Here is a 56,193-nt window from a genome sequence, read left to right on the forward strand (position 1 = left end):
GTACGTCTCCGAAGGCACCTTCCAGTAACGCTCGCGCCACCAGAACCGGGGATCGTAGATGGAGCAGTACAAGGGGCCCGGACGGTGCGCGGCGGTGACGGCACGCTCGACCAGCACGAAATAGACCGCGGTGAACAGCAGGCCGAGAACATCGGCCAGCGCCAGCGCGGAGGCCCCGAGCGAGGCGTACAGGTCCGTCGCCCCGGCGACGATCAGAGCGGCACCCAGGAGATAGGCCCAACGCGACAGCAGGTACCAGCCCATGGTGGCCGCGTTGTGCTTGTTCTTCGCCGCGAGGCCCCGGCGGAGCGCCTCGCCGCTCCTGAACCGGTCGAATCGGCTGTCGCGGAGAACCGTCCGCGGGATCTCGAAGCTTGGGGAGCCCAGCAGCCCCACGCCTTCCCGGATCTCGCCGTCGACGGGGACCATGACCTTCGTCGCCAGCAGGCAGTTGTCGCCCGCCCGTGACCGCGCGGGATAGGCGATCCGGTTCCCCAGGAAGCTGTGCGCGCCGATCGATGTCCGGGACACCCGGAACGCGGTGCTGGAAAAGTCCGCATTCATGATCGACAGGCCGTCCGCGACCATCGTCCCGCTGCCCACGGAGCTCAGGGAGGGGCTCTCATGCCTGACTTCCGTGCCGAAGTTCGACCCCGTCTGCTCGATGTGGGAGAACTCGTAGCCGATGGCCCGCAGATAGTGAACGATGCAGGAGCTGTCACCGAACAGCCGGGTGAGGACCCTCCTGTTGGTGAGCCGCGCGATGGCGCGCTGTACCGAGTAACGCCATCCGTACAAGGGGTAGTCACGTCCCGGTACGAGGATCCGGCCGAGCACCCGGGGCAGAACGCTGACGAGCAACAGGCCGAGTGCCACACCGCCGACGACGAGCATGGCCGCCGCCACCGCCACATCACGGTAGAACGTCGCGTTGCCCAGCACCGCGGGTCCCGGCTCGATGACCATCCTCATCTGCGGAACCCCGACCAGCAGCATGACCGTGCCACCGACCGTGAGCGGCACGTACACGAGCAACGCGCCCGCCAGCTGCATGACGGTGTGCGTGGCCCGGCGCAGCGCGGCGCGGGGCATCTCGCCCACGACCTGGAAGTCCACCGAGGCCCGGTCCGCCGGGGACCCTTGCCAGTGCTCGCCGTCGGGGACCACCTGACCGCTGTGCAGCGAGGAGGCGTGCCCCAGCTGGGTCCCGTCACCGAGCACCGTCCGGATGTCGATCACCGTGGCCTCGCTGACGAGCACCGACTTCCCGATGCTGACCGGGCCCGGCTGGATCACGCCCCCATGAGCGCGATAGCAGGAGAAGAACGAGTCCTTGCGGATGATGGTGCCCTCACCGATGGTGAGCAGGTCCGTGCAAACGGGCACGTTCCGGGAGAGAATCACGACTCCCCGCCCGATGTTCGCCCCCAGCGCCCGCAGATAGAACACATACAGCGGCGAGCCGACGAACAGCACCAGCGGGCCCGAACGGATCAGCGTCCTGACGATCCAGAAGCGGACGTATCCCAGGGACCATATCCGGATCTCCGCGGGCTTCCAGCGCCCGACCAGCGCCCACTTCGCGACGACGGGAAGGGCACACAGCCCCAGGAAGCCCGCGCTGCCGAACAGCACGGACCTCACGTACACATCGAGCACACTCGGCCCACGGGAGATCCATTCGTATCCCCAAGCGGTGGCCAGCGCCAGCAGATAGGCATAACCGAGGAAGGCGACGGCCTGAAGGAACCCGCACAGCACGTACGGCGCCATGCCCGCCGCCTGGGGCGACGGGGCCGTGGCCCGCGACACCGGCGCCGGAGCCTCCCGCGGCTCCGGGCGCGCCGGCGCAGTGTCCGGCAGCGCTGCCGCCAGGCCGCTGATCGTGGGATGTTGATAGACGTCCTTCATCGACACCGAGGGCAGATCCGCCCTCTTGCGCAGCCGTGCGCAGAAATGCGCCATCACCAGGGAGTCTGCTCCCAGGTCGTCGAAGAAGTGACTGTCGGGCGGTACCTCGGGGACGGACACCAGATCGGCCATGACTTCCGCGAGAGCCTGTTCCAGCGGGGGCGCGTCGTGCCCTTCACCCGCCGGCGGGACCTGTGGGGATAGCGAAGGTCCCGCACCGGCCGGAGCTTCCCCGATGACGGGTTCGTCTTCCGGTCGGCCGCTGCGGGCACCGCTCCGGGCCGCGCGTGACGTGAGCTTCGAATCTGACGTCATAACATCTATACGGAGCACGTACGGAGAGGGATTGATAAATCCTGACATTCGCCAACTGATGACTATTTTCCCACCGCGTCCGACCCGCAGCCAGTCAGGGGCCGTACCCCCGGCTCACGGCGCCTGCTCGGTGGGCAGTTCCAGCCGGAGTTCGTACCCGCCGTCGGCGGTGGGTCCGCTGGTGACGGTGCCGCCGAGCAGGGCGGCACGCTGCCGCAGGCCCACCAGGCCGTAGTGCGCACTGGGCAGGGCGACGGGCGGCCGGACCGGTGCGGTGTTGCTGACGGTGACCCGGACGGTGTCGCCTTCGTGCGAGGCGTGCACGGTGGCGCTGGCGCCGGGCGCGTGTTTGCGGACGTTGGTCAGCGCCTCCTGCACGGTGCGGTAGACGGCCCGCTGGAGCGCCGGCGAGAGGCCGCCGGGCAGGTCCGCCTTCAGGTCGGTGTCGATGCCGCTGGCGTCGATCAGCCGCCGCAGGTCGCTGAGCGAGGGCTGAGGGGTCAGTTCCGCGGGGCGGCCGTGCGAGTCACGCAGGACGTTGACCATGTGCCGCAGCTCGTCCAGCGTCTGCACGCTCAGCCGCCGGATGGTGGCCGCGGCCTCCTTGGCGTCGGCGTCCCGCGTGCCGACCTGGAGCGCTCCGGCCCGCACCGCGATCAGACTGACCTGGTGGGAGACCACGTCATGCATCTCCCGCGCGAGCTGTGAGCGCTCCTTGGCGAGCACGGCCTGCTCGGTCAGCCGCCGCTCGTGGTCACGCGCCCGGGAGATCTCGGCGAGCCGCAGCGACAGGTCACGCCGGGCCTGGACGAGCTGGCCGAGGAAGACGGGAGCCGCAGCCGTGGCCGCGGTGTAGCCCAGGGTGATCAGGGCCGAGGTCTTCCACAGATCGAGGCGCAGCGACGGCGAGGTGGTCGTCATGTCGCTGAGTGTCAGAGCCAGGGCGCAGAGGGCCAGCGCCGTCCGGCGCCGGGTGATGGTGGCGAGTGTGTACAGCGCCACCAGGGCGGCGAAGATCGCGTCCGAGAGCAGGACGGCGGGCAGGCTGAGCACGAAGGTGAGCCGCGGCAGGCGCCGGCGCACCACGAGCATGCAGGTGGCGAGCAGCGCCACGGCCATGCGCAGTGTGTCGGCGGGATCGACGTTGACCCACACGTCGATCAGTGCTGCCCCGATCAGGGCGGCATCCTGAGCCGCGTCGGCGAGTCGGCGGGACATCATTCCGGTTCCAGGTCCCGCGGCGGTTTCAGGAGTCCGGCGCGTTCGGCCAGCAGGGCGGCCTGGACGCGGCTGCTGACCTCCAGCTTGCCGAGGACGGCACTCACGTGGTCCTTGACCGTGCCGGTGCTCAGGTGCATACGGACGGCGATGTCGGAATTGGACAGTCCCTCGGCGATGAGGACCAGCACGGTCCGCTCGCGCTCGGTCAGCCGGTCCAGGCTGCGGGCGGCCTGTTCCGGGCAGCCTGCCTGGAGATACCGGTCCACGACCGTACGGGTGACCTTGGACGACAGTACGCAGCCACCGTCGGCCAGGGCCCGCACGAGGAACGGCAGCTCCTCCGGATCGGTGTCCTTGAGCAGGAAGCCCGCCGCGCCCGAGCGCAGGGCCGTGACGACGTACTCGTCCATGTCGAACGTCGTGAGCATGGCCACCACCGGGGGTGATTCGAGCCGGAGCAGACCGGCCAGGACGGTGAGCCCGTCGACGTCCGGCATCCGGATGTCCAGCAGTACGACGTCCGGATCCGTCGCCTGCGCCGTCGGGACCGCCTCGCCACCGGAAACCGCCGCCACGACCTCTATGTCGTCCGCGGCGTCCAGGATGCGCTGGAAGCCCGTACGGATCAGGGCCTCGTCGTCGACCACCAGAACCCGGATCACGCGTGCTCCACTCATCATCGGATCACTCTCCGATTCGTACCACGCCGGTCGGTGCCCCGCAGTCTCCCGCGCCCGGACCGCCCAGGCGGCGGGGGTGCCGCCCGCCGGTCGACGGGGACACTTCCGGACCCCTGCCGGATGGTCGTGGCCCAGGGTGCGAGCGAATCCTTGAAAGCAGGAGCACGACGAAAGCAGGAGCACGACGGAGCACACGGTGGGCCATGGAGGAGGGCAGTCGCATGACGATCCGCCTGACGCTTGTATGCGGGCACACCACGAACGGGACCGCGGACACGGTCTTCGGCCACGGCACTCTCCGTGGCGACGGCCTGCACGAGGCAGGTGCGGGCCTGTCGGCGACTCCTCTCCGCACGCCGACCGTGCGGTCGCCCTCCAACTGCTGCGCGCTGACCTCGGCAGCCCTCGGACTTAAGACCACGGTGGATCCGGCGCTGCGCGACATCGACTACGGGATGTGGCGCGGCCGCACGATGGCCGAAGTCGCCGCCGCGGACCCGCACGGCCTCAGCGCCTGGCTCACGGACCCGGATGCCGCGCCACACGGCGGTGAATCCGTACGTCAACTCTGCCACCGGGCCGCGCACTGGCTCAACAGCCTGCCCCACCAGACGGGCGGCGCCGTGGCCGTCGCCGAACCGGCCGTCGTCAAGGCCCTGCTCGTCCACGCCCTGTCCGCACCGGCTCGGGCGTTCTGGCGGATCGAGGCACCGCCCCTGTACATCGTCTCGCTCATGCGGCGCGACGACGGCTGGAGCGTCCGCCCGGTCGACGGTTCCTTCCCGAGTGAGGTCGTCCTGCACCCCTCCCATCGCCACGCCGACCACTCCCGGCGCCTGGTCGGCCGTCAGGGTTCGCACCGGTCGCGTGACGGTGCCGAGCAGTGGCTGGTCAGGGTGCCGCCCGCCAGGCGCTGACGACGCGGCCCCTCACTCGTCGGAGTCGGGCTTGCCCTTCGCCGCCGCGTACGCCTGTGACGGGGTCATGGGGACGCCGTTCAGTGACACGGTCTTGTAGGGGCTGACCTTGGCGCAGGTCTTGGCCTGGTCGGCGGTCTGGGCGTGAGCGCCTCCGACGGCGGCCTTGGTGTCGGCGGGCGCGGGCGTGGAGGTGCCGCCCGGGAACTTCGCGCCGCTGGGCCAGTCGCTGCCGATCACCAGGGTCAGACCGGTGACGCTCCCCTCTTTGAGGTGCGAGGCGGACAGCCCCAGTGCCTTGCCCACGGTCTTGGCCTCGGCCTCCTGCCCGGAGCCGTACGTGAGTGTGGTCGTGGCCGAAGGGCTCGGGGCGTTGGCCGTGGTCGTGCCGGAGCTGAAGCCCTGGCCGGTGAGCGCGCCGGCGACGTCGGAGGCGCGGCCGGTGATGGTCGTGCCGTTCTCGACCGTCACGGCGATCCGGGACGCGGGCACGGCCGGGGCCGTGGCCGTCGCCGCGGCGGTCGCGGAGGCCGCCGCGGACTTCTTGCCCGAGCCGGTGGTCAGGGACTGGTCGTCGGCGATAGAGGCGAAGAGGGTCCTGGCGCCGGGACCGACCACCACGCGGTCCTTGTTGGCCGGGTCGGGGGCGGTCTGCATGGTGGTGAAGGTCATCCGCTTGGTGGGGACCTTGTTCACGTCGTCGGCGAGCGAGATCAGCTTCTTGACGCTGTCGAGGCCGTCGTCCACGGTCAGTGCCTTGGTGGCGGCGTCGGCGAGGCCGTAGACGGCGGTGGGGTCGGTGAGTGTGCCCGCGCTCTTGAACTTGCGGATCATCGCGCTCAGGAAGATGTGCTGGGAGATGGTACGGCCGAGGTCGCTGCCGTCGCCGAAGCCGTGTCGGGAGCGCACGAACTCCAGTGCCGCGACACCCTTGAGGGTGTGGCTGCCCTCGGACAGTTTCAGGTGCGAGTAGGTGTCGTAGACATCGGCGCTGACGCACACGGAGACACCGCCGACCGCGTCCGACATCTTCACCACACCGGAGAAGTCCAGCTTGACGAAGTGGTCGATGGGGATGCCGGTGAGCTGGTGCACGGTGGCCACCTGACAGGCCGGGCCGTACTGGAGTGCGCTGTTGATCTGCCCGTAGTAGCCGGGCGTCGACTGGTCGTTCTCGCTGTCCTTGCAGGCCGGGACCTTGGTCATGGTGTCCCGGGGGATGCTCATCACCGTGGCGTTGGAGCGGTCGGCGGATATGTGCACCACCATCTCCACGTCAGCGTTGCTGCCGGTCTGCACGCCCGTCGTCGAGCAGCCGCCGCCGAGCTTGCAGTCGGTCTTGCTGGTCCGGCCGTCCGAGCCCATGACGAGGATGTTGATCGGGGTGCGTCCGAAGGCGTCCGCCTTCTCGGTCCCGCCCTTCCCGTCGAGCGAGACGCTGTTGATGTTGCCGTTGAGGTGCTCGTAGAACCACCAGCCGGCGCCGGCGGTGACCAGGACCAGGACGGACAGGCAGATCGCCATGATCTTCAGCACCCGCCTGCCGCGCCGCGCCGGACGACTCCGGTGTCCGGACCGCCCGCCGCCGCGCGAGCGGGAGGTCGCCCGGGCCGCGAGCCGGCCGCCCGGCAGGGGCACACCGCCCTCCTGGCTCGTACGCGGTCCGGGCACCTGGGCGGTGCGGCTGCGCGCGGCCCGGCCGCCCGAGCCGTCCCACGGGTCGCTCATCTCCCACTCCCATGAACGGTCGGGCCCTTCAGGCCGGGCCGTGGGTGTGCGGCCGACGTGAGCGGCGATACGGGCAGGTGAAGCGGGAGCTCCACTTGGATTGCGTAGGTGCGCGCAATCTAACAAACCCATTGCCGGATCAGCGTAAATCTTGAGGCGATTCACAGGTGAGAGACCTCGTGGAGGCCGGCCGACGGCCCTCGGCCACGCACGTGCCCACACAAGGTAGTTGCCCGGTCACCACGAGCGGCACAGTGTGGGCGGCGTCACTGCTTGGCGCCGAAGTCCTGTGTCCACCACGGGCCGCCCGAACCCTTGTGGACGCCCACGCCGATGTCCTTGAACGAGCAGTTGAGGATGTTGGCGCGGTGGCCGGGGCTGTTCATCCAGGAGTCCATCACCGCCTGCGGAGTCTGCTGGCCCTGGGCGATGTTCTCCCCGTACGTGGACCAGCGGTAGCCGGCGGCGGTGATGCGCTGCCCGGGGTCGGCACCGTCAGGGTTGGTGTGGTCGAAGAAGTGGCGCGCGGCCATGTCGTCGGAGTGGCGCTGCGCGGCGACCTCCAGCTGCGGGTCCTCCGTGAGCGGACCGCACCCGGCGGCGGAACGTTCCTTGTTGACCAGCGCGACCACCTGCGCCACGGTGTCCGACGAGGCCACCTGAGTCGTCGGTGTACTGGACGGACGCGGCGTCGGCCGGGCGGACCGTGTGGGGGTCGGGGTGCTCTTCCTGGTGGGCCTGGGCGTCTTGGCAGCGGCCGTCTTCTTCGGTTTCGACGCGCTCGGTGACGGTGATGCCGACGCCGGCGGCGAGGTCTCGACGGCACGGGTTGCCGAGAGGTCGACGACGGGATCGCCGGTGGCCCGCGCGGAGGCCGTGCCGTCCGGCCCGGTCCCGGAGTCCGTGCCGAAGTACCAGAGGCCGCCCCCTGCCACGCAGGCCGCCACGACGGCGCCGCCCACGGCCCTGCGCCGGTTGCGCCGGCGTCGTCGGGCCTCGCCGCGGGAGGCCGTCCGACCCGATGGGTCGCGGGGCCCGGCCTCCGGTCCGGCGTGGCCCTGGGCCGCGTCGAGCCGCGACGCCGAGCCGACCGGAGCCATTGCGCCGGAGGCGGATCGTATCTTCGCGAGCAACGCGGCCGACGCCGGGACGAGCGCCAGTCCGGCCAGCAGTCCCTCCGCGGGCATCAACCCGTTCCACAGGCCGGAACAGCTCACGCAGTCACGGGCGTGCCGGGCTATTCGCTTGCGCCACAAGGCCGAGGGCCGGCCGTCCCAGGAGGCCAGCACACCGCTCAGTTCCGCGCACGGCGGCTGCGCGTCGAGCGCCCGCACCACCACACGGGCGGCCTCCAACTGCGCCTTCATCCGCTGCACCCGGACCGCCGTGTGCTGGGGCGACAGCTCCAGGGCGGCGGCCACCTCGGTCCGGGTCAGCTCGCCTGCGCACTCCAGCCACCACAGCGACAGCAGTCCCCGGTCGTCCGGCTCCAGCCAGCGCGTGGCGCGCGCGGTCTCCTGGCGCTGGCCGGACAACTGGAGCCGCACCATGGTCAGGTCCACGAAGTCGGCACCCGGATCCGCGAGGTCCACGGCGTCCTCCACGGCGTCCGGCGCGCTCTGCCGGCTCTGCCAGTGCGCCCGGACCTGGTTCATGGCGATGGCCACGAGCCAGGAGCGAAAGCTTTCCGCGGTACGCAGTCCCCCCAACGAGTCGAGGGCACGGAGCATGGTCTCCTGCACCACGTCGTCGACGTCGACCGAGCCGCCCAGGGCCCGGCCCACGATGTTGTAGACGAGCGGGAGGTACGCGCTGACCAGTGCGTCCTGAGCCTCTGGATCACCGGCCCGGGCGGCGTTCACCAACCCTGCCGGGTCCCCCGCGTGCTGCGTGCTCATCAAAAGCTCCCCTGTCCTCGACGCCGAACGATGGTGTCCGATGACTGGGAGATCGCGGGACGAGGCGCGGATAACAGTTCTTCGGAAACCTGTTCCACGAGAGGTTCGCCACTCCCGCGCGATGTTCGCAATGGAGGGGGTCACACCGAGGTCTCTCGGCGGCGGGCCGGCCTACCGGACGATGCGGCTGACCGCCCCGTCCGCGGGGTCCCCGTACTCCGCGATCAGTTGCTCGTCAGTCATGCGGTCCACGTCGTCGCACCGTTCGACGGGAAAGATCACGTGGGTGCCCTTGTCCGTCCAGTACTCGACGATGCGGTGTGTGGTGGTGGCCCGGCTCATCCTGTCCTCCCTTGCGACGGGTCCGGTTCAGGGTGCGTCGGTGCAGGTCGGAGGGTCAAGAGGAATTGGGGCTTCCGTTTCAGTTGGTGGCGGCGTAGATTCCGCATACCTCGCGACGGCGCCCTTGAGGCGTCGGCCCGCCGGTCCCGGGACGGCGGGCCACGCGGGGGCCAACTCCCATACGCGGTGATGTAATCCAGGTCACACTGGAATGCGTGCGACTTCCTTGTCACATGTGCGCGTCCGCCGGTGTCTTCATGACGAACGGCCAGACAGCCACACGTACAGGGAGAACACCGTGACGCTTCGCGTTCCGAAGGCCGAGCTCGCCCCCGAGCTCCGCGAAAGCATGACCAAGCTGCTCGGGGCCGTGCCCGAGCCCGTCGAGGTGATGTGGAACAACCCCGAACTCGCCGAGGCCAACCAGGAGTTCTCGGCCAAGGTGGCCACGTGGGACGCGGCCGACGCGAGTCTCAAGACCTTCGCGCACATGGCCGTCGCGGCACAGGTCGGCTGTAGCTGGTGCCTCGACGTCAACTACTTCCACGCGCTGAACCAGAACCTGGACCTGGCCAAGGCGAGCCAGGTGCCGCGCTGGCGGCAGTCGGAGGTGTTCACACCCCTGGAGCGCGACGTCCTCGAGTACGCCGAGGCCATGACCAGCACACCGCCGACCGTCACCGACGAGCTGTCCGCGAGTCTGCTCGACCGGCTCGGCCCGGCGGCGCTGGTCGAACTCACCGTGTTCATCGGCTTCGCCAACATGGCGGCCAGGTGCAACACGGCGCACGGGATCACCTCGCAGGGCTACTCCGACGCCTGCGAGATTCCGCTGGCCGCACGCCCTGAGCCGTCCGGCGTGGCGCCGACGGCATGACCGAGGACCCGTTCGTCGCCCATCGCAGCCTGCTGTTCACCGTCGCCTACGAGATGCTCGGCTCGGCCGCCGACGCCGAGGACGTGCTCCAGGAATCCTGGCTGCGCTGGGCCGACGTCGACCGCTCGCAGGTGCGCGACCCACGGTCGTACCTCGTGCGAACCGTCACACGGCAGGCCCTCAACCGGCTGCGGACCAGGTCGCGCAGCCGCGAGGAGTACGTCGGCCCGTGGCTGCCGGAGCCGCTGCTGACCAGCCCCGACGTCGCCGAGGACGTCGAGCTGGCCGAGAACGTCTCGATCGCGATGCTGACCGTCCTCGAAACGCTCGGGCCGACCGAACGCGCGGTGTTCGTGCTCCGTGAGGTCTTCGAGCTGCCGTACGGCGAGATCGCCGAGGCCACGGGAAAGACCGCGGCCACGGTGCGGCAGATCGCCCGGCGGGCCCGCGAGCACGTGGCGGCCCGGCGGCCCCGGGTGCCCGTGAGCCGGTCGGAACAGCAGGCCGTGGTCGAGCGGTTCCTCGACGCGCTGCGCACCGGACGGTTGCAGGAACTGCTGGACGTCATGGCGCCGGACGTGGTCCTGGTCGCCGACGGCGGTGGGCTCGCGGACGCCGCTCAGGCTCCGATCCACGGCGCCGAACTCGTGGCGAAGCTGCTCGCCCGCCCGGACCGCGTGGTGTCGGCCGTATGGCTCAACGGCGCGCCCGCGGCCCGGATCGAGGTCGACGGCCGGGTGGCGGCGGTGAGCCTCGTGGTGGAGGACGGGCAGGTCACCCGGATCCACGCGATCGCGAACCCGCGGAAACTGGCTCGGCTCGACGAACCGGTCGAACTGACCAGGTAGGCCCGCTGCCGCTGCGGCGTCGTGTGTGTTCCGGGTGCTTCGAACCACCTGGAACACACACGCTTCGCCGCCAGGCTCAGCGGACGACAGGCCCCTCAGCGCCTCGCACCGTGTGCCCCGCCCCCTGCTCCTGATCGAGCAGGGCCGGATCGTCGGACCGGTAGGCTGCCCGGATGACTGGTCCCTTCACAGGTCACAGCGATCTCCGTCCCGTCATCGCCCTGTCCGGGGTGAGTGTTCACCGTCGTACGACGGGCCAGGAGGTGATCCTGGACGCGGTCGACTGGACCGTGCACGAGGGACAGCACTGGGCGTTGCTCGGGCCGAACGGGGCGGGGAAGACCACCATGCTGCGTCTCGCCGGAGCCTCGATCCATCCGACGACGGGAACCGTGGACGTGCTCGGGCATCGCCTCGGCCGGGTGGACGTGCGGGAGTTGCGTGCCCGGATCGGTTTCGTGACCGCGGCGCAGAAGGTGCCTCTGGACGCCACCGCCCACACGGTGGTCCTCACCGGTGTGACCGGCACGGTGCAGCCGCTGTGGCGGATGTACGACGCCGCGGCCCGGGAACGCGCCCAGGTGCTCCTGGCCGAGCTGGACTGCAAGGAACTGGCCGGGCGCGCCTACGGTGACTGCTCGGGTGGGCAGCGTGCCCGGATCCTCATCGCACGTGCCCTGATGTCCGACCCGTCGTTGCTGCTTCTCGACGAGCCGTTCAACGCTCTCGATCTTCCCTCCCGGGAGGACCTGGTGGACGCGCTGCACCGCCTCGCGGCCGGCCGGCCGGGACTGTCCACGGTGACTGTCACCCATCACCCGGAGGAACTGCCGCCCTCCACCTCGCACGCCTTCCTGCTGCGCGAAGGCCGTGAGCTGGTCTCGGGGCCCGTGGAGTCGGTGCTGACCTCGGAGAACTTCACCGCCTGCTTCGGCCGGCCCATCCGGGTCGAATCACATGACGGCCGTTGGTACGCCAGGTCGACGGCCGTGCCTCGGTAGGGTGCTCGCATGGCTGAGAGCTGGAACTCGAACGACCCGGGGACCATACGGTTCCCTTCGGGTGTTCTGGTGCGCGGCCGGGGACTGCGTCACCCCCTGCCCGCGGGGCCGACGCCGTCCTTCGCGGTCCATCTGCTCGGCAAGCGGCCCCCGCTCACCGACTGGGAAGCCCGCTGGCTGCCGTGGCCAGACTTCCGGCTTCCCGAGGATCCCCGGCAAGCACGGTCCGTGTTGCAGGAGGCGTTGACCCGGGCGGCGGACGAACGCGTGGAGATCGCCTGCGGGGGCGGGCGCGGACGGACGGGTACGGCGCTGGCGTGCATGGCCGTCCTCGACGGAGTCCCGGCCGCCGAAGCCGTGGCGTTCGTCCGCCGGCACTACCACCCCCGTGCTGTGGAGACACCCTGGCAGCGACGGTTCGTGCTGCGCTTCGGCAAGCCAGAAGACGCAGAAGAGGCATGAGCGACGGTACGGACGACGCCGAGAGCCGCCTGGTCAGGATCGAGCGGCTGTTGCAGACCGGCGAGCGCGATCTGATCCCGGCGTGGCGCCGGGCGACGCGGGGTGAGCCGCGGTGGGCGGTGACCGCTGTGATCCTGCTGGCGGTCACCCTCCAGCTGACGCTGCCGCACCGGCTCACCCTCCAGCCCTACTGGGCGCTGCCGGTACTCGAGTTGGCGCTGCTGGCCGGTCTGGTCGCGGCGAACCCCCGCCGGGTCGAGCCCCGGACGTCCTGGCTGCGATGGCTGGGCCTGGCCCTGATCTGTGTGATCAGCCTGGCCAACGGCCTCGCGGCGGCCCGGCTGGTGGCCGGTCTGGTGAACGGCACCGAGGGGAGCGACGCCGGGCCGCTGCTGCTGACCGGAGGCGGGATCTGGCTGACCAATGTCATCGTGTTCGCCCTGTGGTACTGGGAGTCGGACCGGGGCGGACCGATGGCCAGGGCCCTGGGCAACCGCCAGTTCGCCGACTTCCTCTTCGTGCAGATGCAGAGCCCGGAGTTGGCGCCCCCGGACTGGGAGCCGGCGTTCCTGGACTACCTGTACCTGTCGTTCACCAACTCCACCGCCTTCAGCCCGACCGATGTGATGCCGCTGTCGCGCTGGGCCAAGATGCTGATGATGCTTCAGTCGACGGTCTCCCTGGTCACGGTGGTCCTGGTGGTCGCCCGTGCCGTGAACATCCTGCACTGACAGCACGCGCTCGAGGGCCGTGCCCGTGCGGCCCTCGAGCAGCTCGGATCCGGACGGCGGGCGAGCGCCGGCCGGGACGCTCAGCCGTTCCGATAGCCGCTGACGTGCAGCAGCCGGAAGCCTTGTCCGACGAGGTCGTTGAAGGTCTGCTGGTACTGGTCCGCGGTCAGTCCGTGGCGGGCTTGCAGGGCCGGTCCTGGGCGTTGTTCGAAGATCGCGGTGAACCGGTCGCCCCCACCGGCGCTCAGGTAGCCGTTGACGTCCACGGGGCGGAAGCCTTGTCCGACGAGGTCGTTGAAGGTCTGCTGGTACTGGTCCGCGGTCAGTCCGTGGCGGGCTTGGAAGGCCGGTCCCGGGCTCTGTTCGAAGATCGCCGCGAACAGGTCGACGCCGCCGTTGGAGTAACCGCTGACGCGTATCGGCCGGAAGCCTTGTCCGACGAGGTCGTTGAAGGTCTGCTGGTACTGGTCCGCGGTCAGTCCGTGGCGGGCTTGGAAGGCCGGTCCTGGGCGTTGTTCGAAGATCGCGGTGAACCGCTCACCCCCGGCGGCGCTCAGGTAGCCGTTGACGTCCACGGGGCGGAAGCCTTGTCCGACGAGGTCGTCGAAGGTCTGCTGGTACTGGTCCGCGGTCAGTCCGTGGCGGGCTTGGAAGGCCGGTCCCGGGCGTTGTTCGAAGATCGCCGCGAACAGGTCGACGCCGCCGCTGGAGTAACCACTGACCTGCACGGGCCGGAAACCCTGACCGACGAGGTCGTTGAACCTCTGCTGGTACTGCCCGGAAGTCAGGCCGTGCATGGCGTGGAACGAGGGGCCCGGGGACAGCTCCCAGATCGCGGCGAAGCGCTGCATGTCGATCGCCTCGAGCACGTCCGCGACCGTGGTGGCGCCGGCAAGGCGTTCCTCCTGGCCGATTTCCCGCAGGTCGTCGCGTACCTCGAAGATCACGTTCGAGGCGTCGCCGCCGTCCTCGGTGTGCAGCACCGTGGAGCCGAGTTCGGTTTCGACCACGGCCGCAGGAGCGGCACCCAGGTCCGGCGATCCCGGAGCGGCGGAGGAGTCGCCCCAGCGCACGCGTACCTCACCCGCGGGCGCACCGTCCGGATCCTCCAACCGGTAGATGACCTGGCCCCCGGCTCCGATCGCGAGTTCGTCGACCCGGAACTCCCACTCTCCTCTGTCGCTGATGAGTTCCGGCGGACTCGCGGTCCACTCACCCCGATCGAGGCGCATCGCGGTACGCCTGAGCCTCAGATCCCGGCGGTCGGACCCCCTCGCCAGAGTGGCGTGATTGTTGAGCGTTACATGGGTCGATCTGGTGGTCATCGCGCTTTCCTTCGGAAAAAGTGTCCGAAAAGACCCGGCATTTCCACGCTACGCGCCGGTGCCCGCCCGTGCTCGGCAGTGCGAAGCGTGCTTGCTTGCACACATGGCGCAGTGCCTTGCGCTGCCGCGCCCCGCGGCCGTCTCCGGGACGTCGTTCACCCGATGGGGTCGATGGAACCGCCAAGTGGCCGCTGTCCTCGGTCGGTTGGTCCCGAAGCCTGTCATCGTGGCTGCCGCGGATCTCCGATGATCAGGGAGAGGCATGGCGTCGAAGGACACAGAGGGCGGCGAGGGGGTCGGCGGCGGCCGCTACGGCAAGGAGCTGTTCGATCCGGAACACCCCCGGGAGGCCGAGCGGATCGACGCCGCCGCGCAGGTCTACGATCCGCTCACCACAGCCCGTCTGCGGGCGCTGGGCGCGGGGCCGGGCAGGCGCTGCCTGGAAGTGGGGGCCGGGACCGGAACGGTGGCGCGCTGGCTGTTGGAAGAGGCACGCGTCGACGAGGTGGTCGCCCTTGACCGGGACACCAGCGCCCTGGCCGCCCTCGCGGATCCGCGGCTGAAGGTGGTCACCGCCGACATCACCGACGAGAGCCTGCGGCCCGGCGGCTTCGACCTGATCCACGCCAGGTTCGTCCTCATGCACCTGCCCGAACGGCGCCGCCTGATCTCGCGGCTGGCGCACTGGCTGAACCCGGGAGGCTGGTTGTTGCTGGGCGATGCCGTGGAACTGCCGGATGTGCTGGACACCTCGTCCGCCTACCGGCGGACCATGGACGCCATGTGGCAGGCGGTGAAGTCGACGATCGGTACCGACATCTCTTCCGTACCCGCTTACCCGCACTTCCTGAGGGAGGAGGGCCTCGGGGGCGTGGCCGCGGAACTGGTCTGCCCACCGATGGTCGCGGGCGACCCCCTGGCTCGCTTCTGGTCCGAGACCTGGGGCCGGATGCGGCCTGCGCTGGTGAACACCGGCCGGGTGGACGCCGCCGTCATCGACGAGGCGATGGCGTACCTCACCTCACCCCGGCTCGCGGAGCTCGCGCCGGGTGTGCTTATGGCCTGGGGGCAGCGAGGCTGATGTGACGTCAGACCGCGAACCGGGATCGTACGTTCGGGTTGAATTGCCTGTTCGAGGGCCTGTCGCGCGGTCCTCCCGAGTCTCAGTCCGCGCAGAGTGTGATCATGAAGACTCCGCGTATGCACTGTCTGCCGCGATCCGTCGCGCACTCGGCCGCCGCTGCCGTCATCAGCCTTGCCGCAGCCCTGACCGCGGCCGCACCCGCCGCGGCCGACAACGCCGCACCGCCTGAGGTCTCCGCGCGTCAGGAGAAGTGCGAGGTGTCGGCCAAGCAGAATCAGGGCCTCGAAGGAATCCTCCTGGCCCTTCTGCCCCTGAACATGGGAGCCATGAAGCAGGAGGACCAGTGCGACGCTCACCCTGACGGTCAGTCCGAAGGCGGGCGCTCGTGGTTCGACCGGGACCAGAAGGCCGGGGCCGACAACGGGACGTCGGACGGTGCCAGGTCCGAAGAGTCGGCCCAAGGCCACTGAGCCGTAGTTTTCCCGCACTGGAGGACGAAAGTCATGGTGCGGGCCCGGACTTGCCGGTCCGGGCCCGCACCTCACTCGTCAGTCCAGGCCGTGTCCGGCCTCCTCGATGGCCTGGGCGAGTTGCCGTACCGCGGGGTCCTCGGTGGCGCGGGCCAGGGCGGTGGCGTGGCGGTGGAGGGTCTCCAGGCCCGGGGCACCCGGGAGAGTGGTGCCCGCGGAGTCCGCCGAGCGCAGGGCGTCGGCGAAGTAGGCGGAGACGGCGGTGACTTGGAAGCGGGCGTCGGCGGTCCAGACGGATGTGCGCAGGGCGCCGGTCTCCAGTTCGCCGGTGGCCTCGTGCGGTGCTCGCGTGCCGGGGTCGAGCCAGCGGACGGTGGCGGTGGCCAGGTGGCCGTCCCGACCGGGCCGGGTGCGCACGGCGTAGAGGGCGGTGACGGTGTGGCCGGGACCGACCTCGCCCCCGTCCACGTGGTCGTCGCGGAAGTCGTCGTCGGTGACCCGGCGGTCGTCGTAGCCGACGAGGCGGAACTCGGCGACCGTCGCGGGGTCGAAGGCCACCTGGGCCTTGGCGTCGCGGGCGGTCAGCTCGATGTTCTGCGGGAGTTGCTCGACGAACACCTTCCGCGCGTCGTCGGTGTCCGACACGTAGACCGTGTGTCCGTCGCCCTTGTCGGCGAGGCGTTCCATCAGGGCGTCGCCGTAGTCGCTGCCGACACCGACGCCGAAGAGGGTGATGCCGTGTTCGCGGCGGGCCGTCGCGATGTGCTCGAGGATCGAATCCGCGTCGGTGTCCCCGTCGTTGGCGAGACCGTCGGAGACGAGGACGACGCGGTTGGTGGCGCCTTCGCGCAGACCCTCGACCGCCGTGGCGTATCCGGTCTCGACGCCCGCGCCGAGGTCGGTGGAGGACTGTGCCTCAAGCCCGTCGATCGCGTCGTGGACCTCGCCTCGGTGTCCGCCGAGCCGGGTCATCGGCAGGACGGTCTCCGCCTTCTCGCTGAAGCTGACGAGCGCGACCGAGTCGTCGTCGCGCAGCCGGTCCGTCATAGTGTCCAGCGACTTCCTGGCCAGGTCGAGGCGGCCCGGCTCGGCCATGGAGCCGGAGACGTCCACGACGAAGGTGAGGGCGGCGGGCGGGCGTTCGCCCTCCGCGTCCGCTTCCCGGGTGGCGAGGCCCACACGGATCAGTGACCAGTTCGCCTTGTCCGTGCGGGCCCCGTCGACCGTCACCGAGAAACCGTTGCCGTCGGGGCGGCGGTAGTCCTGGCGGAAGCTGTTGACGAACTCCTCGGGCCGGACCGTGGACGGGGCGGGCCGGCGTCCCTCGTCGAGCAGCCGGCGCGCGTAGCCGTAGGAGGCGGTGTCCACGTCCAGGGCGAAGGTGGAGAGATGGCCGGACGGGGAGCCGGAGTCGTCGGTCGTCACGTCCTGCCGCCCCTCGGCGCCCTGACTCCGTGCCGGGGCGGGGGCCGGCAGCGCCCCGTGGTTCGGGCCGTCGACGCTGGAATCGCCGTCACCCGCGCCGCACCCGGTGAGCAGCAGTCCGCCCGCCGCCGTCAGCGCGAGCAGTACGCCGCGCAGCCGTTTCATCCGGAACCGCTCCATCTCGTCCGCCCCCTGTGCCGGTCGACGCCGTCTTCTGCTTCTGTGTCTGCTTCTGTGTCTGCTTCTGGTTTCTGCTTCTGTTCCGTGACTGTGACGCCGCGTGCGGTCGGAACGTGCGCCCCGGAGCGTTGCGGAAGGATCTCGATGCGGCCACGGCGCACCACGGAATCCCCGTGCCGCGTACAACTATTGCAAAGGGCAAGGAAAGTACCGTATGGACTTCATCAACTGTGCGTAGTTATGTGAACGCACTGCGTGATGTTGCCCGACGCTTGCGGAAGCGGAACGCGGGGCCCCGGCGGTCTGGGCGTCGGGCCGCGTGATGTGCCGAGCGCAGAGGGAGCGAGCACAGTGGGACGGCGCGGTGCCCGACGGGAAGCGGAACGAGTGGCGGCGCTGGCCGCCGATCAGCTGCTGCGAGCGGGAAGCATACTGCGACGGACCGCGACCACACCTGATCTGCGGGCGGTCTTCCGCACCGATCAGGGCGTCAACGACGCTCCCTACCGGGAGCGTTGGGCCCACGACAAGGTCGTCCGCTCCACCCACGGCGTGAACTGCACCGCCGAGGCCATGTGCCGGCTGCTGGCGCCGGCCAAGTACGAGGAGCGGTACGTCATCCCCACCACGTACGTCGCGGGCGGCGGGGACGGGACGGCCGGCCCCGGTTGCAGCCTGGACCACGACGGCGGCCCCGGCATGTACGGCCCGGACGCGATGGCCGCCTTCCACGCCCCGCCGCTGCCCACGGCCACGGGCACCGAAACCGGCGCGCGGGGCAGCCTGCGCGGCCGGGTCAATCTGCTCAACTGGAACCGACACGGCCGGCCACGAGGGCTGTTCCCCGAACTGAAGGCCGAGCCGCCGCGATGAACCAGCACCGAGCCGTCCACCAGGCGGCCTCCCTGCTCCTGCACTACCCCGACCAGCGCTGGCCGGCCCACCGCGCCCTGGTGCTGGAGTCGATCGACGGGCTGTCCGGCCCCGCGACGGAGTTCCTGCTGCGGTTCTGCCACCGCACCGCCGACATCCCGCTGCTCGAACTGGCGGCCCAGTACGTCACCACCTTCGACCGCAGCCGCCGCACCCTGCACCTGACCCACTACACGGACGGCGACACCCGGCGCCGGGGCGCCTCGCTCGCCGCGCTCAAGGCCCGCTACCGGCAGTACGGCTGGGAACCGTCCGACGGAGAACTGCCCGACCACCTCCCCGCCGTCCTGGAGTTCGCGGCGCGCTGCCCGGCCGCCGGCCATGCCGTGCTGCACGACCACCGCGGCGCCCTCGCCCTGCTCGCCACCGGCCTCGCCGCCCAGGGCAGCCCCTATCTCGACGTGATCCGCGCCGTCCGGGCCACCCTCGACGAAGGAGTACGCCGCTGATGACGCACCTGCGCATCGCGCTGTGGGGCGTACTGCCCTACCTCAGCCTGGCCGTGCTGGTCGCCGGCACCGCCTGGCGCCACCGCTACGACCGCTTCGGCTTCACCACCCGCTCCAGCCGTCTCCACGAGTCCCGGCTGCTGAGCGTCGGCGGCCCGCTGTTCCACTACGCGCTGTTCCTCGTCATCGGCGGCCACGTCATGGGCCTGCTCGTCCCCGAGGCCCTCACCCGGCGCCTGCGGATCAGCGAGGAGCAGTACCACGCCGTGGCCCTGGCCATGGGCGGCACGGCGGGCATCGCGGCCGTCACAGGCCTCGCCCTGCTGCTGTGCCGGCGGCTGCGCGTGCACGCCGTACGCCGCGCGACCAGCCGCAGCGACCGGGCCACCTACCCGCTGCTCGTCCTCGTCCTGCTCGTCGGCCTCACCGCCACCGCCTCCTCGGTGACCGACCCCTACGACTACCGGCTCGGCGTCGCCGTCTGGTTCCGCAGCCTGTTCACCCTCGACCCCGATGTCACCGCCATGGCGCACGCGCCGCTCGTCAACCAGTGCCACGCTCTGCCGGCCCTGGCCCTCTTCGCCCTGTGGCCGTTCAGCCGCCTCGTCCACGCGTTCGCGCCGCCGCTCGCCTACGCGGCCCGGCCCTACGTCGTCTACCGCTCCCGCGGCCGGGAGGCGTCCGGCCAGGCACGGGGATAGGGCACACGCAACGACTCCGCCCGGACCGGCGTGTGTTCCGCGGTGGCGTGCAGGCGCCCCGCACGCAGCACGACGGCGCCACTGCGCAGCATCGCGGCGGTCAGCTCGGTGGCGAGCGTCTCGGGCGTGCGGTCCAGGAGCCGTGCGGCGTCGGTCAGCCAGGCCCGCGCGTGCAGGTACTGCTCGACCTCACCGGCCGGGATCCCGCCGCGGATCATCAGGGCGAAGGCGAAGACGCGCCGCGCGCCGTACCAGACGGCACCGTCCGGGTCGTCGACGAGGCGCCGGGCACGGCGCAGCGCGGTGGCGAAGGCCGCGCCGGGGTCGGCGGGCACCGGCCCGTGCGAGGGGAGGACCACCCGGGGGCCGAGGCCGGCGATCCGCTCCAGCGAGTCGAGCGCGGTGGCCGCCGCACCGGGACCGTCGAGGGCGAGGTCGACCCAGCCGACGTCGTGATCCGACAGGGCGTCGCCGGACACCAGCAGCCGCTCGTCCGGCTGCCACAGCGCCAGATGTCCGGGGGTGTGGCCAGGGGTGCGGACGACCTCCCAGTCGGCGTCCCCGAGCCGGAGGACCTGTCCGTCGTCGAGCGGTATGTCGACCGAGTAGGGGGCGACCGGCTGGTCGAGGTGTTCGGCCGCGCAGCAGCCGGGGTCCCGGCGGGCGATCGCCTCCGCCTCCGGCGTGCCGGCGGCGACGGCGGCGCCGTTCGCCTGGAGGAGGGCGTTGCCGCCCACGTGGTCGGAGTGCCAGTGGGTGTTCACGACCAGGCCGACGTTCCCGGCGTGCGCGCGGGCCCAGGCGGCGGTCTCCTCCGCGTGGCCGACGAACCCGCTGTCGACCAGGGCCGGCTGCCGGCCGTGCAGCAGGAGCAGGTTGGCATCGGGGAAGGGCCGTTGCCGCCAGGTCACCCAGGACGGCAACGGCGGCCGGGGGCGCGGGGTGCTCAAAGCGATGGAGCGAGCAGGGCGCCCAGCAGCCGGCGCAGGCTCCGCAGCGGTGCCTGGGTGACCAGGCCGATCACCAGGGCGGCGACCGTGCCGGCTCCTGCCAGCAGGCGCAGCACGTCGGGGACGGTCATCCTGGCGAGCGTCGCCAGAACGGAGCTCAGGCAGATGACGATCACGATCACCACTGCCTCGGTACCGCCCAGCCGCCGGGGGCCGGGGACACGGGGTTCGACGCAGGTGGCGGAAGAAGACTTCGACACGGGGGCCTCCCTGAGGGGTAGAGACCCGGCGACCCAGGCCGCCGGGTTGCGGCTCCAACCAGGCAGTCGACATCATCTGATTCGCGGACGTGAATACCCGGTGGGCCGCGATTCTTCGCCTCCTAGGCGCCTGACAGTTCACGGTTGCGGCGGCATCGTCCGGGCGTTATGCATTTTAGTGCACATGTGAACAGAATGCGGTTACGCCGCGCCCTGCGGACCGGCCGAAAACCCGACATCACCGCAGTATCGTTACTGCACACCGCCCCCATGCACCCGTTACTTCGGCCCGAGTTGGGCGGTCCGTTCGTAGATGGGCCCTCCGGGTGTGTACCAGCCGGCCTTCTTCCGGACCGCCGGGCTCGGGTCCTGGGCGTGGGACGACTCCAGGGCGGCGAGGGCGCGGGCATCAAAATGGGCGAACTTGCCGACGAGTTCCGCGGCCATGCTCCGCACGTGCGGGTCGGGGTCGGAGGCGAGGTGGCGCAGCGCGGGCTCGAGGACCCGGCCCGCCCCCGGTGCGCAGGTGTCGCCCTTGCACCGGTCGCAGGCCAGGGCATGGAAGGCCGAGATCCTGACCCGGGCGTCGGGATCGTCGGCCATGGCGACGAGTTCGTCCATGGACTCGGTGTCGACGAGGTGGTCGAGGAGGCGGCAGCAGCCCTCGCGAACCGCCGCGTTCTCATGGCGCAGTCCGGCGCGGATGGCACTCAGCGCGGCCTGACCGCGCCTGAGCAGCGCGTGGTAGGCGGCGACCGCGCGTTGCGGGTCCCCCAGACAGCAGACGAGGGCTTCGTTGTCGGTGCTGGCGAATCCGAGCATGACCCCAGTCTCGAAGCACACCAGGAGGCCAGGCAAAGGGATTTGTACCGCGCGGGCAGCACCCGGCGGCCGGTCCTCGCGCCGGGTACCGGCAACCCCCGCACCGTCGGCCGTGCCGCAGCCAGGTGTCGGCGCGGCGCCGGTTGAGCGCAGCCTGACGTGGTCCCAGAGGCCGGCCACCCGGTCCCGCGGCCCACCGGGTATTCACTTCTGCGAATCAGATGGTGTCGACTGCCTCCCGCACGCCTGGCTCGCCGACCAGGACACCGCCCTGTACGCGGTGACCGTGCCCGCGCTGTGGCGGCAGATCGGCTACGTCATGGTCCTCTTCCTGGCCGGCCTCAAGGGCATCGACCCGGTCCTGTACGAGGCGGCGAAGGTCGACGACGCGAGCGCCTGGCAACCGGGGCCGGAGGGGCCCACCCGCTGCACCACGGGCTGCCGTTCTCCTGGCAATCCGGCCACCGGGCGCCGGGCCAGTCCGCGACGGCGGTGCTCGGGACGGACGTACACCCGTCGCAGCTGCGCCGTTTCCCCCGACGGGTACCTGTCGGCCAGCCAGCGCGGATTCGGCGGGTGCGCCGGGCCCCGCGCGTCCAGCGCGGCGGTGGCGGCCACCGTCCCGTCCCGTTCGTCGACCGCGACCAGCAAGGTGTGCCGGGGTGGCGTCAGATAGAACGCCTCGGGGTCGATGATGTCGGCGTGCCGGTCGGGAACGCAGCCGGTGCCGAAGTCGCGGTACACGGTGTCGAGCATCACGGCCCGCGCGTCATCGAGATCGGCCGCCGTCGCCGCCCTAATGCTGTAGTCACGCATTTGCGACTCATGTGCGATAGGGTCGCCGGTCCGACTCAGTCGTCACCGTCGCCGCTCCCCGTCCGGCGGCTCGTCACCCGCCGACGATCAGGGCGAGCCCGTAGCCGGCGACCGCCAGGCACGCGGCGAAGCACAGGAGCGCCGCCGCGGCGGCCGGCCGGTTGGCGTCGAGGGCACGTTCTCCGTCGTCGCCACTGGGCCAGGCGGCCACGCCGAGGGAGAACAGCACGACCGTGAGCAGTGTGATCCCGAGGCTGACACCGAACACGGTGACGAGGCCGCCCCAGTGGATGTTCATTGCCCGTCTCCTTTCACCGCGGGACGCGACGGCCCCCGGCTCTCACGCCGCTGTCTGCTGTACCTGCCCCGGCAGCCGGGTGCGCGGTTCGTTGACGTTGTCCGGGGTCACGGGGTGGCGGCGCGACAGGGCCCAGAACCCGGCCGCCGAGGCGACCGCGGCGGTGGCCACCAGGGCCACACCCACGGTGCCACGACTGGCTGTCCAGGCCGCCGCGCCGCCCATGGCCGCCGCCGCGGGCAGCGTGCACAGCCAGGCCAGCGCGATGCGTCCGGCGATGCCCCACCGCACCTCGGCCATCCTGCGGCCCAAGCCCGCGCCCAGGATGCTGCCGGTGCACACCTGCGTCGTCGACAGGGGGAACCCCATGTGGGAGGAGGCGAGAATCACGGCCGTCGCGCTGGTCTCGGCCGTGAAGCCCTGCGGCGCCTCGATGTCGGTGAGCCCCTTGCCCATGGTGCGGATGATCCGCCAGCCGCCCGCGTACGTACCGAGCGCGATGGCCAGCCCGGCCGAGAGCACCACCCACCAGGGTGGCGCGGAGTCGTGGGCGAGCGCCCCGGCGGAGATCAGGGCCAGGGTGATGACCCCCATGGTCTTCTGCGCGTCGTTCGTGCCGTGGGCGAGCGCCACCAGCGACGCCGAACCTACCTGCCCCCTGCGGAATCCGCGCCGCGCCCGGTCGGGCCGCGACCGCCGGGTGATGACGTACGCGAGGTAGGTACCCAGCACGGCCACGACGCAGGCGACGAGCGGCGAGAGGACGGCAGGGATCACGATCTTCTCCACGATCACCCCGAACTGCACCGCGGATCCGCCGGCGCCGACCCACACGGCGCCGATCAGCCCGCCGAACAGCGCGTGCGACGAACTCGACGGCAGCCCGGCGAGCCAGGTCAGCAGGTTCCACAACAGGGCGCCGACGAGCCCGGCGAAGACCATCACCAGGGAGACCTTGGCATCGTCCACGATGCCACCGGAGATGGTCCTGGCGACCGTCGTGGACAGGAACGCGCCCGCCAGATTCAGCACCCCCGCGACGGCGACGGCCACGCGCGGTCTCAGCGCCCCCGTGGCGATCGACGTCGCCATCGAATTGGCCGTGTCGTGGAACCCGTTGGTGAAGTCGAAGGCCAGAGCCGTCAGCACGACCACGACGAGGAGGAACGAGACGGTACCCACTGGGACCCCTCCCGAAGCAGGGCCGGCCACGCGCCCGCCGTGGCGTACCCCGCTGGGACGCGTCCTGCATCAACGCTAAGCCGCGCCTCCTGGCCCCGCGACCGGGGGAACCGGGCTGGAACAGCGCGTCGATCGCGCGGCACATGACCACCGCGTCCCACGGCGTCCTGCCGCCCCGAGCGGTCAAAGGTCCTAACGGGTGCTCAGCCGGCCCCCGGTGAGGCTCCGCTCGATGGCCTGCTGGGCCACCTCGAGTACGGCGGTCCGGCCGGGGACCGGCCGAGGTGCCGCGGTGCGCGGGGAGCCGGGCACCGCGGGCGCGTCCGGGGCCCGGTCCGCCGCGGCGTCGATGAGGGAGGCCGGCTCGTCGTCCCCGAGGTCGCGCAGCAGTCCGGCGAGGTTGCGCAAGGTGGTCCACAGATGGGTCCAGTTGCCGGTGCGGGCGAAGTACCCGATGACGTCGCGGTAGCCCTCCAGCGCCTCGTGGACCCGGCCCCGCGCGGCACGCACCGACAGCAGCCCGACGGTCGAGACGCCGACGAGGAATGTCGCGCCGGAGGCGCAGGCCAGGTCGACGGCCTCGACGTAGTGCCGTTCGGCGAGTTCATGGTGGCCCGCGAGGTTCTCGATCTCCCCGGCGACGTAGGCGCCCCAGGCGCGCATCGAGGGCGACACCGCGTCGGCCCACCCCCGCTCGTTGAGCCGGCGCGCCGCGTCAGGGGCACCCGCGTAGGCCGTCGCGAGGGCCGCGATCCCGAGGCACTCCCGGTGCGGACCGACGAGCTCGGCCGCGGCCAGGGCGTGCTCCACCACGGCGTCGTGGGCGCCGCGTGCCAACTCGGCCACCGCGAGCACCATCAGGCACTGCCAGGGCGCCTCGCCCCCGGCGTTCCTCTCCGGCCCGGCGCGCAGCCCGGCGCGGGCGAACCGTTCCGCGCGGGCGAAGTCCCCGCGGTGGTAGACGGCCTCACCGGCGGCCCCGAGGACCAGGCCCGCGCCCGGGTGGCCGGCGAGCGCCGGGTCGGCGGCGAGTTCCTCCGCCCAGTCCCGGATCTCGACGAGGTCACGGTAGGCGATCGCATCGAACAGCCCGACGACCATCGCGACGGCGTAGTCCAGCAGTCCCCGGCCGCGGACCAGCCGCCATGCGGCCCGCAGGTTCGGCAGCTCGCGGCGCAGTTCCGCATCGGCCGCGGGCTCCCGTTCCGCCGCCATGGCGGCGCGGAACCGTCCGGTCAGCTCGACGGCCCACCGCACCATCCGCTCCGCCGCGGCCTCGTCCTCGCCGAGGGCCGCGAGCCGGTCGAGCCCGAACGCCCGCAGCGTTTCGAGCATGCGGTACCGCGTGGTCCCCTCGAGGCTGGCATCGAACGTGGCGTCGATCATGGAGGCGTCGACGAGGCGGGCCACCGCACTGCCGGGGTCCCCCGCCGGCCCCAGGTCGGTGGCGATCCGCTCGGCGGTGTCGAGGTCCACGCCGTCGGCGAAGACCGACAGGTGCCGGAACAGCCGCTGCTCGTCCTCCGTGAGGAGCCGGTACGACCACTCGACGGTCGCGCGCAGGGTCCGGTGCCGGGACTCCCCGCTGGTGCTGCCCCCGCCGAGCAGGTCGAGCGAACGGTTCAGACGCCGTCGGAGATCGCCGAGGGAGAACGTGGACAGCCGGCCGGCGGCCAGTTCGATGGCCAGCGGTATCCCGTCGACGCGCCGCACGACATCGGCGATCGCGGCCAGTTCCGCGCGGGCCGGGGGCCGGCCGGGGCGGACCCGGCGCGCCCGGTCCAGGAAGAGCGCCACGGACGCCGCCTCCGCGGGATCCCGGCCGGGGTGGGGCAGCGGGAGCGGCGGCAGCCGCCGGACGTGTTCGGCGGCCAGCCCCAGCGGCTCGCGGCTGGTCGCCAGCAGCGTGGTGCCGGGACAGCGGGCGAGGATCACGTCCACCATGTCCCGGACGGCGTCGAGCAGGTGCTCGCAGTTGTCGACGACCAGCAGACCGGTGCGCTCGGCCAGCACGGACACACAGGCGGCGAGGACGTCTCCGTGGTCGACCCTCAGGCGCAGGGCCGCCGCCAGCGCGTGCGGAACGGCGGCGGGATCGGAGACCGGTGCGAGGCGCAGCACCGTCGCCGCGCCGCTCCGCCGGGCGACCTCCTGTGCGACGCGGGTCTTGCCGACGCCGCCGGTCCCGACGAGCGTGACCAGGCGCTCGGCCGCCAGCAGCCGGTGCAGGGACACGACCTCGGACTCGCGGCCGAACAGCCGGGTGGCGGGCCGGGCGGGCGCGGGCGCGGTGCCCGCGCCGCAGAGGTCCTTCTCTGCGTCGTCCAGGGCCGGCGACGGATCGAGACCCGTCTCGTCGACCAGGCGGCGCCGGTACTCCCGTCCGACGCGCAACGCCTCCGGGGCCTGCCCGGTCGCCGCCAGCGCCCGCATGTGCAGGAGCACGGCGGGCTCCCGCAACGGGTCGGCGGCCGCCCGCGCGGCGGCGAGGCCCACCACCTCCTCGGCCCGCCCCGCGGCGACGGCGGCGGCGATCAGCGCGTCGGTCACCTCGCGGCCCAGCTGCCGGCACTCCTCGACCGCGGCGGCCACGGGGTCGACGTCGGTGAGGTCGGCGAGCACCGGCCCGCGCCACAGCTCGTGCGCCTCCCGCAGCAGCGCGCACGCGCCGGCCGGGTCCCGCCGCGCCTGCTCCCGTGCCCTGGCGAGCATCGCCCGGGCCCGTGCCAGGTCGAGTTCGCAGGGCCTGAGGGCGAGCCGGTAGCCGTCGTGCCGGGTCTCCAGCCTGCCCGCCGCGGGACCGAGGTGCCCGCGCAGCCGGGACACGTGGTTGTGCAGGGCCTGCCGCCCCGACGCGGGCACCCCCGACGGCCACAGGGCGTCCACGAGCCGGTCGACGGTCACGGACCGCCCTTCGGCGAGCGCGAGCAGCGCGAGCACCGTGCGCCGCCGCGGGCCGGGGACCTCCACCGGGGCACCGTCGACGAGGAGACGCAGGGGCCCGAGGACCTCCACCCGCAGCGACGGCGGCTGCGGCCCGTCCGTCATGGCGCCTCCCGGTGTCCTGCGCGTCGGACAAACACGTCATATCCGTACAAGCATGAATAAGTCGGATCAAACTGGACGTGGTAGTACGACGATATCCCGTGCGAGGGCCGTGACAGTGTGCGCGCCGAGCCTTCCTGGTGACCGCACAGCCGGTCCGACGGAAAGGGAGAACGGGAAATGGACCACGAGAAGATCAACGAGTTCCTGGGCCGCTTCGTGACCGACCTCGCGGCGACCGAGGCCGCCGGATCAGTCGCGCTCGGCCACCGGCTCGGCCTGCACGGCGCGCTCGCCGAGGGCTCCGCGACACCCGAGGAGTTCGCGGAGCGCACCGGCTGCCATCCGCGCTACCTCACCGAGTGGTTGCGCGGCCAGGCCGCGGGCGGATACGTCGGCTACGACCCGGAAACCGGCCGGTTCGCGCTGACCGAGGAGCAGGCGTTCTGCCTGGCCGACCCGAAGGGTCCCAATGTCGCGGCCGCGTTCCGCTTCGCCCTGGGCATGCTGCGCGCCGAGCCCCGTATCGCCGACGCGTTCCGCACCGGCGAGGGCTTCGGCTGGCACCAGCACGACGAGGAGGTGTTCGTCGGAGTCGACGCCTTCTTCCGGCCCGGCTACGAGGCCGAGCTGGTCCCCAACTGGATCCCCGCGCTGGACGGGATCGACGCCAAGCTCACCGGAGGGGCCCGGGTCGCCGACGTCGGCTGCGGGCTCGGCTCGTCCGCGGTGCTGCTGGCCGAGGCGTACCCGCGCACGACCGTCGTCGGGTCCGACTACCACCGTGAGTCGATCGAGCTGGCCCGCGAGAAGGCCGCCGAGGCCGGGGTCGACGACCGGGTGACCTTCGAGGTCGCCACCGCCCAGACCTTCGCGGGGACGGACTACGACCTGGTGACCATGTTCGACTGCCTGCACGACATGGGCGATCCCCTCGGGGCCGCCCGCCGGGTGCGCGAGGCCCTGGCCGAAGACGGCACCTGGCTGCTGGTGGAACCGTTCGCCACCGACCGGGTCGAGGAGAACTTCAACCCGGTGGGAAGGCTGTACTACAGCGGCTCCACATTCCTCTGCGTGCCCAACTCCCTGTCGCAGCAGGGAGGTTACGCGCTGGGCGCGCAGGCCGGCGAGTCGGCCGTGCGCGAACTGTCCACCAAGGCCGGTTTCACCAGGTTCCGGCAGGCCGCGGCGACCACGTTCAACTCGGTGTACGAGATACGGCCGTGAACGGGCCCGGGGCGCGCCGAACACGGTGCTTCCCCCGGAGACGGCTGTCTGGGACAGAGCGACCCACCTTGCCCGCCGTCCCGGCGGCCCGGAACGGGGAACACGGAAGACATGGCCGGCAACGTCGATCTCAGTCAGTTCCTGCGCCGGTGCCGCGACCGCATCGCACCGGAATCGGCCGGTCTGCCGGAGGGCGGGGCCCACCGGCGCGTGCCGGGCCTGCGGCGCGAGGAAGTCGCGCAGCCAGCCGGCGTCAGCACGGACTACTACACGCGCCGCGACGGCCGCCGGATACGACGCGTACGTCGCCGTGGACGCCTCCGGCACGTTCAGCCAGGCCGAGCGGGAAGCCGGACTGCTGCGCATGCAGCGGGCGGGCGTCGTCGTCAGCGACTACGCCACCCTCACGGTCGAGGCCCTGGCCGACAACGCCGAAGCCGAGTCCGGCGCCGTCTACGCCGCCCTCGGCATGCCGTTCGCCGTACTGGTCGGCCAGATCTCCGCGGCCCACCAGCACTGAAGCCGGCTCCCCGCGTCCGGCCCCCGGTCAGGCGTCGGTTGCCGCGTGGACGCGTCGGCCCTCGACGAAGGTCTGGAGGACGCGGGTGGCGGCGATCTCCTCGGCGGGGGCAGCGAAGGGGTCGCGGTCGAGGACGACCAGGTCGGCCGATTTTCCTACGGTGATGCTGCCGGTGGTGGTGTCGAGATGGTTCACGCAGGCGCTGCCCGCCGTGTACGCGGCGATGGCGGTTCCCAGGTCGAGGCCCTGCTCCGGGAGGAAGACGGGGGTACCCGCGGGCGCGTCCGGGGCGACGCGGTTGACGGCGACGTGGATGGCCTGGAACGGATCGGGGCTGCTGACCGGCCAGTCGCTGCCCGCGGCCAGCGTCGTGCCCGCGCGCAGGAGGTCGCCGAACGGGTACTGGCGGGTGCCGCGTTCGGCGCCCAGGAAGGGCAGGGTCAGTTCGTCCATCTGCGGTTCGTGCGCGGCCCACAGCATCTGGAGGTTGGCGCTCGCCCCCAGGGTCCGGAAGCGCGGGATGTCGTGCGGGTGGACGACCTGGAGATGGGCCAGGTGGTGCCGTGTGTCGCGGTGGCCGTTGGCCTGGCGGGCGGCCTCCACCGCGTCGAGTGCCTCGCGCACCGCGCGGTCGCCGAGGGCGTGGAAGTGGACCTGGAAGTCCAGTGCGTCGAGTTCGGTGACGTACTTCTTCAGCGCTTCGGGCTCGACGAAGCTGATGCCGCTGTTGTCGGAGGCGCAGCCGCAGCCGGTGAGATACGGATCGAGCAGGGCGGCGGTGTGGTTCTCCGCGATGCCGTCCTGCATGATCTTCACGGTCCCGGCACGGAACCGTCCCCTGCTCAGCTCCGCGCGGCGGGCGAGCAGTTCCGGGAGCTGCTCGGCGCCGCGCTCCCGGTCCCACCACAGGGCGCCGACGACACGGGCGGTGAGCAGGCCCCGGTCGAGGGCCGCCTGGTAGGCGGGTGCCGGGTCCGTCATGTTGGTGAAGGTGCCGACGATGGCGTCCTGCCAGGCGGTGACGCCATAGGAGTGCAGTACGGCCTGTGCGCGCAGCAGCGCGGCGAGCTGTTCCTCGGGCGTGGGGTCGGGCACCAGGCGGCCCACGAGGTGGACCGCGCCCTCCTGGAGCATCCCGGTCGGGTTGCCCCCGGCGTCACGCTCGATCCGTCCGTCGGCCGGGTCCGGGGTACGGGAGTCGATGCCGGCCCGCTCCAGTGCCCGGCTGTTGACCCAGGCGCCGTGATGGTCGCGGTTGGGCAGGAAGACGGGCCGGTCGGGGACGATCGCGTCGAGGGCGGCGGCCGTGGGGGAGCCGCCGGGGAACGCCTCCAGGGACCAGCCGCCACCGGTGATCCACTCGGCGTCCGGGTGCTCGTCCGCGTACGCCTTGATCCGGCGCAGGTACTCGGCCGGGTCGACGGTGTCGCCGAGATGGCACAGTCCGAGCTCGATGCCCGCGCCCTGCGGGTGGACATGGGCGTCCTGGAAGCCGGGCAGCAGCAGCTTCCCGGCGAGGTCGACGACCTCGGTGCCCGGCCCGATCAGCTCGTGCACCTCGTCGTGGCCGACGGCGGCGATCCGCCCGCCGCGCACGGCCACCGCGGTGGCGCGGCTGCGGGTGGGATCCACGGTGTGCACGGGGCCGCCGGTCAGCACGAGATCGGCGGGGCCCGTGGCCTGTTCATGCGTCATGTGAGGGAACTCCGGATGGGGGAGAGGGGATCAGACCGCGGTGCGGTCCATCGGCAGGGTCAGGGCTTCGGCGTCGGTGCCGCGTCCGGTGGTGAAGTACGGCGAGCGCCGGACGTACCTGGCGACGGCGGCCATGCCGAGGCCGACCAGGACGATGCCGGCGGGCAGGGAGAACATGAACCAGCCGTTGTCCGGGCTGAGTTCGAAGTGGTCGCTCATGGTCAGGTACGAGTATCCGAGGTAGCCGCCGAGGCCCAGCAGGACCAGGCTGGACGCGCCGGGCACGGCGACCGCGAGCAGGGCCTCACGTGGGCCTTCGCGCAGCGCGGAGCGGAAGCGGACGGCGCAGGCCAGCGCGGTGAGGCCGTAGTAGAGGGCGACGACCAGGCCGATGGCGTTGACGGCGGTCAGCAGCATGTCGCTCAGCTTGGGGATGGCGACGGCGAGCAGGGCGATCAGGGCGGCGACGGCCATCACGACGACCGTGCCGACGGCGGGAGTGCCGTATCGCGGATGGACGCGGGTCCACAGCTGTCCCATGGTCCGGTCCCGGCCCATGGCCAGCAGTCCGCGGGCCGTCGGGATCAGGGTGGCCTGGACGGAGGTCACGGCGGAGAACATCAGGGCGATCAGGGGCAGGGTGGCCCAGGGCTCCGCGGCCAGCTTCGAACCGAGGTAGGGGAGGGCCTGGGGTCCGTTGCGGACGAGTTCGGGCAGGCTCATCTCGCGCTGGAAGGCGACCGAGGCGAAGAGGAACAGGCCGAGCATGGCGAACAGGGCGATGAAGCTTCCCCGGGCGGAGTCGTCCACCCGCTTGGTCTCCTCGTTGACGCTGAAGGCGGCGTCCCAGCCCCAGAAGAAGAACACCGCGAGCACCATGCCCTGGGCGAACGCGGTGCCGTCGGAGATGTCGAAGGGGTTGAACCAGGAGAGGGAGACGGTGTGGTCGCCGGTGACCACGGCCCAGCCGCAGAAGGCCAGCAGCACCGCGTACTCGAAGACCAGCAGGGAGAACTGGAACCGGGTGGCGGCACGCATCCCGGTGACGGTCAGGGCGGCGAGGGCGAGGAGGATGACGAGACCGGCCGCCGTACTGATGCCGGTGGATCCCGGATCGAGGGTGATGCCGGCGAGGCTGTGCAGCCCGGCCCGGTTGGCCAGGATCAGCACGACCGAGCCCATGACCGCGCTCGTGTAGGCGCAGAAGATGACCGAGCCGACCAGGGTGACCCAGCCCGTCAGGAAGCCCGGCCAGGGCCCGAGGGACTTGCCTACCCACACATAGCCGTTGCCGCAGTTGGGTTCCGAGCGGTTGAGCCGGGCGTAGGCGGTGGCGATGCCGAGGACCGGCAGGAAGGCCAGCAGCAACAGCGCCGGAGCCTGGAGGCCCACGATGGAGGCGATGGTGCCCATGCCGATGGCGATGCTGGTGGTGGCGGCGGTACTGGACGCGGCGAGGGCGACGCCGTCGACGACGCCGAGGGAACGGCGCAGCGCGGGGCGGGAACCGCCGGACGGTTGTGGTCTCGGACCGGACGAGGCAGGGGTGGAGGACGTGGCTGACATGCGGGGCTCCTCGCAGGACGGGGACGGGGGAAGAGCCGATCGGGAATGCGATGGAACATCCGGCGCCCGTATTCCGTCAATGCTGTTGACGTAAGGAGGCCGGGGGCCGTTCACTGCGGGTACGCCGCTCCGTGCCGGCCCGGACGAGAGGAACCCCGGATGCCCACCCGTGTCCCGCAGGAACGCAGGCGCCGCCGGCCCACCCGTTCGGGTGTCCTGCTGTCGGAGGACCTGATCGTGGAGACCGCGCTCAGACTGATCGGCGAGCACGGCCCCGAGGCGCTGAGCGTGCGCCGGCTGGGGGCGGCACTGGGCTGCGATCCGAGCGCCCTGTACCGCTACTTCCACGACACCGACGACCTGGTGCTCGCCATCGCCGACCGCATCATCGGCGACGCGATGGCCGGGTTCGTACCCGGGGACGACTGGGTGGCCGCACTGCGCGAGATGGCGCTGCGGGTGCGCGCCGGATATATCGCCCACCCCCGGGCGGCCGCCATGGCCTCGCACCGGGTGACCCGGCGTGCGAACGAGATCCAGGCGGTGGAGACGGGAATCGGGCTGCTGCTGTCCGCCGGCTTCGAACCCGCCCGCGCCGTACGGCTCTACCTCGCCTTCATCGACACCGTGCTCAGCCACGCCGCGACGGACGCGGCGTTCCACGCGCTTCCCCGGCAGCAGCGCGAAGCCGACCAGCGGGCCTGGCAGGACGTGTACCAGGGCCTGGACCCCGAGTCGTACCCGGCGCTGACCGCGACCCGCGGCGAGCTGCCCGGGATGGCGGACAGCTCCTTCGAGGAGTCCGTGGACCTGCTCCTGGACGCACTCGCGGCACGCGCCCCGAGAAAGCCCCGGGACACCGGCGGCACCAGGGCCCGAGCGACCACGCCCGACCTGTGAGGCACCCGTTCCGCTCGCTCAGTGCTCGCGCCGCTCGCCGCTGGGCATGACAGGGTGCCGCCCGAGGACGAAGACACCGGTGATCACCGCGACCACCCCCGCGGCCTGCCAGGCCAGTGCGCCGGGCTCGGTGCGCAGCTCGTCCTGGAGGAAGCCGATGCCGCAGGCGATGCCGATCAGGGGTTCGGCGGCGGTCAGCGCCGGCAGGGACAGGCGCAACGGCCCGGCCTCGAAGGCACTCTGCACCAGCAGCAGACCCACCACCGCCAGCGCCACGACGGCCCAGGGCTGCCACGAGACGAGCAGGCCGCTGATTCCCCTGGCACCCACGATGCCGCCGCTGACCCGGGTGAGCGCGTCCTGGAGGCCGTAGAGCGTGCCCGCCGCGGCGGCCAGGAAGGGCGGCCGGCGCAGCAGCCGCAGGCGCTGGGCGAAGACGACCAGGACCCCGGCCAGCCCCAGTACGCAGCCGATCACGAGCCAGTGCCGCAACGCACCGACCTGGCCGTGACCGCTCTGCGGGTGCCCCGCCAGGACGAAGGCCGCCACCCCGCCGCTGAGGGCGAGCGCCCCCAGCCACCCCGACCGGCCGAGCGGCTGATCGCCCATCCACCGGGCGAGGGCCATCGCGAAGAGCAGGTTGGTGGTGAGCAACGGCTCCACCTGGGCCAGGCTGCCGCGCGTCAGCGCGAGCGCCCCGAGGATCTGGCCCACGACCATGCAGCCGATGCCGGCCAGCCACAGCGGCACCCGCGCCAGGTCCAGCAGCAGCCGGAAGGACAACATCAAGGACAGCGGTTCGCGTTCGGCCGCGTGCTGCTGGAGCACGAAGCCGAAGCCCAGCAGACACGCGGCGGGAAGGCTGAAGAGGTACACCACGGCCTGTCATCCTCCTGCCCGGACCGTGCGGAGGCCCTGTACGGCCGGAGCCCGGCCGGGAGCGTTGCGCAAAGACACCCACGTGGCTCAGCGCCGTGCCGCCCGTGCGCCGCCCCACGTTTGAAAGCCGTCAGCTCCGGCTACCCCTCGATGGTCGGTGTCATCGTCGGATGCGCGGGTGCGGGCGGGGAGGTCAGCTTGGGACGCGTCACGGCGGATCCGGGTCCGGCCCCGTCCACCCTTGTGCCAGGCACGCCCGGGACGGGCGTGGCGCTGGTGACCGGCGCGTCCTCCGGGATCGGGGCGGCCGTCGCGCGGGCCCTGGCCAACGAGAGGTGGGCGCTGCTGGTCTCCGGCCGCGACCGGGCCCGGCTGGACACGGTGGCCCGGGAGACGTCCGGCGTCGCGATCCCCTGCGACCTGTCCGGCGCCGACGGCGCCCGGCAGCTGGCCGACCGGGCCCTTCGGCAGGTACCGGGAATCGACCTGCTGGTGGCCGCGGCGGGGGTGGGCTGGGCCGGGCCGTTCACCTCGATGCCCGGCGGCGAGGTGGACCGGCTGCTCACCGTGGACCTGGTATCGGTGGTGCATGTCGTCCGGCAGGTCCTGCCGCACATGGTGGCGCGGCGCCGAGGCCGGCTGGTGCTGATCGGCTCCATCGCGGGCTGCGTCGGGGTACGGGAGGAGGCGGTGTACTCCGCGGCCAAAGCGGGACTCGGCGCCTTCGCCGACGCGCTGCGGTACGAGCTCGACGGCACCGGCGTGCGGCTGACCCACGTCGTGCCGGGCGCGGTGGACACTCCCTTCTTCGCCCGGAGAGGGGCGCCCTACTCCCGCCGCCGTCCGCGTCCGATCCCGCCCGAGCGGGTGGCCGCGGCGGTCGTCGCGGCGGTGCGCAGGGAACGCGACGAGGTGTTCGTGCCCGGCTGGCTCCGTGTACCGGTCGTGGTCCGCCGCCTCGCGCCCGCCTCGTACCGGCGCCTGGCCACCCGGTTCGGCTGAGGCGAGCCGGACGTGCGAGGCAGCCTCGACCGGGGCCGGTCGGTCACCACGGCCCTCGCCGTCGTCCCGGCGCTCGTCGCCGCGGTCCACATCGTGCCCGCCGGGACCTGGCTCCCCGGTCCGCGGCGCGCCTGGCTTCCGGCCCTGGCCGGCGTCGGCGGCGGCGACCATGTGGCGCTCACCTTCGACGACGGGCCCGATCCCCGCTCCACCCCCGCTTTCCTCGACGCGCTGGACGAGCTGTCGGTCCGCGCCACCTTCTTCGTGCTGGGTGAGCAGGTGCTGTGCCACCGGCGGCTGAGCCACGACATCGTCCGGCGCGGTCACGAACTGGCGGTCCACGGCTGGACGCACGACCGCCCCTGGCGGCCGGCACCGGCCCGGGAGACCCGACGGCTGACGCGGGCCGCGCACACGGTGGCGGAGGTGTCCGGTGCGGCCCCGGCCTGGTACCGGCCCCCGTACGGCATCCTGACCGGTGACCGCCTGCTGGCCGCGCGCCGCACCGGGCTGCGTCCGGTCCTGTGGACGGCCTGGGGCCGCGACTGGACGGACCGTGCCACCGCCGAGTCCGTGACGGCGACCGTCCTGGCGGACCTGCGGGGCGGCGGCACGGTGCTGCTGCACGACACCGACCGCCAGTCGGCACCGGGCTGCTGGCGGGCGGCGCTGGGTGCGCTGCCCCGGCTGGTGGGCGCGTGCCGGGCGGCGGGCCTGACGGTCGGACCGCTCGGCGAGCACCGCGTCACGGGCCGGGACTGACCGGGCGGGACATCGGATCCTCCCTCAGGCGCAGAGACGTTCCAGCGGACGTACGACATCACCCTGGAAGAGACGGCGGGCGGCGGGGGCCGGGCGACCGGGTGCCGTGCCGGCCGCCGTGAGGCGGTCCAGGGACTGCACCAGCTCCCAGGAGTCGGCGGCGTGCTCGGTCAGGCCGAGCGCCGCCATCCGGCGTACCCCCGCCGCGCCGTGGCCGGGGATCGGACGGTACCCGACGACGGGGACGCCGACGGCGAGCGCTTCGAGCGCGGTCTGCCCCGCCGCGTTGTCGACCAGTGCCCCGCAGGCCGCGATCAGGCCCGGCATGTCGTCCACCCAGCCCATGGCGAGCGTGCCGGGCACCCGCGACAGCAGGCGGCGCAGACGCTCGTTCCGCCCGCACAGGACGACCGGCAGATAGCCGGCGCCGGCCAGCAGCCGGGCCGTCGCGTCGAGCCGGCTTCCCACGCCCCACGCGCCCGCCGACAGCAGTACGGGCATGCGCCCGTCGCCCGCCGTGAGTCGCCGTCGCCAGTCCGCCTCGCCGGCCGGGTGCGGGCGGAAGCGGTCGGGCAGCAGCGGACCGCAGGCGAGGGCGGGCCGGCCCAGTCCGTGCCGCACGTTCCGGGCGATCTGCGGGGTGAGGCACAGGTTGAGGTCGTTGCCCCGGTGCAGCCATTGCCGGTGGACGTCGAAGTCGGTGATGACCACCGCGCTGGGCACCGTCAGCCGTCCGAGTGCCCGCATCCGGCCGGTCAGTTGCGCGGCGAGGTGGAAGACCGCGACGACCGCGTCGGCGCGCCCGCCCGCCACCTCCGCCCGCAACCGGTCCTCGGCGAGCGCCGCGAGCGGCGCGCTGCCCGGCCGCGGACCGCCGCCGGTACGGAAGAAGGCGGAATAGACGCCCGAGTACAGCAGCGGGGCATGCCGGACCGTCGCGCGGTAGAGACCGCGCAGCCCGGCCCCGATACGGGCGGGCAGCATCTCCAGTACGTCCGTGTGCGACACCTCGTGCCCGGCCTCGCGCAGGCGCCGGGCCAGCTCGGCGGCGACCGCGTCGTGGCCCGACCCCATGCTCGCGCCGACCACCAACAGGCGGCAGGGGCAGGTCCGCGCCATGGGCACCTCGCTTCGAGCAGTGAGCAACAGGTATCCGCAGCACCGGCAGGCTAACGGGCGCCGCCGGTATGGGTAGGTTTATCACCGCGTACATCCCGTCAACGGCAGGCATGCGCATGAACGTGCTCACGGTCGTCATGGCCCTGCTCTCGGCGCTGTCCAACGCGACGGCGTCCGTCCTCCAGCGCAGGGCCGCCGTCGAACCGGACGAAGTCACCGGCCGCGGAGCCCGAGCGGCGATGGCCCGCCTGGCGGGGCTCCTGAGTCATCCGCACTGGTGGGCCGGAGCGGTGGCCCTGATGCTCTCGGCCGTCTTCCAGGTCGTCGCCCTGGACGCCGGGCAACTGTCGGTGGTGCAGCCGCTGCTGGCCAGCGAACTGCTGTTCACCCTGCTCGTGGGCGCGGTGGTGTTCCGTCACCGCCCCGGCGCCGGGACCTGGCGGGCCTTCGTGATGCTCGCGGGCGGACTGGCGCTCTTCCTGCTCAGCGCGTCCCCGTCCCCCGGCAGTGAACGGGCCGACGACTGGCGCTGGCTCGTCGTCGGGGGCGGGCTGGCGTGCTGCGTCGCCGTCCTGCTGGCAGCCGCCCTCCGTATGCGTGGCCCCTCACAGGCCGCCACGCTGGGCGCAGCGACCGCCGCTTGCTTCGCGGTCACCGCCGCTCTCATCAAGGAGGTGACCGGACGCTTCGCTGCGGGACCCGCCGCGGTCCTCGCCACCTGGCACACCTACGCCGCCGCAGTCACCGGCCTGCTGAGCGTGCTGCTGCTCCAGTGGACGCTGCGCGCCGGCACCCTCGCGGCCTCCCAGCCGGCCCTGACCCTGGGAGATGCCCTGATCAGCATCACCCTGGGCGGCCTGCTGTTCGGGGAGAGCATCGCGCTGGGCTGGCGCATGCTGCCCGAGGTCCTGGGGGTCGGCCTCATGGCGGCGGGCATCGTCGGGCTGACCCGGTCGCCCGTCGTGGCCTCCGGCGGAAGCTGGGACGAGGTGGAGTCGGAATCGATTACTAACACTTGATTGAACAGTCCAGACTGATAAACCTATGATTAGTAACCATGGACGTGCTGGACAGGACGGGCGACCCCACAGGTGGCTCGGACCGATCACCGCAGACAGCGGCTCTCGCCGGCGCACTGCGGCTGGCCATGGGCCGGATAGTCCGCCGACTGCGCCAGGCTCACGCCGTGGGGGACGTCTCCCTCTCCGGGGTCTCGGTACTGGCCCGGCTGGCCCGCACCGGACCGGACTCGCCCGGTTCGCTCGCCGAACTCGAGCGCGTCAGGCCGCAGGCGATGGCCACCACGCTCGCGGGGCTCGAACAGCGCGGGCTGGTCCGTCGCACCCCGGACGCGGCTGACGGGCGCAGGGCCATCGTGTCGATCACCGACGAGGGCCGGGCGGTGCTGGAGGAGCGCCGCTCCGAGTCCGTCGGCCGGCTCGCCGAGGCCCTCGACGAGCTCACGCCCGAGGAGCGCGAGTCGCTGCGCGCCGCCCTGCCCCTCCTCGACCGGCTGGCGGAACGGCTGTGAGCGGGCCGACGCCCGCCCCCCGGGACCGGCACCCCGCCGAAGGGCTCCGCGGCCGGCTGCTCGCCCACTCCGCCCGCCACCGCGACACGCCCCCGGGCCCCGGCTACAAGTGGGTCGCCCTGTCCAACACCACGCTCGGCGTGCTGATCGCCACGATGGACGCCTCCATCGTGATCATCTCTCTGCCGGCCATCTTCCGCGGGATAGGCCTGGACCCGCTCGCGGCCGGCAACATCGGCTACCTGCTGTGGATGATCCTCGGCTACCTGCTGGTCTCGGCCGTGCTGGTCGTCGTCCTCGGCCGGCTCGGCGACATGTTCGGCCGGGTCCGCATCTACAACCTGGGCTTCATGGTCTTCGCCTGCGCCTCCGTCGCCCTGTCCCTCGACCCGTTCCGGGCCGGCGCGGGCGCGCTGTGGCTGATCCTGTGGCGGATCGTGCAGGCCTTCGGCGGCTCCATGCTCACCGCCAACTCGGCCGCCATCCTCACCGACGCCTTCCCGGCCCGGCAGCGCGGCATGGCCCTCGGCGTCAACCAGATCACCGCGCTCGCCGGGCAGTTCCTCGGCCTGCTCGCCGGCGGTCTGCTCGCCGCGGTCGACTGGCGTGCGGTGTTCTGGATCAGCGTCCCGGTCAGCGTCACCGGCACCGTCTGGTCGTACCTGAGCCTGCGCGAGACAGCCGCCGGCGGACGGGGCCGCATCGACTGGCTGGGCAACATCACCTTCGCCACGGGAGCGGGCGTCCTGCTGGCCGGCATCACCTACGGCATCCAGCCCTACGGCGGCCACCCCACCGGCTGGACCAATCCCTGGGTACTCGCGGGCCTGATCGGCGGCGTGTTCCTGCTGCTGGTGTTCTGCGTCGCGGAGACCCGGGTCGCCGAGCCCATGTTCCGGCTGTCCCTGTTCCGCGTGCGGGCGTTCGCGGCGGGCAACCTGGCCGCCCTGCTCACCTCGATCGCCCGCGGCGGCCTCCAGTTCATGCTGATCATCTGGCTCCAGGGCATCTGGCTGCCGCTGCACGGCTACGACTTCGAGGACACCCCGCTGTGGGCCGGCATCTTCATGCTGCCGCTGACCCTCGGCTTCCTGATCGCCGGCCCCGTCTCCGGCTACCTCTCCGACCGGTTCGGCGCCCGGCTGTTCTCCACGGCCGGCCTGGTCGTGGTCGCCTGCTCCTTCCTCGGCCTGCTGGCGCTGCCCGTGAACTTCGAGTACGGCCTGTTCGCCGCGCTGCTGTTCCTCAACGGTCTCGGCCAGGGCATGTTCTCCTCGCCCAACACCTCGTCCATCATGGGCAGCGTCCCGGCCCGCTACCGGGGCGTGGCCTCCGGGATGCGCTCCACCTTCCAGAACTCGGGCACGGCGCTGTCCATCGGCGTCTTCTTCTCGCTGATGGTGTCCGGGCTGGCCTCCTCCCTGCCCGCCACCCTCAGCAGCGGCCTCCAGGCACACGGCGTACCCGCCGGCACCGCCCACGACGTGGCCTCTCTGCCGCCGGTCAGCACGCTCTTCGCGACGTTCCTGGGCAACAACCCCATCGGCCATCTGCTCGGCGCCGGCGGCACCCTGGACCATCTCACCGCGTCCCAGCGCGCCACCCTGACCGGCCACACCTTCTTCCCGGAACTGGTCTCCGGACCCTTCCACCACGGCCTGGGCATCGTCTTCGGCGTCGCCGCGGGCATGGCCCTGGTCTCCGCCCTGGCCTCCGCCCTGCGGGGCGGCCACGAACGCGCCGGCGACGACGCCCCGAAGAGCGGACCGGAGCACTCGTCCGACAGGACGGTCGGCGGGCGACTTGCATGATGATGATCCGATGGCCATTCAACCGATCGGTAGCGCACGGCAGATGCCCGCCGGGCTCGCCGCGCTCGCTCTCGGCAGTTTCGGGATCGGCCTGACCGAGTTCGTGATCGCCGGGCTGCTCCCGTAGGTGGGGCGGAGCCTCGCGGTGTCCGAGGCCGCGGCGGGACGGCTGATCTCCGGATACGCCCTGACGGTCGCGGTCGGCGCGATCGTGGTGACGGCCGCCACCGCGGTCCTGCCCCGCAAGGCCGTCCTCGTCGGGTTGGTGGCGCTGTTCGTCGCCGGGAACCTCCTGTCCGCCGTCGCACCGGACTGTCCCGTCATGATGCTCGGCCGGGTGGTCGCGGCACTGTGCCACGGCTCGTTCTTCGGCATCGGCTCGCTCGTCGCGCGGCGCATGGTCGCTCCCGCTCGTCGTCTACGGCACCGGTCGGTGCCCTAGTCGGCGAACGCTGGGGGTGGCGCGCCACGTGCTGGGCGATCACCGGCATGGGTGTCGGCGCCACGGTCGCCATCGCCGTACTGGTGCCGGGCCGGGCCGGCGCCGTCGACCGGCCGCAGTCCCCGGAGAGCGCCGGCTCCGCCACCGGCCGGGCGGCCGGACCGCGTGCCCGGTTCCGTGCCTTCCGGTCGGTACAGGTGTGGCTGACCCTCGCCGCCACCTCGCTCGGTTACAGCGGGATGTTCGGCGCGTTCAGCTACCTGGCGTACGCCTTCACCCGGGTCACGCGAACGTGCCGGGCGTAGGCTTCGCCGGGGTTCCGGGCTTCATCACCCGGGTCACCGACCACGCCCACGGCGTACCGCTCGCCGCGAGCGCCGACGTGTCCGCCTCCAACATCGGCGACGCCCTGGGCGCCTGGCTCGGCGGCCTCGCCATCAGCGCGGGTCTCGGCTACACGGCTCCGCTGTACGTCGGCGCCGCCGTCGTCCTGCTCGGGCTCGCCGTGATGACGGCCGCCGCACGCCGACCGGGACCCGGGAACTCGGCTGTCTGTACTACAAAGTGACGTACTGTGCCGGGCGTCGCGAGCCTCGAAGGACCTCGGCCTGTGATCATGGGGCGTTCGCTGAAGGTGGTCACGGCAACGCACTGTGGGTGATGTGGTGAACTGGTTGACCTCGCAGCCGGCGGTGGTACTGGTCGTGGGCGGGCTCCTGCTCGCCTTCCTGGTCGCGGGCCTGGCACGGATCGGCGTCCGGTTGCTCGTGCCGGTCGGGGAACAGGACCGGGTACCGCAGATCGTCACGCCCCTGATGCCGACACTCGGCGCCGCCTTCGCGATCTTCGCGGCCCTCACCCTGGCCAGCGAGTCCGGCTACCTGCGAGCTGCTGAGGGGCTGGTGAGCGACGAGGCGGCCGCGGCCTCGCGCCTGGCGTGGGCGGCGACGAGTCCGGGAATCCACTCGGAGCCGATCCACGCGGCGCTGATGAACTACCTTCAGACGACGCGCGTCAGGGAGTGGAACGGCGCGGCGGCGGCGTCAGGTGACGACCCGGAAACCGCTCGTGCGGTCGCACAGCTGGAACGCGGCGTACGCGCCGAGGCGGCCCGGCCCGAGGTGGGAACCACGGCCGGCACGGAACTGCTGGCTGCCCTGGACGGTGTCACCAACGGCCGTCGCGCCCGCATCGCGGCCGCCTCGCGCGCCGTACCCGTGCTCTACGTCATCACACTGGTGGCCAGCGGACTGGCCTTGATCGTCAACGCCGGCGCACTGGTCTTCCGCAGCAGCCTGCGCACATCACTGCTCATCGCGGGTGTCGCGAGCGTGGTCGGGCTGAGCCTGGCGTTGCTGTTCGCACTCAGCGGGCCCTGGAGCGGACCGTTCGTCGTCAGCGGACATCCCCTCGACGCCCTCATCGGGGATCTGAGGTCCGGCTTCTTCGGTGGCGGGTCGTAGCACGTCACGAGAAGCCGAAGCCGAACGTGTCCGTGTCAGCGGTCGTGTCAGCGGTCGTGTCAGAGGCGTGACAGGCGGGTGTCAGGCCCGCCGGTGACGGTAGGGGCATGAAGAGTTCGGCGATCGCGGTCTCAGGGCTGCGCAAGGCATACGGGGACAGGGTCGTGCTCGACGGCATCGACTTCGAAGTCGCCGCGGGATCGGTTTTCTCCATGCTCGGCCCGAACGGGGCGGGCAAGACGACGACGGTGAACGTCCTGACGACGTTGATGAAGGCCGACGCCGGCACGGTGCGGGTCGCCGGGCACGACGTGGCGACAGGGACCAAGGAGGTGCGCGCGGCCATCGGCGTGACCGGGCAGTTCGCCGCGGTGGACGAGTTGCTGTCGGGGCGGGAGAACCTGCGGCTGATCGCGGACCTGAAGCGCGCACGTTCCGGTGACCGGGTGGTCACCGAACTGCTGGAGCGGTTCGACCTGGTGGAGTCGGCGGACCGGCGGGTGTCGACCTACTCCGGCGGGATGCGCCGCAAACTGGACCTGGCGATGACGCTGGTCGGCAAGCCGCGGATCATCTTCCTGGACGAGCCGACGACGGGTCTCGACCCGCGCAGCCGGCGCACGATGTGGGGGATCGTCCGCGAGTTGGTGGCCGACGGGACCACCGTCTTCCTCACCACCCAGTACCTCGAGGAGGCCGACCAGCTCGCCGACCGGATCGCGGTGCTCGACATGGGCCGACTGGTCGCCCAGGGCACCCCCGACGAGCTCAAGCGACAGGTCCCCGGCACCCACGTCCGGCTCCGCTTCACCGGCCTCGACGAACTCGACATCGCGGCACGGGCTCTGCCCGGGTCCAGCCGGGACGACCAGGAGCTGACCCTGCGGGTGCCCAGCGACGGTGAGTCGAGGTCGCTGCGGGCCCTGCTGGACCGGCTCGACGAGCACATGATCAACGCCGAGGAGTTCTCCGTGCACACACCGGACCTCGACGACGTCTTCCTCGCCCTGACCAGGCGCACCAGCACCGACCACACGAACACGGAGGCCATGGCACAGTGAGTACCGTCTCGACGTCGTTCGGCGACTCGGCGATCATGCTGCGCCGCAACTTCAAGCACACGGTCCGCGATCCGGTCACCATGTTCAACGCGATCCTGTTCCCGGTCGTGATGATGCTGATGTTCGTCTACGTGTTCGGTGGCGCCTTCAAGGTCCAGGGCAAGTACGTCGACTACGCGGTGCCGGGCCTGATCGTGATGGCCATCACCTACGGGCTGGGGGCGACCTCGACTGCCGTGAGCGACGACATGACCAAGGGCATCATCAACCGGTTCAAGGCCATGGACGTCTCCCGCGGCGCCGTCCTGACCGGTCATGTCGTCGCCACGACGGTGCGCGGTCTGATCGCCGACGCGGTCATCATCGGCGTCGGCTTCGCGATGGGGTTCCGTCCGCACGCGAGCCTCCTCGACTGGCTCGCCGCGATCGGCGTCATGCTGCTGCTCGGGTTCGGGGCCAGCTGGCTCACGGTCGCCATGGGACTGGCGGCGAAGACCGTGGAGTCGGCGGGCATGGCCACCGTGCCGCTGATCATGCTGCCGTTCCTGAGCAGCGCGTTCGTACCCGCGGACACGATGGGAGCCGGCGTGCGGCAGTTCGCCGAGTACCAGCCGTTCACGCCGATCATCGAAACGCTGCGCGGACTGCTGTCGGGCGGGCATCCGTCGACCGGCCACATGGTCGCGGCCTTCGCCTGGTGCGTCGGTTTCGCGCTCGTCGGATACGTGTGGGCGGTCTCCACCTTCAGGAAGCGAGCGTGACCTCGACCAGCTGGGACCAGCTGGTCCGCGTCCCCTCCCGGACCGCCTCGGCGAACCGTGCGTCGCCGAGGCGGTTCCGCGCCGCCCTTTCGATCCGGGCCACCTCCGGGTGGGAGCGGTCGGGCAGCCCGCGTGCCGCCGCGCTCGCCGCGAGCAGCCGTACGGCCTGCTCGTGCTCGTCGCGGCGCAGGGCCAGGTCCGCGACCCCGACGAGCACCTGCGCGATCGCCAGCGGGTAGCCCGACTCGGCCGCCGCCTCGCAGGCCGCCGCGCGGTGCGCCCGGGCCTCGCCGAGGTCCTCGGCGAGGTAGCCGAGCAGGTCGTGCCGCACCGCGCGCATGTGCGCCAGCTCCGCCTGGTCGCCCAACAGGGCCGTCGCGACACCGAGTTGCTCGCGCGCCCCCTCGGCGTCACCGTCCCACCGGGCGAGCCCCGCCTTCACGAAGGCCAGCTCGGCCAGCGCGTCCGGCCAGGTGACCCGCTCAGCACACCGCTGCGCCTCGGCCAGGGCGGCGGCGCAGGCGTCCCCGTCACCCAGCAGCCGGTACAGCCACGCCTGGTGCGACCGCAACCGGATGACGTCCTCGATGGCACCGACCTCGGTGACGACCGCGATCGCCTCCTCGTAGTACGCGCACGCACCGGCGAGCTCGCCACGCACGGCGATCCGCGCCGCCAGCTCGCTCAGGGCGAACATGATCCCGAACCGCTCGCCGAGCGCCCGGAACTCGGCGAGCGCCGTCTCCAGGTACGCGTCCGCGTCCCGCCCGCCCCAGCCGTGCACGATCCGCATCTTGCCCAGCTGGAGCCGGGCCAGCGCACGCACCCACGGGTCCTCGTTGTCGAGCAGCGGTTCGAACGCGGTCAGGTATGCGTCGGGCTCCCGCAGCATGCGTTCCAGCGGGTCGACGAGCCGCAGCAGCGGGGAGCGGCGCGGGCTGCGCCGGCTGAACCGGTGCGCCTCATGGATCCACTGCGCGGCCTGGCGCTGGTCACCCCGTCCGTCGCCCAGGTACAGCACGATGAGGGCGTACACCATGGCCCGCACCTCGTCGTCCGCCTCGCCGGGCGTCCGGGCGGCCGCGGTGATCAGCTCGATGCCCTCGGTCCGGTGCCCGCCGAGCCACCAGTACCAGCCGGCGCCCGCCGCGAGCCGCATCGCCCCCTGCGCCTCGCCCGCCGCGAGCGCGCCGCGCATCGCCGAACCGAGGTTGTCGTGCTCGGCCGCGAGCCTGGCCAGCCACTCCAGCTGCCCGGCGCGGCGCAGGTGCGGGTCCGCGGCCTCGGCGAGCTCGGTGAAGTAGGCGAGGTGCGCGTGGCGGGCCCGCTCCGCTTCCCCCGCCTGGGCGAGCCGCTGCCCGGCGTACTCCTTGATCGTGCCGAGCATGCGGTAGCGCGGGGCGCCGTCGCCCTCGGCACGCAGCAGCGACTTCTCGGTCAGCGCGGTGAGCAGCTCCAGCACCTGCTCCTGCTCGACCGCGTCGCCCGCGCAGACCTGCTCGGCGGCTTCCAGGCTCGCCCCGCCGGAGAACACCGAGAGCCTGCGCAGGACCGTCCGTTCCGCGTCGCTGAGCAGCTCCCAGCTCCAGTCGACCACCGCGCGCAGTGTCCGGTGCCGCGGCAGCGCGGTGCGGCTGCCGCCGGTCAGCAGACGGAACCGGTCGTCGAGCCGACTGGCCAGCTGGTCGACGGACATGGTGCGCAACCGGGCCGCGGCCAGTTCGATCGCCAGTGGCATCCCGTCGAGGGCCCGGCAGACGCGCGCCATCGTCGCCGGCGTGCGGGCGTCGACCGCGAGATCCCGGCGCACCGCCCCGGCCCGGTCGAGCAGCAGCCGTACGGCGGGGGCGGACGCGATCTCGTCCGGGCCGGCGTCCTTCGCCGGCAGGGCCAACGGCTCGACCGGCCACAGCGCCTCCCCGGTGATGCCGAGCGGTTCCCGGCTCGTCGCCAGGATCCGCAGCCGCCGGCACTCCCCGAGCAACCGGTGCGCGAACGCCGCCGCGGACTCGATCACGTGCTCGCAGTTGTCCAGGATCAGCAGCGCCTCCCGTTCGCGGATCGCGGCTATGAGCCGGCCCGTCAGCTCCGCGTTCGGGGCCTGGCCGAGCAGGGTGTCCCTGAGGCCCAGCCCGGCGAGCGTCGACTGCGCCACGTCGCCGTCCGCGCCGATGGCGGCGAGCTCCACCAGCCAGGCCCCGTCCGGCAGTTCGCCGAGCAGTGTGCGCGCGGTCTCCGTGGCCAGCCTGGTCTTCCCCGCGCCGCCCGGCCCGGTGACGGTGGTGAGCCGGTGCTCGGCCAGCAGCTCACGGACCGCGGCCACATCGGCGCCCCTGCCGACGAAGGTGGTCAGCTCGGCGCGCAGATTGGTCCTACGGCTCTCCTCGCGCCGTCCCAGCTCGCCTCGCAGCAGAGCGACATGCAACGCGGCCAGCTCCGGCGACGGGTCGACGCCCAGCTCGTCGGCCAGGGCCTCCCTCGCACGCTGGTACACCAGCAGCGCCTCGCTGTCGCGACCGGCCGCGACGAGTGCGCGCATCAGCGCGGCGACGAGCCGTTCCCGCACCGGGTGCGCGGCCACCAGGTCGGTCAGCTCGGCGACCAGTTCCGCACCGCGCCCCAGGGCGACGTCCGCGTCGGCCCGCTCCTCCGTGGCGGTCAGGCGCAGCCCCTCGAGTCGTACGACGGCGGCGTCGAACGCGGCGCTGTCCCGCAGACCGACGTCCTGCATGGCCGCACCGCGCCACAGCCCGAGGGCCTCCCGCAGCAGCCGCACCCGCCGGGAACCGTCCTCGGTACGGGCCTGGCCCGCGACGACGAGACGTTCGAACCGCACGGCGTCCACGGCGTCGGGCTCCACCGTCAACCGGTAACCGTCGGTCAGCCCCTCGACCGCTCCGTCCGGCAATGCCTTCCGCAGCCGGGAAACCAGACGGTGCAGGGCGTTCGTCGCATCGGCGGGCGGGTGCTCTCCCCAGATCCAGTCGACGAGCGACGCCTTCGGGACCACGTGACCCGGCTTGAGCGCGAGGGCGATCAGCAATCCCCGCAGCCGCGCGCCCGGCACGTCGGCCGAGCCGCCATCGTCCGTGCGAACCTCCAGTGGACCCAGCATCCCGATCTGCACCCGCCGATTTTGCCATGGTGCGAGATTAGGTGGTGATGCCGGAGGCCATGACGTTCCGGTCGGCGGCGCAGCATGCGGAGCTGCGCGATGGCCAGGTGCACTACCTCCTCCCAGTCCGCGTGCAGGTCCCGGAGCGTGGGGTCGCCGAACAACAGCCGGACATAGGTCCGACGGTCCTCCGGGATACGCCCGAAGTCGGCGAACAGGGCGGCGCCCAGCTGGTTCCAGGCCAATACGTCGGTGCGACGGCCGACCACGACACGTGCGTTCCTGGACCGCGCCGTTCTCCGGAGCAGCAGTGAGCTGACGCCCCGCCAGGCGGCCTCCCGAACACTTCTCTCCGACAGCCGTTGGCCGCACGGTTCGTCCTGAAAGCGCACCCGAGCGCCGGAACTCGGGCAGTTCGTGCGGATTCCGTCCCCGACGCGTCGCCCAAGTACGGCTCGATACCGGCTGGTCCGTACAACACGGGCTTGCCGATGCTTTGACGATCCGTTCCATGGACGTTCAACCAGCAGTCCCTGTCTGGGTCGTGTGCCGTGCCTATGTTCCGTGACCGTTGAGAGAGAAGGGACCCATGGACGCACTCCACGCAGTCCGGGCTCGCGGGATCACCAAGTGTTTCGGCGACGTCGTCGCACTCGACGGCATCGATCTGGATGTGGCGCAGGGGCAGATCCACGGCCTGGCCGGACCGAACGGCGCGGGCAAGACGACGCTGCTCGGCCTCCTTCTGGGCCTGGCCGTCGCCGACAGCGGCCGTCTCGAGATCCTGGGTACGCCGGTAGGGCAGGCACTCGCCGCTCCCGACGGTGTCACCGGCTTCGTGGACGGCCCCGGCCTCTACCCCTCGCTCACCGCCAGGCAGAACCTCGCCGCGCTGGCCGCTCTTCGCGGCGGCGACGCGCCGACAGCGGGGATCGACGACGTGCTCGACCAGGTCGGGCTCACCGATGTCGCCGACGACCGGACCCGCGGGTTCTCCCTCGGCATGCGCCAGCGGCTCGGGCTCGCCGCCGCTCTGCTCACCAAGCCCCGACTGCTCGTGCTCGACGAACCGGCCAACGGTCTCGACCCGGCCGGCAAGAAACACGTACACGGCGTCCTCACCCGGCTCGCCGCGGACGGAACCAGCGTCGTGCTGTCGAGCCACCGCATGGACGACCTCGAGGCACTGTGTTCCGAGGTGACGATCCTGGCCACCGGACGGGTCGTCTTCTCCGGTCCGCTGGGCAAGCTGGCCGCCGAGAACCGTGAACTCGACTACCGGCTGGTCACCTCCGACCAGCAGGCCGCCCGCCGGGTGGCCGTCGGCACGGCCGGGATCCGCGTCGTCGAGGACACCGGTGCGCGGGACGACACCGAGCGGCTCGTCGTGCGGGCGCTGGTGCCCGCCCTCGACGAACTGGTGGTGGGCCTCGTGCACGCGGGCATCGCGGTGCGCGAGCTCACCCCCGTGGTGTCGCCCCTCGAAGCCGCGTTCCTCGCCCTCACCGAGCAGCAGGAGGCCGGTAGATGACCGCCACCACAGTCAACGACCGTGCCGCTGCCGCCAGTCGTGTCTCGGTGCCGCGTGGCTACCGCTTCGAGCTGGTCAAACTGGTCTCGCAATGGCGGATCCGCCTGCTGGTCCTCGCCTGCTGGATCGCACCGGGCCTCTTCGTCGCCGCGGTGAGCCGGCAGAGCACGCTCCCCTCCGACACCCTCTTCGGCCGGTGGATGCACGCCACGGGGTGGGCCGGACCGCTGGTGATGCTCGGCTTCGCGGGCACATGGGCGCTCCCGCTGCTGACCTCGGTGGTCGCCGGCGACGTGTTCGCCTCCGAGGACCGGCTCGGAACCTGGCGCCACCTGCTCGTGGCGGTCCGCTCACCTCGACGGATCTTCGTGGCGAAGGCGCTGGCCAGCCTCACCGTCATCCTGCTGCTCGTGGCCGGGCTGGCCTGTTCCAGCACGGTCGGCGGGGTCGTGGCGGTCGGCAACCGGCCGCTGGTCGGCCTCGACGGCCACCTGCTGGCGCCGGGGGACGCCGCCATGAAGGTCCTCCTCGCCTGGGTCTGCGTACTCGCCCCGACGCTGGCCCTCGCCGGGATCGGACTCCTCGGGTCGGTCGCGCTGGGGCGGTCCCCGATGGGACTGCTGCTGCCCGCGCTCGTCGCGCTCGCGATGCAGCTCGCCCAGATGCTGCCGCTGCCCGTCGCCGTGCGCCTCGCCCTGCCCAGCTACGCCTTCATCGCCTGGAACGGACTGTTCACCAGCCCGACACAGCCCGGTCCGCTGCTGATTGGCATCGTTGTCAGCCTGGTGTGGGCCGTGCTCGCGACCGCGCTGGCCCATCTGCTCTTCCTGCGGCGCGACTTCACCAACCTGACCTACGACGGCTCCGGGCGCCGCGCGGTCACCACCGGATTGCTGCCGCTGGCCGGACTGGTCGCTCTCACGGTCGCGGTCGTCGCCGTGGCGACCCCGTCCGTGGGTTCCGGCATCCAGCAGGACAAGGTGCAGCGGTCCGTCGCCACGGCATTCGCGCACCTCTACCGCTTGCAGACCGACGAACTCAACCGCCCCGCCGTCACCGAGGCGCGGTTGCGGACCACGGCCGCGTGCAACAAGGGCGCCGGCCGGCGCGCGCCCGAAGGTCCGGGCAACGACTGGCGGTGCGTCGTCTCCTGGCACCTGCCCGGCGTCCAGGTCACCGGGCAGGCCGTCTACCAGCTCGATGTCACCGCCGACGGGCGGTTCGTGGCCGACGGCGACGGACCGAAGGAAGTGAACGGCTACTTCCTCGTGCGGACCGCGACCGGGGACGCGCCGAACCCCTTGTGGCAGTTCGACGGGAACGTCGAACTGATCTCCGGCCCATGACGCTCCCTGACACCCCCTGATCTCCACCCCCCGACCTCCACCCTCCCCCGAAGGGACAGCTCCATGCAGGTAACACGGCAGCGTCGGATCAGTGAGAAGGAGCAGGTCAGCCTTTTCGGCAGACGCGTCGGTCGCCGGACCTTGCTGGTGACGGCGGGCATCGCGGTCGCCCTGGCCGTCACGGGCACCGCGGTCGCCTCGACGCACCAGTTCGGGACCCAGCAGGTCGGCCAGGTCACCGACGACGGCCAGGTCGTCGCCGCGGACCAGTACATCGCCCCGTACGGCGACCGCACCGTCATCAACGACGGCAAGATCATGTCGTCCTCGGTCAGCCCGGACGGCACCCACCTCGCGGCCTCGGTCGCCGACGGTGACGCGTCGCTGGTCATCATGGATCTGGGGACCGGGCAGGTGAAGCAGAAGGTCGGCACCAAGACGGTGGACGACCTGCGCATCAGCAACGGCTCCGTCGGCCAGGAGGGCCCGGCGTACTCGCCCGACGGCAAGCAGCTCTGGCTGGGCCAGAGCGACGGCTACACCAAGTTCACCGTGAACGCCGACGGCACCCTCTCCAACCCGACGGCCGTCTCCATCCCGGCCGACGGCTCCAAGCACGCACTGGTGGGTGCGGCGGTGTTCTCGGCCGACGGCTCCACCGTGTACTCGGCGGTCAACGGCCAGAACCGGGTGGTCGCCATCGACGCGGCGACCGGGACCATCAAGCAGAGCTGGGCCGTGGGCAACGCCCCCCGTGGCATCGCCATGGTCGGCGACAAGCTCTACATCAGCAACGAGGGCGGGCGTCCGGCCGAGGCCGGCGACACCACGATGAACTCCTACGGCACCCAGGTGCCGGCCGACCCGGACACCGGTGCCGCCACCACCGGCACGGTCAGCGTGATCGACCTCGCGGACCCGACCGCCGCCGTCCAGAGCATCGACGTCGGTCTGCACCCGACCGCGGTGTACGCCAAGAAGGGCGCGGTGTTCGTCACCAACACCGCCGACAACAGCGTGTCGGTCATCAACACCGCCAAGGACAAGGTCGTGCAGACCGTCGCCACCCAGCCGTGGCCGGAGGCGAAGGTCGGCTACGAGCCCGACGCGGTGACGCTCACCGACGACGGGCGCCTGCTGGTGACGCTCGGCCGCGCCAACGCGGTCGCCGTCTACCGCTACACCTCCCCGCAGCAGCCGGCCCGTTACGTCGGCCTGCTCCCCACGGACTACTTCCCCGCGGAGATCGCCACCGTGGGCAAGGAGGTGGTCGTCTCCAACACCCGTGGTGTCGACGCCCGCCGCCCCACCACCAACGCCGGGCACGGCACCCACGACACGACCTCCAGCCTGACGCAGTTCACGCTGCCGGACGACAGCGTCATCAGGTATCGGACGGCCAAGGTCTTCAAGCAGAACGGCTGGACCCCCGGCTCGGTCAAGTCGGCCAAGGGCAAGAGCCACGCGAAGCCGCTGCCTGTTCCGGCACGGCTCGGCGACCCCTCGACGATCAAGCACGTCTTCCTGCTCGTCAAGGAGAACCGGACCTACGACCAGGTCTTCGGTGACATTCCGAACGGCAACGGCGACTCGTCGGTCACGCAGTTCGGCGAGAACGTGACGCCGAACCAGCACGCTCTGGCCGAGCAGTTCGGACTGTACGACAACTTCTACGACGTCGGCACGAACTCCGCCGAGGGCCACAACTGGCTGATGCAGTCCGACAACCCGGAGTACACCGAGTCCTCGGCCGGTGAGTACACCCGCAGTTACGACACCGAGGACGACGTTCTCGGCCACCAGAGGACCGGCTTCATCTGGAGCGGTGCGCAGGCGGCCGGCAAGTCGGTTAAGGACTACGGTGAGTTCCAGTCGATCGAGAGCAAGCCGGCGGACGCGACCTGGCAGAACCTGTACTGCGACGCCAAGAACATGGAGGCGACCGGGCAGCCGACCCGGTACCCCATTCAGACGGGCTCGGCGATCCCGTCGCTGAACAAGGTGTCCGTGCCCGGCTTCCCGATGTTCGACCTCAGCGTCCCGGACATCTACAAGGAACAGATCTGGAAGCAGGACTTCGAGAAGAACGGTCCGGCGAACCTGAACATGTTCTGGTTCTCCAACGACCACACCGGTGGTCCGGCGAGCCCGGCCGCCGAGGTCGCGGACAACGACCTCGCGGTCGGCAAGATGGTCGACACCATCACGCACAGCAAGTACTGGAAGGACTCGGCGATCTTCGTCGTCGAGGACGACTCCCAGGCCGGCCTCGACCACGTCGACGGCCACCGTGCCCCGGTCCAGGTCATCAGCCCCTATGCCCAGCACGGCACCGTCGACAGCCACTACTACTCGCAGATCACGATGATCCGCACCATCGAGCAGATCCTCGGGATCCACCCGATGAACCAGATGGACAGCGCGGCCACCCCGATGTTCGGGGCGTTCACCCCGAAGCCGAACTACACGCCGTTCACGGCGCAGCCCAACCGGACCTCGCTGACCCTCGGTCTGAGCACCCAGCCCTCCTGCGGCTCGGACGATCCCGCACCGCAGGACGCAAAGGCGGCGCCCGCGCCGACGTCCGTGACGGTGCCGGCGGCCGAGCGGAAGGTCGCGGCGCAGTGGAAGACCTGGGAGTCGCACCAGCGACTGACCGGGACCAAGGCGGTGCCGGACTTCGCGAACCCGGAGCAGATGAACCGCCTCACGTGGTACGAGACGCACAACTGGACCAAGCCGTACCCCGGCGACAGCAAGATCTACGCGCCGAACGACGTGCCCGGCGCCTACCTCCCCTCGCCGGAGTCCGACGGCTGACCTGACCCGCCCCCTGAATTGCCCCTGGTCGGCGTCACCGCCGGCCAGGGGCATCTTCGGTCCCGGGCTGCTCAGTCGGCCGTCCGCAGCAGCAGCTTGCCCGTGGAGGTGCGGCCGCCCATCAGCCGGTGGGCCTCGGCCGCGTCCGACAGCGGGAACTCGGCGGTGACCGGGAGGGTCACGGTGCCGTCGACGACCGTACGGAAGGCGCGTTCGGCGAGCGAGCGCAGCGCCTCGGGCGCCGTCCGGGCGAGGGCGAGGATGGAGAAGCCGGCGACGGAACGGCCCAGCGGGTAGAGCTCGGGCTGCCCGACGTGCCACGGCTCGGCTCCGCTCGCGTTGCCGAAGGACACCAGGCGTCCGAAGACGGCCAGGGCGTCTAGCCCGCTGCGCAGGGTGTCGCCGCCCACGGGGTCGAGTACCAGGTCGACGCCCCGGCCGGCGGTGGCGCGGCGGACGTCGTCGAGGAAGGTGTCGTCGGTGAACACGTCGTCATAGCCGTGCTTGAGAGCGTGCCCGGCCTTGGCGGAGGACGAGACCACGCCGTACACGGCGCCCGCGCCCGCCGCCCGGGCCAGCTGCCCGGCCGCCGTGCCGATGCCTCCCGCCGCGCCGTGGATCAGCACGCTCTCTCCGGCGCGCAGCCGCCCGACCTCATGGAGCAGGGCGTGCGCGGTCGGCAGTACGGTGGGCAGCGCGGCCGCGGTCCGCAGGTCCAGGCCCTCGGGGAGCGGGAAGACCGTGGCGGTCTCGGCGACCACGACCTCCGCGTAGGCGCCGCCGTTGACGAGTGCGACGACTTCCTGCCCCGGACGCAGCCCTGTCACGCCGTCACCGACGGCCCGGACTCGTCCCGAGACCTCGAGGCCGGGCCGGAAGGGCAGGGATTCGACCCGGTACCCCTCGGCGCGTGCCTTGAGGTCGGCGAAGTTCACGCCGACATGGGCGGCGTCGATGGTCACCTGGCCCGGCCCCGGCTCGGGAACGTCGGCCTGGACGACCTTCAGCACCTCGGGGCCGCCGTACTCCTGGAACTCCACTGCGCGCATAGCGGAACGCACCCTCCGACGATGTTCAACGAAAAGCGAACACTGGCACCGTACGACGTTCGTCGAACACTGGGCAAGCGGCATTGAACCTCCTCGCTGTGTGCGACGTATGAGTCACCGCGGGTGGCGCGGGGTCGCCCGACCGAGAGGAAGGGCCGAACAATTTCCTTATTATCGAGCCGTGCCGTCAGCATCGAGTCCGACGACGCGGCCCTGGTGCGGCAGGCGGACGGGACGGGCGGCACCCACGGCGGCACCCGCGGCGGCGGCCATGTGCCGGGCCTGGACGGGCTGCGCGGTCTGGCGGCACTGTATGTGGTTCTCTTCCACTGCTGGCTGCTCGCCTTTCCCGGCTTTCCGAAAAACTCGGGGCCGCCCTGGCTGGGCTGGCTGATGTACGGACGCCTCGCCGTTGTCTTCTTCCTCGTACTGTCCGGATTTTCGCTGGCCATCTCCCCGGCGCGCGGTGGTTGGCGGCAGGGCGGGGTCCTCCGGTTCTTACGGCGCCGAGCCTGGCGAATCCTTCCGCCGTACTGGGCCGCACTCGCGTTGAGCGTGGTGATCGGTTACTTCGTGGTGCCCGCGTCGCATCATGGGCCGCCGAACATCAGAACGGTTCTCGTGTACGGCCTCGTCGCCCAGGATGTCCTCACGGCTCGCACGCCGAACGGTGCGTTCTGGTCGATCGCCGTGGAGGCGCAGCTCTACCTCGTCTTCCCGCTGCTGCTCCTTGTCCGGAGACGGCTGGGGGCGGTACTCCTGGTCGGGGGTGTGACGCTGCTGGTCGTCCTGCGCGGGCTGTTGGCCGACAACGCGTTGCCGGACGAAGGTGACAACTGGCTGACCCCGAATCTCGCGCCCGTGTTCGTCGCCGGTCTGGTCGGCGCGGGAATCATCGTCGCGGGAGAGAAGGTCCGACGCATGCCCTGGCACTGGCTCGCCGCTCTGGCCGCCGTGCCGGTGATACTGCTCATCGCCGTCCAAGGATCGGCCTGGACGACAAAGCACTACTTCTGGATGGATCTCGCCGTCGCACCGGCCATGACGATGTTTCTGGCGGCGATCGCCACCGGGCGGCCGGCATGCGTGATGCGACTGCTGGCCATGCGGTCCATGCGTAGCCTCGGTGACTTCTCGTACAGCCTTTACCTCATTCATCTGCCGATCGTCATGGTCGTCGTCCGGAAGATCGCCCCGCAGTACGTGTCGGCCGGACTGCCCACGTTCTGTTTCACGTTGGTCCTGGGGCTGCCCGCTTCGGTGCTGTCGGCTCGGCTGTTCGCGCGGCTCTTCGAGCTTCCCTTCAAACGAAACCGGTCCTGGAAGTCCATGCTCTCGCCGGCACGTTCACGCTGACCCACCGGGCCCCATGCGGTCTTGGCCGTGTCCGCGTCACTGCGGTACGGTCTGTCCGATATTGACGACGGCGAGACGGAAGCCGGTGGGAATCCGGCACGGTCGCGCCACTGTGTGCCAGACGCCCTCCGGGGCGTCCGGCGAGTCAGACCCGTGGCCGTCGTCCTGTGCACCACCGAGATGGGACGCGAACTCCCAGAGGAGGCACTGCCATGGCGCAGTCCGTCGCCCAGCCGACAGCCACCACTCCCGCCATCCCCGCCAAGCTGCCGCTGAAGGCGATAGCCCCCTGGGCGGTCTTCTTCGGCATCCTGATGCTGGTCCTGCTGTACTTCGTCGGCGCCGAGCAGGGCGCCACCTCCGTGCTCAACGGCACGGACGTCCACGAGTGGGTGCACGACGCCCGCCACCTGCTCGGCTTCCCCTGCCACTGACGCGAGGGACGCCGCACGCCCATGAATTCCGCAACGGTAAGAAATCTCCTCGTGCGGGGCATGCTCGCCGGCCTGGCCGCCGGCGTGCTCGCCCTGGTCGTCGCCTACCTCCTCGGTGAGCCGAATGTCGACAAGGCGATCAGTTTCGAGGACGCCCACTCCCACGAACACGAGATGGAGGTCGTCTCCCGCTCCCTCCAGTCCACCGCCGGCCTCGCCACCGGCGTCCTGGTCTACGGGGTCGCCTTCGGCGGCATCGCCGCGCTCGCGTACTGCTTCGCGCTGGGCCGGATCGGCCGCTTCAGCCCACGGGCGACGGCTCTGCTGCTGTCCGGCTGCGCCCTGCTCGCCGTGTACGTCGTCCCGTTCCTGAAGTACCCGGCCAACCCGCCGTCCGTCGGTGAGCCCGACACCATCGGCAAGCGGACCACCCTGTACTTCCTGATGATGCTGCTCAGCATCCTTCTCGCGATCGGAGCCACCCTCCTGGGCAAACGCCTGGCGCCCGCTCTGGGCACCTGGTGGGCGACGGTGGCCGCGGTGGCCGCGTTCGTCGTCGTGATCGGACTGGCGTACGCGTTCCTGCCGGTCGTCAACGAGGTGCCGAAGGACTTCCCGGCCACCCTGCTGTGGCGGTTCCGCCTGTCGGCCCTGGCCGTCCAGACCGTCCTGTGGGGCGGATTCGGCCTGCTCTTCGGCGAGTTGGCCGAGCGGCAGCTCAATCCCGAACCCGCGGCGGCCCGGTCCGGGCGGACGGCTCCCACCCCGAACTGAACGCTTCCGGGACACGGGAGGGAGGGTCTCAGCGCGCCGAGACGGTGGCCGACGCGGCCAGCGGCTGCCCGAGCCGCAGATTCCACCGTCCGGCCCGCCCACTGAGCTCCGTGGCCGTCAGCGGCGGTACGTCCAGCCGCCAGAAGGCGGACGCGGGC

At 71.6% G+C, this 56,193-nt stretch carries 51 protein-coding genes, 2 pseudogenes and 1 riboswitch (2 of these 54 only partly in view); of the genes and pseudogenes, 30 read left to right on the forward strand and 23 right to left on the reverse strand.

Translation table 11 applies throughout. The features are described 5' to 3' along the window. The 3 genes from ACFY01_RS29675 to ACFY01_RS29685 form a co-directional block, all read right to left on the reverse strand. Window positions 1-2,226: the 5' portion of a Pls/PosA family non-ribosomal peptide synthetase gene (locus tag ACFY01_RS29675; RefSeq protein WP_390738823.1), read on the reverse strand. It extends 396 nt beyond the left edge of the window; 2,226 of the gene's 2,622 nt are visible here — the first part of the coding sequence; it begins with the start codon at window positions 2,224-2,226; the stop codon falls past the left edge of the window. Between the two features lie 114 nt (window positions 2,227-2,340). Then, complete coding sequence (locus ACFY01_RS29680) at window positions 2,341-3,447, reverse strand: sensor histidine kinase (RefSeq protein ID WP_390738824.1); 1,107 nt, start codon at window positions 3,445-3,447, stop codon at window positions 2,341-2,343. After that, window positions 3,444-4,109, reverse strand: a complete 666-nt coding sequence (locus ACFY01_RS29685; RefSeq protein WP_390738825.1) for a response regulator — start codon at window positions 4,107-4,109, stop codon at window positions 3,444-3,446. Before ACFY01_RS29685 ends, ACFY01_RS29680 begins: the two co-directional genes overlap by 4 nt. A gap of 239 nt (window positions 4,110-4,348) precedes the next feature. Here ACFY01_RS29685 and ACFY01_RS29690 point away from each other — a divergent pair, with 239 nt between their 5' ends. Next, window positions 4,349-5,044 (forward strand): histidine phosphatase family protein, encoded by a 696-nt coding sequence (locus ACFY01_RS29690; protein WP_390738826.1) that lies wholly within the window; start codon window positions 4,349-4,351, stop codon window positions 5,042-5,044. Between the two features lie 12 nt (window positions 5,045-5,056). On the opposite strand, the gene ACFY01_RS29695 is transcribed toward ACFY01_RS29690, so the two are convergent. The 3 genes from ACFY01_RS29695 to ACFY01_RS29705 all read right to left on the reverse strand — a co-directional run bounded on the left by ACFY01_RS29695 (window position 5,057) and on the right by ACFY01_RS29705 (window position 9,012). Next, window positions 5,057-6,772 (reverse strand): LCP family protein, encoded by a 1,716-nt coding sequence (locus ACFY01_RS29695; protein ID WP_390738827.1) that lies wholly within the window; start codon window positions 6,770-6,772, stop codon window positions 5,057-5,059. A 266-nt stretch (window positions 6,773-7,038) separates the two neighbouring features. Then, a complete protein-coding gene (locus ACFY01_RS29700; protein ID WP_390738828.1) occupies window positions 7,039-8,670 on the reverse strand; it encodes a sigma-70 family RNA polymerase sigma factor in 1,632 nt (543 codons plus the stop codon). A 171-nt stretch (window positions 8,671-8,841) separates the two neighbouring features. After that, window positions 8,842-9,012 carry a hypothetical protein gene (locus tag ACFY01_RS29705; RefSeq protein ID WP_390738829.1) on the reverse strand — a complete coding sequence of 57 codons (171 nt, stop codon included), beginning with the start codon at window positions 9,010-9,012 and terminating at the stop codon, window positions 8,842-8,844. A gap of 298 nt (window positions 9,013-9,310) precedes the next feature. Between ACFY01_RS29705 and ACFY01_RS29710 the strand changes: the two genes are divergently transcribed. The 5 genes from ACFY01_RS29710 (at window position 9,311) to ACFY01_RS29730 (ending at window position 12,931) form a co-directional block, all read left to right on the forward strand. Then, on the forward strand, window positions 9,311-9,889 hold the full coding sequence (locus ACFY01_RS29710) for a carboxymuconolactone decarboxylase family protein (protein ID WP_390738830.1): 579 nt from the start codon (window positions 9,311-9,313) through the stop codon (window positions 9,887-9,889). Then, window positions 9,886-10,737: an RNA polymerase sigma factor SigJ gene (gene sigJ / locus ACFY01_RS29715; protein WP_390738831.1), complete on the forward strand. Its 852-nt coding sequence runs from the start codon at window positions 9,886-9,888 to the stop codon at window positions 10,735-10,737. Before ACFY01_RS29710 ends, sigJ begins: the two co-directional genes overlap by 4 nt. A gap of 173 nt (window positions 10,738-10,910) precedes the next feature. Beyond that, window positions 10,911-11,738, forward strand: a complete 828-nt coding sequence (locus ACFY01_RS29720; RefSeq protein ID WP_390738832.1) for an ABC transporter ATP-binding protein — start codon at window positions 10,911-10,913, stop codon at window positions 11,736-11,738. Between the two features lie 9 nt (window positions 11,739-11,747). Next, window positions 11,748-12,200, forward strand: coding sequence for a protein-tyrosine phosphatase family protein (locus ACFY01_RS29725; protein ID WP_390738833.1), 453 nt, complete (start codon window positions 11,748-11,750; stop codon window positions 12,198-12,200). Then, the gene (locus ACFY01_RS29730; protein ID WP_390738834.1) at window positions 12,197-12,931 is read left to right on the forward strand and encodes a hypothetical protein; all 735 of its coding nucleotides are present in this window, start codon (window positions 12,197-12,199) and stop codon (window positions 12,929-12,931) included. Before ACFY01_RS29725 ends, ACFY01_RS29730 begins: the two co-directional genes overlap by 4 nt. An 80-nt stretch (window positions 12,932-13,011) precedes the next feature. Here ACFY01_RS29730 and ACFY01_RS29735 read toward each other — a convergent pair whose 3' ends face one another. Then, window positions 13,012-14,256, reverse strand: a complete 1,245-nt coding sequence (locus tag ACFY01_RS29735; RefSeq protein ID WP_390738835.1) for a hypothetical protein — start codon at window positions 14,254-14,256, stop codon at window positions 13,012-13,014. A gap of 262 nt (window positions 14,257-14,518) precedes the next feature. On the opposite strand from ACFY01_RS29735, the gene ACFY01_RS29740 reads away from it, so the two are divergent. Beyond that, window positions 14,519-15,337, forward strand: a complete 819-nt coding sequence (locus tag ACFY01_RS29740; RefSeq protein WP_390738836.1) for a class I SAM-dependent methyltransferase — start codon at window positions 14,519-14,521, stop codon at window positions 15,335-15,337. A gap of 104 nt (window positions 15,338-15,441) precedes the next feature. After that, the gene (locus ACFY01_RS29745) at window positions 15,442-15,810 is read left to right on the forward strand and encodes a hypothetical protein (RefSeq protein ID WP_390738837.1); all 369 of its coding nucleotides are present in this window, start codon (window positions 15,442-15,444) and stop codon (window positions 15,808-15,810) included. Between the two features lie 78 nt (window positions 15,811-15,888). Here ACFY01_RS29745 and ACFY01_RS29750 read toward each other — a convergent pair whose 3' ends face one another. After that, entirely contained in the window at window positions 15,889-17,400 is a 1,512-nt protein-coding gene (locus ACFY01_RS29750) for a von Willebrand factor type A domain-containing protein (RefSeq protein ID WP_390738838.1), read from the reverse strand. A gap of 366 nt (window positions 17,401-17,766) precedes the next feature. Here ACFY01_RS29750 and ACFY01_RS29755 point away from each other — a divergent pair, with 366 nt between their 5' ends. From ACFY01_RS29755 to narI, 3 genes are read left to right on the forward strand one after another with little or no spacing between them, the layout of a single operon-like run. Continuing rightward, window positions 17,767-18,288 (forward strand): hypothetical protein, encoded by a 522-nt coding sequence (locus ACFY01_RS29755; protein WP_390738911.1) that lies wholly within the window; start codon window positions 17,767-17,769, stop codon window positions 18,286-18,288. Beyond that, the gene (narJ, locus tag ACFY01_RS29760) at window positions 18,285-18,797 is read left to right on the forward strand and encodes a nitrate reductase molybdenum cofactor assembly chaperone (RefSeq protein WP_390738839.1); all 513 of its coding nucleotides are present in this window, start codon (window positions 18,285-18,287) and stop codon (window positions 18,795-18,797) included. Before ACFY01_RS29755 ends, narJ begins: the two co-directional genes overlap by 4 nt. Then, the gene (narI, locus tag ACFY01_RS29765; RefSeq protein WP_390738840.1) at window positions 18,797-19,498 is read left to right on the forward strand and encodes a respiratory nitrate reductase subunit gamma; all 702 of its coding nucleotides are present in this window, start codon (window positions 18,797-18,799) and stop codon (window positions 19,496-19,498) included. The genes narJ and narI overlap by 1 nt, the downstream gene beginning before the upstream one ends. Here the strand turns inward: narI and ACFY01_RS29770 are convergent. From ACFY01_RS29770 to ACFY01_RS29780, 3 genes are all read right to left on the reverse strand, one after another. Then, window positions 19,453-20,448: an MBL fold metallo-hydrolase gene (locus tag ACFY01_RS29770; protein WP_390738841.1), complete on the reverse strand. Its 996-nt coding sequence runs from the start codon at window positions 20,446-20,448 to the stop codon at window positions 19,453-19,455. The genes narI and ACFY01_RS29770 overlap by 46 nt on opposite strands. Then, window positions 20,445-20,708 (reverse strand): hypothetical protein, encoded by a 264-nt coding sequence (locus tag ACFY01_RS29775; protein ID WP_390738842.1) that lies wholly within the window; start codon window positions 20,706-20,708, stop codon window positions 20,445-20,447. The genes ACFY01_RS29770 and ACFY01_RS29775 overlap by 4 nt, the downstream gene beginning before the upstream one ends. Before the next feature lie 279 nt (window positions 20,709-20,987). Continuing rightward, window positions 20,988-21,530: a HEAT repeat domain-containing protein gene (locus ACFY01_RS29780; protein ID WP_390738843.1), complete on the reverse strand. Its 543-nt coding sequence runs from the start codon at window positions 21,528-21,530 to the stop codon at window positions 20,988-20,990. Between the two features lie 214 nt (window positions 21,531-21,744). Here ACFY01_RS29780 and ACFY01_RS29785 point away from each other — a divergent pair. After that, window positions 21,745-21,933 (forward strand): annotated as a pseudogene (locus tag ACFY01_RS29785) (carbohydrate ABC transporter permease); the annotation flags it as partial. Here ACFY01_RS29785 and ACFY01_RS29790 read toward each other — a convergent pair. The 4 genes from ACFY01_RS29790 to ACFY01_RS29805 all read right to left on the reverse strand — a co-directional run bounded on the left by ACFY01_RS29790 (window position 21,843) and on the right by ACFY01_RS29805 (window position 26,874). Next, window positions 21,843-22,346 (reverse strand): GNAT family N-acetyltransferase, encoded by a 504-nt coding sequence (locus ACFY01_RS29790; RefSeq protein ID WP_390738844.1) that lies wholly within the window; start codon window positions 22,344-22,346, stop codon window positions 21,843-21,845. The pseudogene ACFY01_RS29785 and the gene ACFY01_RS29790 overlap by 91 nt on opposite strands. Window positions 22,347-22,419: 73 nt before the next feature. Next, entirely contained in the window at window positions 22,420-22,644 is a 225-nt protein-coding gene (locus tag ACFY01_RS29795; RefSeq protein ID WP_390738845.1) for a hypothetical protein, read from the reverse strand. A gap of 42 nt (window positions 22,645-22,686) precedes the next feature. Beyond that, complete coding sequence (locus tag ACFY01_RS29800) at window positions 22,687-23,826, reverse strand: anion permease (RefSeq protein ID WP_390738846.1); 1,140 nt, start codon at window positions 23,824-23,826, stop codon at window positions 22,687-22,689. A gap of 192 nt (window positions 23,827-24,018) precedes the next feature. Continuing rightward, on the reverse strand, window positions 24,019-26,874 hold the full coding sequence (locus tag ACFY01_RS29805; RefSeq protein ID WP_390738847.1) for a BTAD domain-containing putative transcriptional regulator: 2,856 nt from the start codon (window positions 26,872-26,874) through the stop codon (window positions 24,019-24,021). Window positions 26,875-27,051: 177 nt separating this feature from the next. Here ACFY01_RS29805 and ACFY01_RS29810 point away from each other — a divergent pair, with 177 nt between their 5' ends. Continuing rightward, the gene (locus ACFY01_RS29810; protein ID WP_390738848.1) at window positions 27,052-28,098 is read left to right on the forward strand and encodes a class I SAM-dependent methyltransferase; all 1,047 of its coding nucleotides are present in this window, start codon (window positions 27,052-27,054) and stop codon (window positions 28,096-28,098) included. 310 nt (window positions 28,099-28,408) lie between these two features. Then, window positions 28,409-28,618 (forward strand): hypothetical protein, encoded by a 210-nt coding sequence (locus tag ACFY01_RS29815; protein WP_390738849.1) that lies wholly within the window; start codon window positions 28,409-28,411, stop codon window positions 28,616-28,618. Window positions 28,619-28,645: 27 nt separating this feature from the next. Here the strand turns inward: ACFY01_RS29815 and ACFY01_RS29820 are convergent, their stop codons facing one another. Together ACFY01_RS29820 and ACFY01_RS29825 are read right to left on the reverse strand one after the other, a co-directional pair. Then, window positions 28,646-30,313 (reverse strand): amidohydrolase, encoded by a 1,668-nt coding sequence (locus tag ACFY01_RS29820; protein WP_390738850.1) that lies wholly within the window; start codon window positions 30,311-30,313, stop codon window positions 28,646-28,648. A 30-nt stretch (window positions 30,314-30,343) separates the two neighbouring features. Further along, window positions 30,344-31,879, reverse strand: a complete 1,536-nt coding sequence (locus ACFY01_RS29825; protein ID WP_390738851.1) for an APC family permease — start codon at window positions 31,877-31,879, stop codon at window positions 30,344-30,346. A gap of 159 nt (window positions 31,880-32,038) precedes the next feature. Here ACFY01_RS29825 and ACFY01_RS29830 point away from each other — a divergent pair, with 159 nt between their 5' ends. Beyond that, the gene (locus ACFY01_RS29830) at window positions 32,039-32,779 is read left to right on the forward strand and encodes a TetR/AcrR family transcriptional regulator (protein ID WP_390738852.1); all 741 of its coding nucleotides are present in this window, start codon (window positions 32,039-32,041) and stop codon (window positions 32,777-32,779) included. 18 nt (window positions 32,780-32,797) lie between these two features. Here ACFY01_RS29830 and ACFY01_RS29835 read toward each other — a convergent pair whose 3' ends face one another. Continuing rightward, window positions 32,798-33,658: a DMT family transporter gene (locus tag ACFY01_RS29835; RefSeq protein WP_390738853.1), complete on the reverse strand. Its 861-nt coding sequence runs from the start codon at window positions 33,656-33,658 to the stop codon at window positions 32,798-32,800. A 198-nt stretch (window positions 33,659-33,856) separates the two neighbouring features. Here ACFY01_RS29835 and ACFY01_RS29840 point away from each other — a divergent pair, with 198 nt between their 5' ends. After that, window positions 33,857-34,660 (forward strand): SDR family NAD(P)-dependent oxidoreductase, encoded by an 804-nt coding sequence (locus tag ACFY01_RS29840; RefSeq protein ID WP_390738854.1) that lies wholly within the window; start codon window positions 33,857-33,859, stop codon window positions 34,658-34,660. Between the two features lie 12 nt (window positions 34,661-34,672). Next, window positions 34,673-35,422 (forward strand): polysaccharide deacetylase family protein, encoded by a 750-nt coding sequence (locus tag ACFY01_RS29845; RefSeq protein WP_390738855.1) that lies wholly within the window; start codon window positions 34,673-34,675, stop codon window positions 35,420-35,422. A 24-nt stretch (window positions 35,423-35,446) separates the two neighbouring features. On the opposite strand, the gene ACFY01_RS29850 is transcribed toward ACFY01_RS29845, so the two are convergent. Continuing rightward, window positions 35,447-36,541 carry a galactosyldiacylglycerol synthase gene (locus tag ACFY01_RS29850; RefSeq protein ID WP_390738856.1) on the reverse strand — a complete coding sequence of 365 codons (1,095 nt, stop codon included), beginning with the start codon at window positions 36,539-36,541 and terminating at the stop codon, window positions 35,447-35,449. 116 nt (window positions 36,542-36,657) lie between these two features. Between ACFY01_RS29850 and ACFY01_RS29855 the strand changes: the two genes are divergently transcribed. The 7 genes and pseudogenes from ACFY01_RS29855 to ACFY01_RS29885 all read left to right on the forward strand — a co-directional run bounded on the left by ACFY01_RS29855 (window position 36,658) and on the right by ACFY01_RS29885 (window position 43,610). Next, on the forward strand, window positions 36,658-37,560 hold the full coding sequence (locus ACFY01_RS29855; RefSeq protein WP_390738857.1) for a DMT family transporter: 903 nt from the start codon (window positions 36,658-36,660) through the stop codon (window positions 37,558-37,560). A gap of 38 nt (window positions 37,561-37,598) precedes the next feature. After that, window positions 37,599-38,072, forward strand: a complete 474-nt coding sequence (locus ACFY01_RS29860) for a MarR family winged helix-turn-helix transcriptional regulator (RefSeq protein WP_390738858.1) — start codon at window positions 37,599-37,601, stop codon at window positions 38,070-38,072. Window positions 38,073-38,227: 155 nt separating this feature from the next. After that, a complete protein-coding gene (locus tag ACFY01_RS29865) occupies window positions 38,228-39,883 on the forward strand; it encodes an MFS transporter (RefSeq protein ID WP_390738907.1) in 1,656 nt (551 codons plus the stop codon). 127 nt (window positions 39,884-40,010) lie between these two features. Further along, window positions 40,011-40,893 (forward strand): annotated as a pseudogene (locus ACFY01_RS29870) (MFS transporter). 106 nt (window positions 40,894-40,999) lie between these two features. Then, complete coding sequence (locus ACFY01_RS29875; protein WP_390738859.1) at window positions 41,000-41,788, forward strand: hypothetical protein; 789 nt, start codon at window positions 41,000-41,002, stop codon at window positions 41,786-41,788. A 107-nt stretch (window positions 41,789-41,895) separates the two neighbouring features. Beyond that, window positions 41,896-42,849: an ATP-binding cassette domain-containing protein gene (locus tag ACFY01_RS29880; protein ID WP_390738860.1), complete on the forward strand. Its 954-nt coding sequence runs from the start codon at window positions 41,896-41,898 to the stop codon at window positions 42,847-42,849. Further along, window positions 42,846-43,610, forward strand: a complete 765-nt coding sequence (locus ACFY01_RS29885) for an ABC transporter permease (RefSeq protein WP_390738861.1) — start codon at window positions 42,846-42,848, stop codon at window positions 43,608-43,610. The genes ACFY01_RS29880 and ACFY01_RS29885 overlap by 4 nt, the downstream gene beginning before the upstream one ends. Here ACFY01_RS29885 and ACFY01_RS29890 read toward each other — a convergent pair. Both ACFY01_RS29890 and ACFY01_RS29895 read right to left on the reverse strand, forming a co-directional pair. After that, complete coding sequence (locus tag ACFY01_RS29890) at window positions 43,594-46,737, reverse strand: BTAD domain-containing putative transcriptional regulator (protein WP_390738862.1); 3,144 nt, start codon at window positions 46,735-46,737, stop codon at window positions 43,594-43,596. The genes ACFY01_RS29885 and ACFY01_RS29890 overlap by 17 nt on opposite strands. Then, window positions 46,647-47,324, reverse strand: a complete 678-nt coding sequence (locus ACFY01_RS29895; protein ID WP_390738863.1) for a hypothetical protein — start codon at window positions 47,322-47,324, stop codon at window positions 46,647-46,649. The genes ACFY01_RS29890 and ACFY01_RS29895 overlap by 91 nt, the downstream gene beginning before the upstream one ends. On the opposite strand from ACFY01_RS29895, the gene ACFY01_RS29900 reads away from it, so the two are divergent. The 3 genes from ACFY01_RS29900 (at window position 47,315) to ACFY01_RS29910 (ending at window position 52,422) form a co-directional block, all read left to right on the forward strand. Continuing rightward, window positions 47,315-48,256: an ABC transporter ATP-binding protein gene (locus ACFY01_RS29900; RefSeq protein ID WP_390738864.1), complete on the forward strand. Its 942-nt coding sequence runs from the start codon at window positions 47,315-47,317 to the stop codon at window positions 48,254-48,256. The genes ACFY01_RS29895 and ACFY01_RS29900 overlap by 10 nt on opposite strands. Continuing rightward, a complete protein-coding gene (locus ACFY01_RS29905; RefSeq protein WP_390738865.1) occupies window positions 48,253-49,602 on the forward strand; it encodes an ABC transporter permease in 1,350 nt (449 codons plus the stop codon). The genes ACFY01_RS29900 and ACFY01_RS29905 overlap by 4 nt, the downstream gene beginning before the upstream one ends. Before the next feature lie 63 nt (window positions 49,603-49,665). Beyond that, window positions 49,666-52,422 carry an alkaline phosphatase family protein gene (locus ACFY01_RS29910; protein ID WP_390738866.1) on the forward strand — a complete coding sequence of 919 codons (2,757 nt, stop codon included), beginning with the start codon at window positions 49,666-49,668 and terminating at the stop codon, window positions 52,420-52,422. Window positions 52,423-52,493: 71 nt separating this feature from the next. Here the strand turns inward: ACFY01_RS29910 and ACFY01_RS29915 are convergent, their stop codons facing one another. Then, window positions 52,494-53,471, reverse strand: coding sequence for a zinc-binding alcohol dehydrogenase family protein (locus ACFY01_RS29915; protein WP_390738867.1), 978 nt, complete (start codon window positions 53,469-53,471; stop codon window positions 52,494-52,496). 216 nt (window positions 53,472-53,687) lie between these two features. On the opposite strand from ACFY01_RS29915, the gene ACFY01_RS29920 reads away from it, so the two are divergent. The 3 genes from ACFY01_RS29920 (at window position 53,688) to ACFY01_RS29930 (ending at window position 56,035) form a co-directional block, all read left to right on the forward strand. Then, window positions 53,688-54,827, forward strand: coding sequence for an acyltransferase family protein (locus ACFY01_RS29920; RefSeq protein ID WP_390738868.1), 1,140 nt, complete (start codon window positions 53,688-53,690; stop codon window positions 54,825-54,827). A 31-nt stretch (window positions 54,828-54,858) separates the two neighbouring features. Continuing rightward, window positions 54,859-55,003: riboswitch (cobalamin riboswitch) on the forward strand. Window positions 55,004-55,039: 36 nt separating this feature from the next. Next, window positions 55,040-55,261, forward strand: coding sequence for a CbtB-domain containing protein (locus ACFY01_RS29925; protein WP_390738869.1), 222 nt, complete (start codon window positions 55,040-55,042; stop codon window positions 55,259-55,261). Window positions 55,262-55,282: 21 nt separating this feature from the next. Then, window positions 55,283-56,035, forward strand: coding sequence for a CbtA family protein (locus tag ACFY01_RS29930; RefSeq protein WP_390738870.1), 753 nt, complete (start codon window positions 55,283-55,285; stop codon window positions 56,033-56,035). 28 nt (window positions 56,036-56,063) lie between these two features. Here ACFY01_RS29930 and ACFY01_RS29935 read toward each other — a convergent pair whose 3' ends face one another. Further along, window positions 56,064-56,193, reverse strand: partial view of a histidine phosphatase family protein gene (locus ACFY01_RS29935; protein ID WP_390738871.1) — the 3' end only. Its footprint extends 461 nt past the window's final position; the window shows 130 of its 591 coding nt (coding positions 462-591); its start codon lies beyond the right edge, outside the window; the stop codon is at window positions 56,064-56,066.

It is taken from the genome of Streptomyces sp. NPDC001480 (assembly GCF_042894725.1).
GTDB lineage: Bacteria > Actinomycetota > Actinomycetes > Streptomycetales > Streptomycetaceae > Streptomyces.

Coding starts and splice junctions, on each gene's coding strand:
- ACFY01_RS29680 (WP_390738824.1), bottom strand. CDS start 3,447: ATGATGTCCCGCCGACTCGCCGACGCGGCTCAGGATGCCGCCCTGATC.
- ACFY01_RS29690 (WP_390738826.1), top strand. CDS start 4,349: ATGACGATCCGCCTGACGCTTGTATGCGGGCACACCACGAACGGGACC.
- ACFY01_RS29695 (WP_390738827.1), bottom strand. CDS start 6,772: ATGAGCGACCCGTGGGACGGCTCGGGCGGCCGGGCCGCGCGCAGCCGC.
- ACFY01_RS29700 (WP_390738828.1), bottom strand. CDS start 8,670: ATGAGCACGCAGCACGCGGGGGACCCGGCAGGGTTGGTGAACGCCGCC.
- ACFY01_RS29705 (WP_390738829.1), bottom strand. CDS start 9,012: ATGAGCCGGGCCACCACCACACACCGCATCGTCGAGTACTGGACGGAC.
- sigJ (WP_390738831.1), top strand. CDS start 9,886: ATGACCGAGGACCCGTTCGTCGCCCATCGCAGCCTGCTGTTCACCGTC.
- ACFY01_RS29720 (WP_390738832.1), top strand. CDS start 10,911: ATGACTGGTCCCTTCACAGGTCACAGCGATCTCCGTCCCGTCATCGCC.
- ACFY01_RS29725 (WP_390738833.1), top strand. CDS start 11,748: ATGGCTGAGAGCTGGAACTCGAACGACCCGGGGACCATACGGTTCCCT.
- ACFY01_RS29730 (WP_390738834.1), top strand. CDS start 12,197: ATGAGCGACGGTACGGACGACGCCGAGAGCCGCCTGGTCAGGATCGAG.
- ACFY01_RS29735 (WP_390738835.1), bottom strand. CDS start 14,256: ATGACCACCAGATCGACCCATGTAACGCTCAACAATCACGCCACTCTG.
- ACFY01_RS29740 (WP_390738836.1), top strand. CDS start 14,519: ATGGCGTCGAAGGACACAGAGGGCGGCGAGGGGGTCGGCGGCGGCCGC.
- ACFY01_RS29745 (WP_390738837.1), top strand. CDS start 15,442: ATGAAGACTCCGCGTATGCACTGTCTGCCGCGATCCGTCGCGCACTCG.
- ACFY01_RS29750 (WP_390738838.1), bottom strand. CDS start 17,400: ATGAAACGGCTGCGCGGCGTACTGCTCGCGCTGACGGCGGCGGGCGGA.
- narJ (WP_390738839.1), top strand. CDS start 18,285: ATGAACCAGCACCGAGCCGTCCACCAGGCGGCCTCCCTGCTCCTGCAC.
- narI (WP_390738840.1), top strand. CDS start 18,797: ATGACGCACCTGCGCATCGCGCTGTGGGGCGTACTGCCCTACCTCAGC.
- ACFY01_RS29780 (WP_390738843.1), bottom strand. CDS start 21,530: ATGCTCGGATTCGCCAGCACCGACAACGAAGCCCTCGTCTGCTGTCTG.
- ACFY01_RS29790 (WP_390738844.1), bottom strand. CDS start 22,346: ATGCGTGACTACAGCATTAGGGCGGCGACGGCGGCCGATCTCGATGAC.
- ACFY01_RS29795 (WP_390738845.1), bottom strand. CDS start 22,644: ATGAACATCCACTGGGGCGGCCTCGTCACCGTGTTCGGTGTCAGCCTC.
- ACFY01_RS29805 (WP_390738847.1), bottom strand. CDS start 26,874: ATGACGGACGGGCCGCAGCCGCCGTCGCTGCGGGTGGAGGTCCTCGGG.
- ACFY01_RS29810 (WP_390738848.1), top strand. CDS start 27,052: ATGGACCACGAGAAGATCAACGAGTTCCTGGGCCGCTTCGTGACCGAC.
- ACFY01_RS29820 (WP_390738850.1), bottom strand. CDS start 30,313: ATGACGCATGAACAGGCCACGGGCCCCGCCGATCTCGTGCTGACCGGC.
- ACFY01_RS29825 (WP_390738851.1), bottom strand. CDS start 31,879: ATGTCAGCCACGTCCTCCACCCCTGCCTCGTCCGGTCCGAGACCACAA.
- ACFY01_RS29830 (WP_390738852.1), top strand. CDS start 32,039: ATGCCCACCCGTGTCCCGCAGGAACGCAGGCGCCGCCGGCCCACCCGT.
- ACFY01_RS29850 (WP_390738856.1), bottom strand. CDS start 36,541: ATGGCGCGGACCTGCCCCTGCCGCCTGTTGGTGGTCGGCGCGAGCATG.
- ACFY01_RS29855 (WP_390738857.1), top strand. CDS start 36,658: ATGAACGTGCTCACGGTCGTCATGGCCCTGCTCTCGGCGCTGTCCAAC.
- ACFY01_RS29860 (WP_390738858.1), top strand. CDS start 37,599: ATGGACGTGCTGGACAGGACGGGCGACCCCACAGGTGGCTCGGACCGA.
- ACFY01_RS29865 (WP_390738907.1), top strand. CDS start 38,228: ATGGACGCCTCCATCGTGATCATCTCTCTGCCGGCCATCTTCCGCGGG.
- ACFY01_RS29880 (WP_390738860.1), top strand. CDS start 41,896: ATGAAGAGTTCGGCGATCGCGGTCTCAGGGCTGCGCAAGGCATACGGG.
- ACFY01_RS29900 (WP_390738864.1), top strand. CDS start 47,315: ATGGACGCACTCCACGCAGTCCGGGCTCGCGGGATCACCAAGTGTTTC.
- ACFY01_RS29905 (WP_390738865.1), top strand. CDS start 48,253: ATGACCGCCACCACAGTCAACGACCGTGCCGCTGCCGCCAGTCGTGTC.
- ACFY01_RS29910 (WP_390738866.1), top strand. CDS start 49,666: ATGCAGGTAACACGGCAGCGTCGGATCAGTGAGAAGGAGCAGGTCAGC.
- ACFY01_RS29915 (WP_390738867.1), bottom strand. CDS start 53,471: ATGCGCGCAGTGGAGTTCCAGGAGTACGGCGGCCCCGAGGTGCTGAAG.
- ACFY01_RS29925 (WP_390738869.1), top strand. CDS start 55,040: ATGGCGCAGTCCGTCGCCCAGCCGACAGCCACCACTCCCGCCATCCCC.
- ACFY01_RS29930 (WP_390738870.1), top strand. CDS start 55,283: ATGAATTCCGCAACGGTAAGAAATCTCCTCGTGCGGGGCATGCTCGCC.